The 44228-nt window shown below is 39.3% G+C and carries 36 protein-coding genes and 1 tRNA gene (1 of these 37 cut by a window edge); 19 read left to right on the plus strand and 18 right to left on the minus strand.

The genetic code is table 11. The annotated features are described in order from the left end of the window. Both AAC026_RS14120 and argE read left to right on the plus strand, forming a co-directional pair. A protein-coding gene (locus tag AAC026_RS14120) for a hypothetical protein (protein WP_339699199.1) crosses the window boundary here: on the plus strand, positions 1-580 show its 3' portion. 815 nt of this gene lie to the left of the window's left edge; only the last 580 of its 1395 coding nucleotides appear in the window; the start codon falls outside the window, past its left edge; its stop codon occupies positions 578-580. Positions 581-655: 75 nt separating this feature from the next. Next, entirely contained in the window at positions 656-1807 is a 1152-nt protein-coding gene (gene argE, locus AAC026_RS14125) for an acetylornithine deacetylase (RefSeq protein WP_339699202.1), read from the plus strand. 42 nt (positions 1808-1849) lie between these two features. Here the strand turns inward: argE and AAC026_RS14130 are convergent, their stop codons facing one another. Beyond that, a complete protein-coding gene (locus AAC026_RS14130; RefSeq protein WP_339699205.1) occupies positions 1850-2188 on the minus strand; it encodes a hypothetical protein in 339 nt (112 codons plus the stop codon). A gap of 245 nt (positions 2189-2433) precedes the next feature. Between AAC026_RS14130 and AAC026_RS14135 the strand changes: the two genes are divergently transcribed. From AAC026_RS14135 to AAC026_RS14155, 5 genes are read left to right on the plus strand one after another with little or no spacing between them, the layout of a single operon-like run. Next, positions 2434-3282, plus strand: coding sequence for an MBL fold metallo-hydrolase (locus AAC026_RS14135; protein WP_339699208.1), 849 nt, complete (start codon positions 2434-2436; stop codon positions 3280-3282). Position 3283: 1 nt separating this feature from the next. Then, complete coding sequence (locus AAC026_RS14140; protein ID WP_339608283.1) at positions 3284-4099, plus strand: patatin-like phospholipase family protein; 816 nt, start codon at positions 3284-3286, stop codon at positions 4097-4099. Continuing rightward, the gene (locus AAC026_RS14145) at positions 4096-4659 is read left to right on the plus strand and encodes a lysophospholipid acyltransferase family protein (protein ID WP_339699211.1); all 564 of its coding nucleotides are present in this window, start codon (positions 4096-4098) and stop codon (positions 4657-4659) included. The genes AAC026_RS14140 and AAC026_RS14145 overlap by 4 nt, the downstream gene beginning before the upstream one ends. A gap of 15 nt (positions 4660-4674) precedes the next feature. Continuing rightward, entirely contained in the window at positions 4675-5259 is a 585-nt protein-coding gene (locus AAC026_RS14150; RefSeq protein WP_339699214.1) for a riboflavin synthase, read from the plus strand. After that, a complete protein-coding gene (locus tag AAC026_RS14155; RefSeq protein WP_339699217.1) occupies positions 5259-6341 on the plus strand; it encodes an o-succinylbenzoate synthase in 1083 nt (360 codons plus the stop codon). The genes AAC026_RS14150 and AAC026_RS14155 overlap by 1 nt, the downstream gene beginning before the upstream one ends. Before the next feature lie 124 nt (positions 6342-6465). On the opposite strand, the gene AAC026_RS14160 is transcribed toward AAC026_RS14155, so the two are convergent. After that, on the minus strand, positions 6466-7839 hold the full coding sequence (locus AAC026_RS14160; protein WP_339699220.1) for an ATP-binding protein: 1374 nt from the start codon (positions 7837-7839) through the stop codon (positions 6466-6468). Next, complete coding sequence (locus AAC026_RS14165; RefSeq protein WP_339699222.1) at positions 7829-9199, minus strand: sigma-54 dependent transcriptional regulator; 1371 nt, start codon at positions 9197-9199, stop codon at positions 7829-7831. The genes AAC026_RS14160 and AAC026_RS14165 overlap by 11 nt, the downstream gene beginning before the upstream one ends. Positions 9200-9422: 223 nt before the next feature. On the opposite strand from AAC026_RS14165, the gene AAC026_RS14170 reads away from it, so the two are divergent. Genes AAC026_RS14170 through AAC026_RS14185 form a run of 4 tightly spaced genes read left to right on the plus strand, consistent with a single transcriptional unit; the run spans position 9423 to position 19089 of the window. Continuing rightward, positions 9423-11804 (plus strand): ABC transporter permease, encoded by a 2382-nt coding sequence (locus AAC026_RS14170; protein WP_339699225.1) that lies wholly within the window; start codon positions 9423-9425, stop codon positions 11802-11804. A gap of 20 nt (positions 11805-11824) precedes the next feature. Beyond that, complete coding sequence (locus AAC026_RS14175; RefSeq protein ID WP_339699228.1) at positions 11825-14236, plus strand: ABC transporter permease; 2412 nt, start codon at positions 11825-11827, stop codon at positions 14234-14236. Between the two features lie 18 nt (positions 14237-14254). Next, positions 14255-16660, plus strand: coding sequence for an ABC transporter permease (locus tag AAC026_RS14180; protein WP_339699232.1), 2406 nt, complete (start codon positions 14255-14257; stop codon positions 16658-16660). 23 nt (positions 16661-16683) lie between these two features. Continuing rightward, positions 16684-19089 carry an ABC transporter permease gene (locus AAC026_RS14185; RefSeq protein ID WP_339699235.1) on the plus strand — a complete coding sequence of 802 codons (2406 nt, stop codon included), beginning with the start codon at positions 16684-16686 and terminating at the stop codon, positions 19087-19089. Between the two features lie 230 nt (positions 19090-19319). On the opposite strand, the gene AAC026_RS14190 is transcribed toward AAC026_RS14185, so the two are convergent. Beyond that, positions 19320-20867 (minus strand): SDR family oxidoreductase, encoded by a 1548-nt coding sequence (locus AAC026_RS14190; RefSeq protein WP_339699238.1) that lies wholly within the window; start codon positions 20865-20867, stop codon positions 19320-19322. 167 nt (positions 20868-21034) lie between these two features. Here AAC026_RS14190 and AAC026_RS14195 point away from each other — a divergent pair, with 167 nt between their 5' ends. Beyond that, a complete protein-coding gene (locus tag AAC026_RS14195; RefSeq protein WP_339699241.1) occupies positions 21035-21529 on the plus strand; it encodes a sigma-70 family RNA polymerase sigma factor in 495 nt (164 codons plus the stop codon). A gap of 5 nt (positions 21530-21534) precedes the next feature. After that, positions 21535-22116, plus strand: a complete 582-nt coding sequence (locus AAC026_RS14200; RefSeq protein ID WP_339699244.1) for a hypothetical protein — start codon at positions 21535-21537, stop codon at positions 22114-22116. Between the two features lie 114 nt (positions 22117-22230). On the opposite strand, the gene AAC026_RS14205 is transcribed toward AAC026_RS14200, so the two are convergent. Both AAC026_RS14205 and AAC026_RS14210 read right to left on the minus strand, forming a co-directional pair. Next, a complete protein-coding gene (locus AAC026_RS14205; protein WP_339699247.1) occupies positions 22231-23991 on the minus strand; it encodes an erythromycin esterase family protein in 1761 nt (586 codons plus the stop codon). A gap of 559 nt (positions 23992-24550) precedes the next feature. Further along, positions 24551-25438, minus strand: coding sequence for a dienelactone hydrolase family protein (locus tag AAC026_RS14210; protein WP_339699250.1), 888 nt, complete (start codon positions 25436-25438; stop codon positions 24551-24553). A gap of 169 nt (positions 25439-25607) precedes the next feature. Here AAC026_RS14210 and AAC026_RS14215 point away from each other — a divergent pair, with 169 nt between their 5' ends. Further along, positions 25608-26912, plus strand: a complete 1305-nt coding sequence (locus AAC026_RS14215; RefSeq protein WP_339699253.1) for a M20/M25/M40 family metallo-hydrolase — start codon at positions 25608-25610, stop codon at positions 26910-26912. A 147-nt stretch (positions 26913-27059) separates the two neighbouring features. Here the strand turns inward: AAC026_RS14215 and AAC026_RS14220 are convergent, their stop codons facing one another. The 6 genes from AAC026_RS14220 to AAC026_RS14245 all read right to left on the minus strand — a co-directional run bounded on the left by AAC026_RS14220 (position 27060) and on the right by AAC026_RS14245 (position 32671). Then, the gene (locus tag AAC026_RS14220; RefSeq protein ID WP_339699256.1) at positions 27060-27602 is read right to left on the minus strand and encodes a hypothetical protein; all 543 of its coding nucleotides are present in this window, start codon (positions 27600-27602) and stop codon (positions 27060-27062) included. Then, on the minus strand, positions 27599-28900 hold the full coding sequence (locus AAC026_RS14225; RefSeq protein WP_339699258.1) for a hypothetical protein: 1302 nt from the start codon (positions 28898-28900) through the stop codon (positions 27599-27601). Before AAC026_RS14225 ends, AAC026_RS14220 begins: the two co-directional genes overlap by 4 nt. 122 nt (positions 28901-29022) lie before the next feature. Beyond that, a complete protein-coding gene (locus AAC026_RS14230; RefSeq protein ID WP_339699261.1) occupies positions 29023-30432 on the minus strand; it encodes an MATE family efflux transporter in 1410 nt (469 codons plus the stop codon). Between the two features lie 290 nt (positions 30433-30722). After that, positions 30723-31415 (minus strand): NAD-dependent deacylase, encoded by a 693-nt coding sequence (locus AAC026_RS14235; RefSeq protein WP_339699264.1) that lies wholly within the window; start codon positions 31413-31415, stop codon positions 30723-30725. Further along, on the minus strand, positions 31415-31954 hold the full coding sequence (locus AAC026_RS14240; protein ID WP_339699266.1) for an HD domain-containing protein: 540 nt from the start codon (positions 31952-31954) through the stop codon (positions 31415-31417). Before AAC026_RS14240 ends, AAC026_RS14235 begins: the two co-directional genes overlap by 1 nt. A 643-nt stretch (positions 31955-32597) precedes the next feature. Then, positions 32598-32671: transfer RNA gene (locus tag AAC026_RS14245), tRNA-Ile, on the minus strand. A 130-nt stretch (positions 32672-32801) separates the two neighbouring features. Here AAC026_RS14245 and AAC026_RS14250 point away from each other — a divergent pair. Continuing rightward, positions 32802-33428 (plus strand): HAD family phosphatase, encoded by a 627-nt coding sequence (locus tag AAC026_RS14250; RefSeq protein ID WP_339699268.1) that lies wholly within the window; start codon positions 32802-32804, stop codon positions 33426-33428. Between the two features lie 877 nt (positions 33429-34305). On the opposite strand, the gene AAC026_RS14255 is transcribed toward AAC026_RS14250, so the two are convergent. After that, positions 34306-35595, minus strand: a complete 1290-nt coding sequence (locus AAC026_RS14255) for a kelch repeat-containing protein (RefSeq protein WP_339699270.1) — start codon at positions 35593-35595, stop codon at positions 34306-34308. Between the two features lie 44 nt (positions 35596-35639). Further along, a complete protein-coding gene (locus tag AAC026_RS14260) occupies positions 35640-36854 on the minus strand; it encodes an acyl-CoA dehydrogenase family protein (protein ID WP_339699273.1) in 1215 nt (404 codons plus the stop codon). A gap of 63 nt (positions 36855-36917) precedes the next feature. Here AAC026_RS14260 and AAC026_RS14265 point away from each other — a divergent pair, with 63 nt between their 5' ends. Both AAC026_RS14265 and katG read left to right on the plus strand, forming a co-directional pair. Continuing rightward, positions 36918-37880 carry a tryptophan 2,3-dioxygenase family protein gene (locus AAC026_RS14265; RefSeq protein ID WP_339699276.1) on the plus strand — a complete coding sequence of 321 codons (963 nt, stop codon included), beginning with the start codon at positions 36918-36920 and terminating at the stop codon, positions 37878-37880. Positions 37881-38267: 387 nt separating this feature from the next. Further along, positions 38268-40487 carry a catalase/peroxidase HPI gene (katG, locus tag AAC026_RS14270; protein ID WP_339699279.1) on the plus strand — a complete coding sequence of 740 codons (2220 nt, stop codon included), beginning with the start codon at positions 38268-38270 and terminating at the stop codon, positions 40485-40487. Between the two features lie 169 nt (positions 40488-40656). Here the strand turns inward: katG and AAC026_RS14275 are convergent, their stop codons facing one another. The 4 genes from AAC026_RS14275 to AAC026_RS14290 form a co-directional block, all read right to left on the minus strand. Then, the gene (locus tag AAC026_RS14275) at positions 40657-41022 is read right to left on the minus strand and encodes a DUF2200 domain-containing protein (RefSeq protein ID WP_339607608.1); all 366 of its coding nucleotides are present in this window, start codon (positions 41020-41022) and stop codon (positions 40657-40659) included. Between the two features lie 29 nt (positions 41023-41051). Further along, entirely contained in the window at positions 41052-41447 is a 396-nt protein-coding gene (locus tag AAC026_RS14280) for a DUF1801 domain-containing protein (protein WP_339699282.1), read from the minus strand. Next, positions 41419-41949, minus strand: a complete 531-nt coding sequence (locus AAC026_RS14285) for a DinB family protein (protein ID WP_339699284.1) — start codon at positions 41947-41949, stop codon at positions 41419-41421. The genes AAC026_RS14280 and AAC026_RS14285 overlap by 29 nt, the downstream gene beginning before the upstream one ends. A gap of 154 nt (positions 41950-42103) precedes the next feature. Further along, complete coding sequence (locus AAC026_RS14290) at positions 42104-42316, minus strand: helix-turn-helix transcriptional regulator (protein ID WP_339699286.1); 213 nt, start codon at positions 42314-42316, stop codon at positions 42104-42106. 282 nt (positions 42317-42598) lie between these two features. Between AAC026_RS14290 and ubiE the strand changes: the two genes are divergently transcribed. Both ubiE and AAC026_RS14300 read left to right on the plus strand, forming a co-directional pair. Further along, entirely contained in the window at positions 42599-43321 is a 723-nt protein-coding gene (ubiE, locus tag AAC026_RS14295; RefSeq protein ID WP_339607604.1) for a bifunctional demethylmenaquinone methyltransferase/2-methoxy-6-polyprenyl-1,4-benzoquinol methylase UbiE, read from the plus strand. After that, positions 43270-44004: an outer membrane beta-barrel protein gene (locus AAC026_RS14300; protein ID WP_339607603.1), complete on the plus strand. Its 735-nt coding sequence runs from the start codon at positions 43270-43272 to the stop codon at positions 44002-44004. The genes ubiE and AAC026_RS14300 overlap by 52 nt, the downstream gene beginning before the upstream one ends. Positions 44005-44228: the final 224 nt, after the last annotated feature.

The following is a 44228-nucleotide window of genomic DNA, read 5'->3' on the forward strand; positions in this document are numbered from 1 at the left end:
CACCCATGGTTGGTACCTTACCGAAATCAGCGCCATGTTCATTATTATCTCCATCGTGGCGGCACTTGCTGCGCGAATGTCGGGAACAGAAATAGGAGAGACCGTTTTATCTTCAGTAGCCGTAGTTGCCCCCGGGGCTTTTATGGTGGGGCTAGCGACTTCCATTAAGGTAGCCATGGAAATGGGCAATATCTCTGATACCATCGCTTTCAATTTAGCTGAAACCCTTCGTGACTTACCCACTTATGCCTCCGCTGTCTCCATGTCTTTGGCGCAGTGTGGCATCAATTTCTTAATTCCTTCGGGAAGCGGACAAGCCTTGGCCACATTACCCATTATGATTCCGCTGGGGGATGTTTTAGGCTTAACCCGTCAAACCACGATTCTGGCTTTTCAGATAGGCGATGGCGTTACCAACCTTTTCAATCCAACGCTGGGTGGTTTAATTGCTATGCTTGCCATGTGCCGAATTTCCTTCGACCGCTGGCTCCGATTTATTATGCCTGTTGTTGGTGTAATTCTGATCGTTTCATGGCTATTTTTGCTCTTCAGTGTGAGCATTGATTGGGGGCCTTTTTAAGGTATAGGGTAAGTGAGTATTAGGTATTGAGAAGCTCATACCCATGACCAATGACTATTGACCAATGACCAAATTATGACCGTAGAAGAAATACTAACCAAACTCGTTTCATTCCCAGTATTAGGGGGCGAAAGCAATCTTTCTATTTTAAGTTGGATTGAAGAGTACCTCGATAAACATGGGGTAGAACATCACCGTGTGCCAAATGAAGACGGAACCAAAGCGAATCTTCATTGTCGTATTGGTCCAGAAGTAGAAGGTGGTGTGATTCTTTCCGGACATATGGACGTTGTGCCCGTAAAAGGCCAAGCTTGGGATACCGATCCTTGGGTATTGACAGACAAACAAGATGGCAAACTGTACAGTCGTGGTTCATGCGATATGAAGGGCTTTGTCGCTTGTTGTTTGGCTGCTTTACCTGCCATGCTCAAGGCCGATTTGAAAACGCCCATTTACTTTGCCTTTTCATACGATGAAGAAATTGGTTGCTTAGGTGCTCCCGACTTGGTGAAAGCCATTAACACCCACTACAAAGTAAAACCTAAATTCGCCATTATTGGAGAACCTACCATGATGCGTCCTGTAACAGGACAAAAAAGCATCTGTATTTTTGAAACCACAGTAAGCGGCTCAGAAGGTCATAGTAGCCGAATTAAGCAAGAGGTAAGTGCTATTCATGAAGCCATGCGTTTAATCCTTTGGCTTGAAAATAAAATGAATTCATTGATTGAGGCAGGAAGAACAGATGATCGATTTACGCCTAATCATACTTCAATTCATATAGGCATGGTCAATGGCGGAATTGCACCCAATGTAATTGCCCAAGAATGTAAATTTAGTTGGGATGTGCGTACCATTCCATCAGAAACACCACAAGAAATCAAAGCTGAATTCGATCTCTATTGTAGAGAACGCGAAGCTGAGTTAAGGAAAATTCACCCTGATTTTAAAATCTCGACCAGTAATGTGCACCCTGCTGTGCCGGGCTTAAATACTGCTAATGATCAAGAGGTTGTGGACTTGGTTAAAGATTTGGTTCGCAACCCAAAATTGGATGCTGTGTCATACGCTGCTGAGGCTGGACAATTTGCAGAAGGTGGTTTTCAAGCCGTAATCTGTGGCCCAGGCGATATAGCTCAGGCCCATCGTGCCAACGAATTCATCCATAAAGACCAACTTGTTCAAGGCATGGAGTTTATGAGTAAGCTGATTCAAAAATTGAGTTAGAATTGTAAACCAATGTAATCTTTTGAGTTTAATATAAAGTTGCTATACAGCTCTTAAATAAGAGGTTAAGGTTTTAGTAATCGCTCTTCTTGTGCCTATGTTTCTATCATTTAAGCCATCTTCAGATTTATCTTTTTCTTCTAAGGTGTGAAGTATAACATTTGTCCATGAACACCATGTTTTAATGGCATTCAGCTGACTGTATTCATAACTATCAGTTTCTTGACTAGCAGAAACAATCATGGATGCTCTTTCGGTTTTCAACCAAGTCAAAGCCTCTGTAGGTGTACTTACTAGGGTAATAAGGTATCTTTTGGAGAAATAATTTGCCAAAACCGTTTTAGCCTTTTCATTACTTTCTATAATTAATAACCTTTCCATGCCCTTCGTTTTTATGTTCTGATAATTCAAATGTAAATACTCAGAAAACCTTTACAGGGGCTTTTTAGGTGAATAGAGTATTTGTGTCGATGAACTGATTTGATCAAGAGTTAGCTCGGTTCTACTGTGCAGTTACAAGGAACATAATTCTATTGGTCGATCATTTGGGCAAATATTCTAATTGAGCGACCTTGCGGTAATTAACAAGTTCAGGAATTACCTGACTGAATTGAAATCCATTGCTTATGAAATTACATGTAATAGATACAGGCTTTTTTAAACTCGATGGTGGTGCTATGTTTGGCGTAGTACCCAAATCACTTTGGACACGTACCAATGCTGCCGATGAAAACAATATGTGCACTTGGGCCATGCGTTGTCTTTTAATTGAAGATGGAAATCAACTGATTTTGATTGACAATGGCATTGGCAACAAACAAGACGCAAAATTCTTCAGCCATTTCTATCTACATGGAGACGCCAGTTTGGATGGTTCGTTGAAGAAAGCTGGCTTTTCGCCCAATGATATAACCGATATGTTTCAAACCCATTTGCACTTCGACCACTGCGGTGGTGGAGTAGACTATGTGGGAGACAACCTAGATAAGCTGCAACTACATTTCCCAAATGCAAAATATTGGAGCAATGCTGATCATTGGAAATGGGCTACCGAACCTAATGCACGTGAGAAGGCTTCGTTTCTAAAAGAAAACATCCTACCCATTCAAGAAAGCGGACATTTAAATCAAGTGCCTCTCAATGGAAAATCTCCTTTTTCTCAATTCGATATTTTCTTGGCCGATGGTCATACTGACAAACAGATGATTCCTAAAATCAAGTATAAAGACAAAACCATTGTTTTTATGGCAGATCTATTACCATCTACTGGCCATATTCCATTACCTTATGTGATGGGCTACGATACACGTCCGTTACTTACACTTTCTGAAAAAGAAAAGTTTTTAAAAGAAGCAGCCGACAACGAATACATTCTTTTTCTTGAACACGACTCAGTAAATGAATGTTGTACAGTCAAAAATACAGAAAAAGGAGTAAGGCTAGACCGTACCTTCCCATTGTCAGAAGTACTATAACATGAAAACAGGAATTGCTTTATCGGGTGGAGGCGCTCGCGGATTTGCCCACTTTGGCGTATTGCAAGCGCTAGATGAACTTGGTATCGAAATCAATGCGGTTTCGGGCACAAGCGCAGGTTCGATTGCCGGTGCTTTTTACACACATGGCTATACACCAACTGAAGCCCTAGAGCTGATAGCAAAAACCAATCTATTCAAAATTATATGGCCTGCTTTTAGTCTTACAGGGCTTATTAACATGAATAAAAGCGAGGAGGTTTTTAAGAAATTCTTTAAGGAAGACACCTTCGATAATGCCCAAATTCCACTACAAATTGTTGCTACAAACTTGAATGAAGGCCGAAAACATGTGTTTTCTTCTGGGCCTTTGGTAAAAGCTATGATGGCTTCAAGCTGTATTCCCTTTATCTTCGACCCAGTGAGAATAGGAGAGGAAGCATATGTAGATGGTGGAATTGTGAACAATCTACCATCGGAGGTTTTACGAGGTACATGCGATGTCGTGATTGGAGTGAGTGTAGCACCAGTAATTCGTGAAAATGAATTGGGAGGACCAAAGCGAATGATAGAGCGTATTTCTATGGTAAGTATCAATGCGAATGTTTCCGCAAGTAAAGAGCATTGCGATATTCTTATTGAGCCTACTTCGCTAAGAAAATACACGACTTTTGACATGAAAAAGGCACATGAAATTTATAAGATTGGTTACGAATCGACCCATCATTTTTTTGATACACATCAAGACGACCCTTCAGTGATTAAACTCTTATCTAAAGCAAAACAAAAAATTCAACCTTCAACCTTAGCCAAATGATGAAGCTATTTTCAAGATTTTTATTTTGGATTACGGGATGGAAACTCGAAGGGAAGTTTCCTGAGGGAGTAAAGAAAGTAGTAATTACCGCAGCGCCACATACCAGTAATTGGGATTTTGTGTATGCGAGAGCAGCTTTTTATTTACTGGAAGTACCGTTGAATTATACCATTAAAAAGGAATTTATGGTAGGGCCGTTGGGCTGGATGCTGAAGAGCATGGGGGCAATTCCAATTGATCGATCACCCAAAAAGCCAGGAGAAAAACGTCAGAGCACGGTAGACGCTATGGCTGGTTTGTTTCAAAGCCGAGAAGAACTGGCGGTTATGGTAACACCAGAAGGAACCAGAAAATATGTTCCTGAATGGAGAACCGGTTTTTACTATACTGCGATTAAAGGAGGAGTGCCCATTGTGTTGGGATTTTTAGACTATAAGCATAAAATAGCAGGCATTGGCCCAACCATTTATCCTTCAGGAAATGTAGAAGAAGACATTGAAAAGATGCAGGCCTTTTATAGAACGAAAACAGGTAAATACCCAGAGTTAGGTGTAAAATAGAATACTATAGAAATAATGTTTACAGGAATTATAGAAACCACAGGCAGTATTACTAAGGTTGAAAAAGAGGGCACAAACGTGCACTTTTCTGTAGAAAGTAGCCTGAGTGGAGAATTAAAAATTGACCAAAGTGTAGCACACAATGGTGTTTGCCTTACTGTGGTAGAAGTGAAGGACGGTATTCATGTGGTAACCGCCATTGACGAAACCCTTCAAAAGACAAACTTGGTCAACTGGCAAACAGGAACTGTAGTTAATTTAGAGCGTTGTATGGTGGCTAATGGTCGTTTTGATGGTCATGTGGTGCAAGGGCATGTGGATCAAATTGGCACAGTTGCTCAAGTGCAAGAACAAGACGGAAGCTGGCTTTTCGACTTTGAGTACGACCCTAGTTTAGGAAATGTAACTGTAGAAAAAGGTTCTATCTGTGTCAATGGTACAAGTTTGACCTGTTTCAATTCAGAAGAAGGAAGTTTTAGAGCGGCTATTATTCCATATACCTATGAGCATACTTGTTTCCACCAATTGAAGGCGGGTGATAAGGTAAACCTTGAGTTCGATATTATAGGAAAGTATGTAAAGCGCTTATTAGGAAAGTAATGCACTTACAGTTCGAAGTCATTCCACACCTTTTAAAATTTCGTTTCGAAGCAGGCACGAGTAGAGGATCATTTACCAAAAAGGAAACTTGGTTCATTAAGGTTTGGGAAAAGGGAAACCCTGATTGTATTGGTTGGGGAGAAGCCAGTCCGCTAAAAGGTCTGAGCATTGACTATAGCCCTAACTACGAAATCGAACTTCGAACTTTACTAAATACTCTTTCAACATTAGAATTCCCTGAAGAAACAGAGGGGCTGCTTCACTTCATAGCGGCAAATACTCCAACTGAAAAACCATCTGTCCGCTTTGGCTTAGAAACTGCCTTGCTCGATCTTCTTAATGGAGGCAAGCGAATAATTTTTGATACTCCATTTGTACAAGGGAAGACCCGAATTTCAATCAATGGTTTGATTTGGATGGGAGAGAAGGCCTTTATGCAAAAACAGATTGATGAAAAGCTGAAAGCTGGCTTTAATACCATCAAACTGAAGATTGGTGCCATCGACTTTGATACGGAATTGGGTTTATTAGAAAGTATCAGAGAACAATATTCCGCCAATGATATCACATTGAGGGTAGATGCCAACGGAGCCTTTACGGAAACCGATGTAATGGGAAAAATGGAGCAATTGGCTGCTTTGGAGATTCATTCTATCGAGCAACCTATAAAACCTGGGCAATACGAGTTAATGAAAACGCTCTGTGCCGAAAGCCCTTTGGATATTGCTTTGGATGAAGAGCTCATTGGCTTAAATACGAAAGAAGAGAAAAAGGCACTTTTGGAACGCATTCATCCGCAGTATATCATTCTGAAGCCCGCCTTATTGGGGGGAATTCTTTCCTGCCAAGAATGGATTGAAATAGCCGAAAGCCTAAACATTGGTTGGTGGATGACCTCTATGCTCGAAGCAAATATTGGCTTAAATGCCATTGCTCAATTCACAGCTCAATACAATCTCACTTTACCGCAAGGTTTAGGCACAGGTCAACTCTATCACAACAACATTGATTCTCCGCTTGAAATCAGAAAGGGCGAGTTGATTTATAATAAGACGAAGGGTTGGGGAGTAATAGGAGGATAAACTTTATGACCATTAAGAGCTGCAACGCATGCGATAGGAATGGTTTTGAAGGTAGTATATATTGTACATAACAAAATAACAATGACGCTCAGAATAGCTTTTACTCACCCTTGTTTTACCGCAATCAAACGCTGCCAGCAAGCTTAATCGTGAATTCCGTGGTACCTTTGCTTTGGTCGGTAGTAAAGCCGATTTCCCCTTTATGGGCTTGCACAATTTGTTTGACTAAACTAAGACCAACCCCAGAGCCACTGGATTTTGTGGTATAGAAAGGAATGAAAATATTTTCCTGAATTTCCTCAGGAATGCCTCCACCATTATCCGTAATGGAAATCTGAAAACTACCCGACTTTTCCTCCAACGGACTTGACCGTTTTACAACTAGACGGATGATCCCCGTATTGGCTTCCACGGCTTCTTTGGCATTCTTCAGTAGATTGATCAGCGCTTGCTCCATCAAATCCGGGTCGATGTGTAAGGTGAACGTTTCTTTGGGTAGCTCCATATGGAACTGAATATTGCTGTGGACCAGCGTGGGTTTAAAAAGCGAGGCAATGCGCTGGAAATATAGCAGACCTTCAACTGGCTTAACGTGGGGCAAGGGAACACGCGTTAGACTTCTGTAGGCTTCTGTAAAGGTCATGAGTCCACCGCTGCGGTGCTGTATGGCATCGAGGCCTTCTTGTAGAGATTGGAGTTGGGCTTCGGTCAAATCTTGACCCGATGCCCGTGATTGACTTACAAAATGGTTGAGCGTTGAAGACAGTGAGGTGATAGGTGCCACCGAATTCATGATTTCATGGGTCAGCACACGTATCAACTTTTGCCAAGCCAGCATTTCATTATTGTCTAGTTCGGTATGGATATCGTGAATAGAAACCAAGGTGAATTTTATTCCTCTCAATTTGAAGATAGAAACCTTGATAGAAAGCTGAAATTCCCTTCCATGAATAGTCACTTTCAGTAATTCACTTTGCCCACTTTCAAGTTGAAGTATTGAGTCGTAAAGTGTTGAACTAATTGTTTTTATACTGTTTAATGTAATTAGTTCTTCTTTGCCCAATAGTTGCTTGAGTGCTTTATTTGCCAAATGAATTCTTTTCTTTTCATCAAAGGAAAGTACACCAATTTCGAGCTGTTGAACCAATACCGACAAATACTGATATTCGTTGGCTTCGCGCTGTGAGGCCACGATGAATTTTTGGTTTACTAGATTGAAACTATCGTAAAGTAAACCGAAGCTTTTGCCTTTATGATGGGCTGAATACTTTAAAGTGAAGTCGTTGTGGAGAATGGCTTCAAGGAAGTTTTTAGTGTCCCTGTTGGAGCGATTGATGTAATAAAAAAGCTCTATTAGTGCTGATAGGATAAAAATGACAATAAAGAATAATCGAATGTAATTGAGGTCCTCAAAAATGTAGAACAGCAAAAAGCCCAAACCTACCGTGATGAGGAGAAGCCTTACTATGATTTGGAACTGGAAATGTTTAGAGTTCATATTTCTCCATTCTACGGTATAAGGCGCCACGGCTCAGTCCCAATTCTACAGCCGCATTGCTAATGTTTCCTTGGTGTTTTTTGATGCAGGTTTCTATTGCCCATTTTTCTAACTCCTCCAGATTAAAGCTTTCTATTTGCGCATTATCGCTGGTGTTTTGGCTACTTAGGTTGAAGTCCTGAACATGGAGTTGCTTGCCATCACTCATAATTACCGCGCGTTCAATGCTGTGCTGAAGCTCCCTGATATTGCCTGGCCAATCGTATTTTTCAAGTTTGGTAATGACGTAATCAGGTACGAAAAGTCCTTTCTTTCCATATTTGGTTTTATACAAATTGATGAAATGCTCGGCTAAAACGGCAATGTCTTCTTTGCGTTCGCGCAGGGGAGGAAGGTGTATTTCGATGGTATTAATTCGAAACAGTAAATCTTGTCTGAACTCATCTTCATTGACCATTTGTGGTAAGTTGGCATTGGTCGCGCAAATCAAACGGACATCAATTGTCTTGGCATCATTTGACCCAACTGGCACAATTTGCCGGTCTTGAATGACGCGCAACATTTTGGCTTGAAGCGGTTTGATTAGATTGCCGATTTCATCTAAAAACAAAGTGCCTTCATTGGCGGCTTCAAACTTTCCAATGCGGTCTGTTTTAGCATCGGTAAAAGCGCCTTTTTTATGCCCGAAGAGTTCGCTTTCAAAAAGCGTTTCTGTAATAGCACCCATATCAACATTCACAAAAATGGATTTAGAGCGGTTGGAAGCCCTATGAATCGCTCTGGCGACCAATTCCTTTCCAGTTCCGTTTTCACCCGTAATCAGAATATTTGCATCCGTATGGGCTACCTTTTCTATTTGTTGAAAAACCTGTTTGATTTTTTCTGATTCACCAATGATTTCAGTGAAAGGAGCATCGAGCATAGCTTTCAATACGCTTTGCTTAGAGCTTAATTCCTTGACTTTATGGTTTGATTTGTTGAGTTGAAAAGCAGCTGAAACGGTACTGAGTAATTTTTCATTTTGCCAAGGCTTGGTAATGAAATCGAAGGCTCCCAGTTTTATGGCTTCTACAGCCAAATTGATTTCGCCATAAGCCGTAATGAGCACAATAGAAGTTTCTGGTGAAATGGTTTTAATTTGATTGAGGTAATATAAACCGTCATTTCCAGAGCTTTCGCCTGCTTTGAAATTCATGTCCAAAATAACAAGGTCATAATTGTTTTCGACCAATGCCGTTTCAATTTGAAGCGGATTGTTAATACCCCGAACATCGTCATAATGCTGTTCCAATAAAATGCGGATGGAAAGCATCACATAATTGTCATCGTCTACAATTAGAATTCGACCTTTATTTTTCATAACCGCTAAAGCACCAAATTTATACCAAGCTTACAATATGCTGATTCATTTACTTTTAGTAATATGAATGTATTGAAAAGTGCCCAAATTTGGGCACTCCTGTTTTATTGATGGACAATTAGAGTTGATGCAATTAGAGTTAATTAGTTTAATCACTTGATAATCAATTGATTGTGATATTGGTTCGAAATTGGTCACAAGGACATTGTCAAAAACTCATTATATGATTAAGAATTACTTCAAACTCGCTATTCGGAACCTTTGGAAAAATAAACTGATAACAGGCACCAACCTGATTGGCCTTACTTTAGGTATTTCATGCAGTTTGCTTCTATTGCTTTATGTACAGTATGAATACAATATGGATGATTTCATTCCAGAGAAAGAGAACACCTATTTTCTATATGGTATTCAAACGGGAGTGAATTCAAGAAAGGTAGGACTTTCAGCCGAGGGTGACTATAAGGACTTGTCGAATAATTATGCGGGAGTAAAAGAAACCGCTATAATTCGAAATAACCGAAGTGATTTTTATCCTGAAAACAATTCAACAAAGAAGCTCAGTATCGATTATTGGTATGCCAGTAGCAACTTCTTCGAGTTTTTTGGCCTTCCTCTAATTGAAGGAAATGCAGCACAAGTACTGAGCGACCCTTCTTCCATTGTTATTACTGAAAGCACGGCCATTGCGCTGTTTGGTACTTCTAACGCCATTGGGAAAACAGTGAACATGACTGGGACATCTACCGACAAATCATTGGTAGTGAGGGGTATTGCAGCTGATATTAAAAATTCACACATCAAATTTAAAGCGATTGTTCCTTGGGAAATGACTTTCCCTGATGGTTCGCAACCCACAAAAGGCTTAGCCTATTCGCTTTACACTTATATAAAAACTACATCAGGCGCTAGTATTGATGAAATTAGAACTCTGAAGAATGAGAGATTGGCCAAGGCACCTGGCTTTAATGGCGATTTTAGTTATGAATTTCTTCCTGTAACAGATATGTATTTAAAATCTGGAGACATTCAGTTTATGTCTTTCTCTTCAGGAAGTGCTTCGGCCATCCAAACACTCTTATTTATTGCCATTATTATTTTGTTGGTGGCCTGTATCAACTACATCAATTTACAGACTGCAAAAGGAGCGAGACGCTCTTTAGAGGTTGGGGTAAGGAAAGTAATGGGCGCACACCGAGGGCAACTGATCCGTCAGTTCTTAGGCGAAGCCATTCTGATTACGATCATCTCCGCTGTGTTCTCCATTTTGTTGATTGATTTAGGCTTATCGTCTTTTAATCAGCTTACTGGCAAAGAATTTACTACAGCCGCTTTAATGAATGAAGGTCTACTACCTGTTTTATTTGGGATTGTACTTTTTACGGCCTTGTTCTCAGGACTTTACCCAGCTTTGGTGTTGTCCTCTTTCCAGCCTTCTCAGGCACTTAAAGCTTCGGCACGTGAATCTTTGAAAGGAGGAAGGGCGCGTAAAACATTGATGTTCGTACAATTTTTGATTTCGCTGTTTTTAATCGCTGTTACAGTAATCGCCTTTAGACAAAACCAATTTTTACATCAGAAGGACTTAGGTTTTAACAAAGACCAAGTCATTACTTTCAGTGTTTCAACCAAAAACTTAAATAGAAATTATAGGTCGTTCAAAAGTGAAATTGATGCCTACCTGGGCGTTGTGGCTTCATCGGTAAGCACAGATGTACTTGGGAATGGCTATACAAATAACTCTGGACCTATGATGTCCAAAACCAATCCAGATTTGAGTGCAGTAACCACCATTTTTGGAGTTGACTTCGACTTTATAAAAACCTATGATTTGGAGTTGGTGAGCGGCAGAGATTTCGATATACAATCTTCATCAGATTCAAGTGCACTTATTGTAAATCAAGCCTTTGTAAATCAACTTGGGCTAGATAACCCTATGGAAGATGAAGTGACGCTTTATAACCCCAATAACAGGGGAATGAAGATTATTGGCGTGGTAAAAGACTTTCACTTTCAAAAGCTTCATCAGAAAATCAGTCCAGTAGCTTTTAGAATTGCCAACCGAAATTTATGGAACCTATCGGTAAACATGAAGGCCGAAAATATTACAGAAACCCTTTCATTCTTAGAAAGTAAATGGGCCGAATTTGAGCCAGATCAGCCATTTACCTACAGCTTTGTGAACGATGACTTTGCGCGGTTCTATGCCAATGAAAACAGGTTATTAAAGGCGATTAGTTTCTTTTCTATTATCAGCATTGTGCTTACCGCTTTAGGCTTATTCGGAATGGTCACTTTCGTAATTGAGCGCAAATTGAAAGAAATCGGTATTCGTAAAGTGTTGGGGGCTTCGGGCACTAATATCAACTTCATTATTCTCAAGGAGTTTTTGGTTGTGTTGGCTATTGCAGCTTGTATTTCAATTCCTTTGGCACTTGGGGCAGGCAAAGAATGGCTCTCAAATTTTGCTTACACTACCAGTATTGGAGTAATGCCCTTTGTGGTCGCATTGGTTATTTCTCTAGTGATTGTACTGATTACCGTTGGTTTACAGGCCATTAAAGCCGCTAAAGCCAACCCGATAAACGCCTTGAAAAGCGAATAAAAACTTCAAAACAGCAAAAAATGTTCAAGAACTATTTCAAAATAGCCATACGCACCCTTTGGAGAAGTAAAGGCTATGCTTTTATTAATATCCTTGGCTTGGCCATTGGTATCACGGGTGCTACATTGTTGCTGACTTATGTCAATAGCGAACGAAGTTTCGATAAGTTTCATACCAACTATGAACGAATTGTTCGCCCCGTTTTTATTCAAGGAGGTGGAGCTGAAGGTGATCGATATTTTAGCCGGGTACCAGCCATATATGCAAGAACGTTGGTTGATCAACTGCCAGAAGTAGAAGAAGAAGTTACCTTGACAAGGCTTAGTAGCCAATTTAATGCTAACGTGAACAACGTTAATTTTACAGAAACTAATTACTTCATTACCACTTCTGATATATTTTATGTTTTTGATTTTGAATTGCTTCAAGGTAATGAGAAAACGGCTTTGGATGAACCATTCTCCATGGTGGTGACGCAGTCGCAAGCATTGAAGTTCTTTGGTACTGAAGATGTGATGGGTAAAACTATATATGCCTCAAGCTATTTGGGCAACTTCAAAATCACAGGAGTAATGAAAGACCTCCCTCAGAACTCTCATCTTGAAATAGACATTTTATTAGGTCAAGAAACCTTAAATGGTACAAACACCGCTAGCCTCTATGATTCATGGTCTAGATTTTCTTCCAATTCCTATTTACTGCTTAAAAAGAATACAGAGCTAACTACTTTTTCAAGTAAGGCGAACAAAATCGCTAAAGACAACATGCCGAGCGAAGTAGTGGCATCTAGCAGTTTCATGTTTCAACCTTTAGAAGATATCCATTTTCATTCTGCCAATATTGAAGGAGATATAGCAGCCTTTAAAGGAGAAGAAAGTTACAGTGTCATTTTTACAGTCATCGCTATTTTCTTGATTGTTATAGCAGCGGTAAATTATATGAATTTAGCTACCTCAAAGGCCGTATTTAGGGCGAAGGAAATTGGAATTAGAAAAGCAGTAGGGGCAATCAGACAACAACTCATTGCTCAGTTTCTGATTGAATCGTTCATGATTGCCTTTTTTGCACTGGTTATATCGGTGGGTATTACAGACATCTCAATGCCGTTTTTCAATGAACTAACAGGACGTACATTTGAATTTAACTGGAGTACACTTTTGGAGTATTTGCCATTATTGATGGGCATTACTTTAGCCATTGGTTTGCTATCGGGCATATATCCGGCACTTTTTATGACCAAGTTTAAACCTGTTCTAGTGCTGAAAGGTGAAAATGTAACAGGTAGCGCCTTCAATTTGAGAAAAGCATTAGTAGTGTTTCAGTTTGTGCTTTCTACCGTATTCGTAATTTCTACTTTGGTGGTATCAGACCAAATGAATTTTATTCGCGAAAAGGATTTGGGTTTTGATAAAGAGAATCTTTTGGTCATTGATATTAATAATGGTTCAATTCGCCCTGTTTTTAAAACTATGCGTTATGAGTTGGAGCAAATTTCTGGCGTACATGAGGTGGCTGTAGCTTCTAGAATTCCAGGGGAATGGAAGAATATTAACGAAGTAACAGTGAATTCCAATGATCAGTTGGGAGAGGTGAGAGATTCTGTAAAGAGCTATTACATGAGTTTTGACCCCAACATGCTCTCCACCTTTAATATAAAGTTGAAATCAGGTGAATTTTTTAGTGGGAATGACCAAAGCGACAGCACAAAGGTTGTGATCAATGAAACGGCAGCCAAAAAATTTGGTCTTGAAAACCCAGTAGGCACTGTAGTACAGATTAGTGGAAATAACACGGCAAACTATACAATTATTGGAGTCCTTGAAGATTTCAATTTTCAGTCGCTACATACGAGCCTATCTCCCTTAGTAATTGGTGCATGGAACAATCCTAATGCGATCATTGATTACTTTATATTGAAAATATCGGGAGACCCCAAGTCGATTGTCGATGCCGCTGGTTTAGTCCATTCAAAATTTGACACTCGAACTGTAATGGATTACCATTTCCTTGATAATCAACTAGAAACCTTTTACGAAACAGAAAGAGAAGCCAATGTGATTTTTAAGGTAGGTGCTAGTTTGAGTATTTTCATTGCCTGTTTAGGCCTTTTTGGCTTGGCCTCTTTTACAGTTCAAAAACGAATAAAGGAATTGGGAATCAGGAAAATACTTGGCTCAAGTCAGTGGGGGATTTTCCTTTTGTTGTCAAGTTCATTCGCAAAGCAAATACTGCTTTCTTTTATAATAGCTGTGCCAATTGCCTATTATATTATGAACAATTGGCTCCAAAATTTTGAGTATAGAGTAGGTATTGGAGTAGGCTCTTTTCTGCTTGCCGGATTTTTTACTTTTCTAGTTTCTATGCTCACGGTAAGCTATAGAACTGTAAAAGCCGTCAACTCAAACCCAATACATTCTCTTAGAACTGAATAAACTCAAAAGCAATACGCCATGCTCAAGAACTATTTTAAAATAGCCTTTCGTACTCTAGTTAGAAACAAGGGCTATGCCTTTATCAATATTCTGGGTTTAGCAATCGGTATTACTGGAGCTACATTACTACTGACCTATGTTCAAGACGAAAACTCGTTTGATAGATTTCATTCAAAATCAGATCGTATTGTTAGAACAGTATTGACTTATCATCACTTAGATGGAGAACGATTTTATGGTGAAAACCAGCCTGTACTGGCCAAAACGCTTGTAGATGAACTACCAGAAGTAGAAGATGCGACTACGCTTCAAAAGATTGGAAACTTTATTGATTTTGAGGTTGATGGGGTAAGGTTTGCAGAGGACAGCTACTTTATGGTGGGTTCAGATTTCTTGAGGGTATTCGATTTTAATTTACTTCAAGGCAACAAAACACAGGTACTAAGCAAACCTAACTCTGTTGTGTTAACAGAAAGAATGGCGAACAGGCTTTTTGGTAAATCGGATGTGGTTGGCCAAACAGTGACAATTGCCTATGTAGGGGAATGTACAATTACCGGTATTGCGGAAAACACGCCCATGAATTCCCACTTGCAATTTGATATGCTGATTTCTCCATTGATTGGAGATGAAGAATGGTGGGAGCCAGACCAAAAGGACTGGAGTAGTTTCAGTGGAGCGAGTTACTTTGTGTTGGCTCCAAATACTGATTTGAACAGCTTCACAGAAAAAGTAAATAAGCTTGCTGGTGAGCGCATGGGTAAAAAATTGGACGATGTTTATGACTATAGTTTTCAACCGTTACATAATATTCATTTCGGTTCTAAGAGTATAGAAAAAGGATTAGAAGCGAGTAAAGGAGATAAAAGCTACATTATCATTTTTAGGTTTATTGCTATTTTCCTTTTGCTCATAGCATCGGTCAATTATATGAATTTGGCTACTTCTAAAGCAGTTTTTAGGGCGAAAGAAATTGGTATACGTAAGGTGGTTGGAGCAGCGAAAAAGCAATTGATTGCTCAATTTTTAGTTGAGTCAATTTTGATTGCTCTACTGGCTTTGTTGATTTCCATTGAGATGATGGATATTACCATGCCGTTTTTCAACCAGCTTACGGGTAAAGAGTTTGAGTTTAGCTGGGCCACTTTAGGTGACTACTTGCCAATGCTCATGACTATTTCTGTTTTAATAGGGTTGGTGTCAGGCATTTATCCTTCATTCTTTATTCTTCGATACATGCCCGTAGAAGCACTAAAAGGTGAGAATAAAGGAGATTCTTTCTCACTCAGAAAAGCTCTAGTCATTTTTCAATTCATCATTTCCATTGTCTTAATCATAACAACATTAGTTGTTCAAAATCAGATGAGTTTCATTCAAGAGAAGGATTTAGGCTTTAATGATGAAAACCTGCTTGTTATCGATATCAGTGGTGGAGAAGTAAGAGAAAAATTCAAAACAATGAGGTCTGAATTTTCAAGAATACCTGGGGTGCAAAGCGTAGGAGTTTCTACAAGAGTACCCGGTGAATGGAAAACTATATTTGAAGTACAGGCTAGTTTTTTAGATAATAAAGGCTCAACAGGAGATTCTTCTACAGTGTATTACATGGGTTTTGATTATGGAATGAAAGAAACCTTTGGCTTTAGAGTTAAAGAAGGGGCATATTTTTCAGGAAACGATCAGGCAGATTCTTTGAAGGTATTGATTAATGAAGAGGCTGTAAAGGCGTTTGCTCTTACAAACCCAGTAGGAACTATGATCAATCTAAAAGATAGAGGAATGCGTGTTCCTGTTCAGGTTATTGGAGTTCTCGAAAATTTCAACTTCAAATCAATTCATAATAAAGTAGAGCCCATCATCATAGGGGCTTGGAATAACCCTTCAGGCTTGGTCGACTATTTCACACTTAAGGTTACAGGTAATTTGGCCAATGTGATTGAAAAGGCTACCCTAATTCATGAAAAATTTGACAAAGAAACTGCCATTGAATATCATTTATTAGAGAATCAGAGAGCGGCTTTTTACAAAAAGGAGTCACAGGCGAATGCGATTTTCAAACTAGGAGCAGGCTTGAGTGTTTTCGTTGCTTGCTTAGGTCTGTTCGGTCTGACTTCGTTTTCGGTTCAAAAAAGAATTAAGGAAATAGGAATAAGAAAAGTGTTAGGAGCCAGCCATTGGAGTCTGTTTTATATGCTCTCTACATCCTTTATTAGGCAAGTTATGCTAGCCTTTTTAATTGCTAGCCCCATAGCCTATATACTAATGAACAATTGGTTGCAGAAATTTGCCTATAGAATAGATGTTGGTTTAGGAGTATTTCTAACGGCAGGTTTGGCAGCAATTATTGTCGCCTTAATTACTGTGAGTTATAGGTCGGTCATAGCCGCTAACTCTAATCCAGTTAAAGCATTAAAAAGCGAATAAAGTAAACTCAAAAACAACACACCATGCTCAAAAACTATTTTAAAATTGCCTTTCGTACCCTTGCCAGAAGTAAGGGCTACGCCTTTATCAATATCCTTGGCTTGGCCATTGGTATTACAGGAGCCACACTTTTGCTAACCTATGTAAAAGATGAAACTTCCTTTGATCAGTTCCACAGTAAAGCAGATGATATTGCACGCATTATTGTTGTGGATAAAACAGGAGAAGCACCAAGAAAATTTGCATCAAATGCAGCGATTTTTGCATCAACTTTGGTGGAAGAATTGCCAGAGGTAACCAACGCCACCACCTTGTTTATGCGAGGTGGTCATATGAATTTTACGATTGATGGAGTTCGATTTGCCCAACGGAACTACTTCATCACCGACCCTTCGTTTTTCGAAGTTTTCGATTTTGAATTTTTAGATGGGAATAGAGCTACGGCATTGGCTGAGCCCAATTCAGTTGTTCTAAGTGAAAATGAAGCCATTCGCTATTTCGGAAAAACGGATGTACTTGGTGAAATCATTACTTCGCCATTTGCAGGAGACTTTAAAGTAACAGGCATTTCAAAAAACACTCCTGCCAACTCACACATTAAGTTTGACGTGCTGATTTCACAAAATTATTCTGACCCTCAATGGCAGCAGATGCTCACCAGTTGGGAGCAAATCGGGCCTACATCGTATTTGGTTTTGGCCAAAGGAGCAAACATTGCCGATGTACAAAGCAAAGCAGAAGCGCTAGCGAATGAGAAAATGGGAGTGCCTTTTGCTGATATGGTTGATTTTGAATTGCAATCGCTGTCTGATATCCATTTCGAATCGGCTAATATTGAGCAAAGCATAGCGCAGACGAGTGGCGACAAAAGTTATATCTTTATTTTCATTTCTATTGCTGTATTCTTGGTGGTCATCGCTTCGGTTAATTATATGAACTTGGCTACTTCTAGGGCTGTTTTTAGAGCCAAAGAAATTGGAATTAGAAAAGTAGTAGGAGCCGTTAAAAAGCAGTTGGTCACTCAGTTTTTAATGGAATCGTTATTGATTACTACACTCTCGCTCATCATTTCAATCGGCCTTACCGATTTGAGCATGCCTTTCTTCAATCAGCTTACACAAAAGAATTTTGATTTTAGCTGGGCTACTTTAGGGGAATACTTGCCGATGTTACTTGGACTTACCGCTGTTATTGCTTTGCTCTCTGGGGTTTATCCTTCCTTTTTTATGACCCGCTTTAAAACAGTGGATGTATTGAAGGGAGAACGTAAAGCGAACAGCCCTTTTGCTCTGCGTAAAGTTTTAGTAATTGCTCAGTTTGCCCTCTCCATTATTATGATCATCTCTACCATTGTGGTGACGCAACAAATGAACTATATCAATGACAAGAATCTCGGTTTTCAGGATAATAACTTGGTCGTGATTGATATTAACAACGGGAATGTTAGGGCAAACTTTAAAGCCATGCGTACTGAATTGGCCAATGTGACAGGAGTGGAATCGGTTTCAGTTTCAACTCGCGTACCTGGCGAATGGAAAACCATTAATGAAGTTACCGCTGTTACAAACAATGTAAATCAACAAACACGCGATTCGGTGGATGTTTTTTACATGGGCTTTGATGAAAACCTAATTGAAACTTTTGGCTTTAGGTTAAAAGATGGGGTGAGTTTTACGGGTGTTGATGCTACAGACAGTACTAAAATATTGCTCAATGAGACAGCTGTAGCCACTTTTGGTTTAGAGAATCCAATAGGGGAAACCATAGAATTGACTTCGCGAGGTAGGAGCCTTCGTGTTCAGGTAATTGGTGTGGTAGAAGATTTTAACTTTCAATCGCTTCACACTAAAGTGGCACCAATTGTTTTGGGTTACTGGAATAACCCAGCAGCTACTATAGATTACTTTACGGTAAAAGCTTCGGGCAATATGGCGAATGTGGTGGCTGGCCTCACAGAGGTGCATAATAAGTTCGATCAAGCTACGGCTATGGAGTCACACTTTTTAGACAGTCAGTTGGCCAACTTTTACCAAGCAGAGCAGCAGGCCAGTGTAATTTACAAGGTAGGGGCTGGACTCAGTATTTTCGTGGCTTGTTTGGGGCTATTTGGTTTGGCTTCGTTCACCGTTGAAAAACGAATCAAGGAATTGGGGATCAGAAAAGTGTTAGGTGCAAGTCAGTTGAGCTTGTTCTATTTACTTTCATCCACCTTCGCGAAGCAAGTATTCTTGGCTTTTATCATTGCCAGCCCCTTTGCTTTTTGGATCATGAAAAATTGGTTGAATGGATTCGTCTATCATGTAAACATCAGTCCAATCGCGTTTATCGTTGCGGGATTAATGACCATGGTGATTGCCTTACTGACAGTGAGTTATAGATCAATTTTGGCCACCAGATCCAATCCAGTAGATGCACTAAGAAGCGAGTAATAGCGACCCTATATATCAAATCAGGCCTTTAATGGAATTCATTAAAGGCCTGATTTTTTAAGGTCACTTAGGTCGCTGGAAGTTTCTTTCCCTGAGTTTACGAAGGGTCTAGAGCTTAATTATAGTTCCTTCGCTGTGCTCAGGATAGAAAACCATAAAACAGTTACCATCAGATAATCGAGCAGTTGAATACTAAATGAGTAAATCGATTCTTTTTAATGAAGTTTAGTCTACCAATCTATTGGTCTATAGTCTTTTAAGAACTTACCGCACCAATGTTTTCCAGTGTTGATTCCATCAAATAAAGGATCCATTACTCGGGCGGCTCCGTCTACAATATCCAGAGGTGGTTGGAAGTCATGTACTTCTTGTTTCATCTTAGAAAGCTCTGCAGGATCTTCATCAGTTACCCAACCCGTATCTACAGCATTCATATAAATTCCATCCTTGGCAAAGTCAGAAGCAGAAGTGTGCGTCATCATGTTCAAGGCAGCTTTGGCCATGTTCGTATGTGGATGTCGGTCTTCTTTGTGGAAACGGTGGAACTTGCCTTCCATGGCCGAAACGTTAATGATGTGCTTCATGCCCGTGTTTTCCTTTCGCATTAAATTTGAAAGTCGATTACACAGAACAAAGGGCGCTACAGCATTTACGAGCTGTACTTCTACCATTTCAGGCGTTTCAATTTGACCCAACTTTAAACGCCAACTGTTGGTCTTTCTTAAGTCAACTTGTTGTAAATCGGCATCTAATTGCCCTTCAGGGAATACTTCTTTAGTAGGAAGCGAATTATCGAAACTGTATGGGATCTGCGATAATTGCGCAGAAGCCCTGATTCCAATCCCCGGTTCTGGCGCATGCCAAGTGACCGAAAGGGCATTGTTCTTCTTGTCTGAAGCACCTGAAGAAAGCGTTCTCAATTCTTGTAAACAGTAATGGTGATCGGCCAAAAGGTCTTTCACATAAGGTGTTAATTTCTCAATTGGTTTTTCCTCGTTCTCCATCAAGTGATGGTAAAAACCAGAAGGTCTTCTCACAGTTTGTGCCGCGTTGTTAATGAGAATATCGAGTCGATCGTATTTCTGCTCTATGTAATTGCAGAAGATCTCCACACTCGGAATGTGCCTTAAATCTAAACCGTGAATCTTCAAACGATGTCCCCAGTCGGAATAATCTGCCTCTTTGGAAAAGCGAATGGCAGAATCCACAGGGAATCGGGTAGTGGCCACCACGGTAGCACCAGCCCTTAAGAGCATTAAGGTAATATGATAACCAATCTTAAGTCTGGAACCAGTAACCAAGGCTACTTGGCCGGTAAGGTCTGCGGTTTGAAATCTTTTGGCATAATTGAAGTCACCACAATCTTTGCACATGGCATCGTAGAAATGGTGCACTTTAGTGTAAACCGCCTTACACACGTAGCAGTTTCTTGGCGATTCTAGTTCTGGGGTATCCAGCATTTCTGGTTCAACCAAAGAAATGAGTTTTGGCGCTTCGAAAACAATTTGCTCTCTCGCACTTCTAATCCCAGTGGTTTTTCGAGCGTGTTTATCGCGCTCAATCATTTTACGTTTGGCGGCTTTTTTAGCGTCCTTTCTGCGTCTTGCAAATTCTTCTCGGTCGGGACGGGTCAATTTTCCAGCCGCCATAAATAAGGCGACTCGTTGTTCCTCAGGCATTTCAAAGAGTTGATTGGTATCGCCAATAAGGCGTTCCATTACTTCAATACAGCGTTGTATTTCTTCCTGACTTAGCTGTTTATCGGCCTCTTCTTTCATAAAACAAAGGATTGAAAATTATGGCTGCAAAGGTATACATTAAACCTGATTTCAACTTTATAAATGAAGTAACTCACCGAAGTGCTACGGATGAAATTCTAAAAAATTACGTCCTTGTGTAAGAAATCCATTGCCTGTTGGTACTAGTAATTTGAGAATAAGGCAAAATGACGGAAAACGAAATCAATCACATTTTTCAAACCTGGTTAAAGCAGCACAAAGCTTTACTATTTAAAATAGTGAGGTCCTATGCCTTTAACGAAGAAGACAGAGATGATCTTTTTCAAGAAATCGCGATTCAGGTTTGGAGGTCTGTGGCGAGTTTTAGGCAACAATCAGCGATAACCACTTGGCTCTATCGTGTTGCGCTAAATACGGCCATCAAATGGACTACTAAGGAGCGAAAGCACCAAGATAGACATGAGTCGATTGATGTTAGCCAGCACATCATTGAAAGTCATCAACCGCCAGACGATCGGCTGGCTTGGTTGTATGAGGAGATTGCCAAACTCAATGAGGTAGATCGTTCACTCACCCTCTTACTATTGGACGGGTTCAGCTATAAAGAGATGTCCAAGATTTTGGGAATTTCTGAAAGCAACGTAGGGGTGAAGATCAACCGAATCAAAAAACATTTAACAACGAAATCAGAAAAATCATGATCGCCATGGAATTTAAGGAAATGAAAAAAATATGGGATACGCAGAACGATGAGGCACTTTATGTCATTAATGAAGATGCACTGCACAGAAGAATTAAAGCGAAGAAAATGGGCACAAAAAGGAAGACCAGTTTCTCAGAAGTTTTACTTATTGCCTCTAACCTTTGTGCGGGAGGCGTGGTAATTATATCGCACTTACTGAAAAATAGTGGCAATGTAGCTGCGCTTACTATGGGAGCTATGATGATGATTGTTGGGGTATATATTTTGTTTTTACGTTCGCAAAGAATCAAAAGAGATCAACAAACGGATGTTTCTATTTTAGGAGATTTAGAGAATGCAATAGAGAACATCAATTATCGAATTAAGCTTTCTCAATCCATGATTTGGTTCTGCTTGATTGTGATTACACTCACTATGTATACTGTACTCAATAGCGATCAATCTGTGTTTAACATTGTCTTGATCTCCGCTTTCTTTATTGTAGGCTTTATTATGAGCCGTTGGGAACACAAGCGATTTAACCTTGGAAAAAAGAAGCAGCTGCTAGACCTAAAGGAAAAGTTGATCAATGAATTCGAAATGTAATTTCAATCTTCTATAAATAAAATGGCTTCTCTATGGAATAGGGAAGCCATTTTTTTGAGCATTGAGATAGATGAAGCTTGTAAAACCCTATGCTCAATTTACAAACTCATTTTTTCAATCTTTAAGTGGTTTTGTAGCGTTGGTTTTTTTGATAAAAATCACTGAATCAAAACCTTTCGTAAGTTGAATTTCATAGACATCCTGTTTCGTCTCTTCTCTGTATCCGATAAGTCTTGTTGAACCGATTATGCCATCGGTATTCAATTTCTTTTTGAATGTTGAAATATCAAGATAAAAAGCATTTCCATATGAGGCCAGTAAATTTTCCCAGAGTGAAACTTCGAGTGATTGGAGGTCAGACTGTTTAAGAATTTCTCGATAATTATGATCGCCATTGATGAGTCTTTCAGCAATAAATGAATATTGCCCTTCTAAAGTCGTAAGTGCAATTGAATGATAATCATCTCCAAATTCTTGCTTTAAATCTCTACCCATAATTCCGATCTCGTTGTCCACAATAATCTCATTTGAAATATGTGCATTATGAGCCCAGACAATTATTTTTTTATTCTTGTTTTTGGCTAAATAGGAGATTCTATCAGCCATTATTTCATCTCTGGTTTGAATTGGCTTTTTGTTTTTCATATTTACATAGTTGATGAAAGTACTCTTTCCATTGAAAAGAACCTCCTTTAAGGGATTGGTTAGAGTTTCGGTGGTTTCTAAATACTTTTCTATCGACATAATGTTATGGTAAATAGCAACGCTTGTTTTTAATTTAGCCGTAGTGCCTTTGGCAATATTTGACTTTAAGTCTGCAAGGAGCTTCTCCAATTTTTTATCATTAACTAGCCCTATATGATCAGTCAAAAGTTCATAGAAAACCCAAAACGAATCGTCAGAACCTTTAAACTCGATGTCATAATTGAATCGATTATCCTTATACCATTCAAGAAAGGATTTCATCTCTTGCGTCTGGTAAATTGAAAATAAATGCTCTTTCATTAAGCTGTCCAATGGGCTTTTTGATAATCCTTTATTCAAAATTTCGATATCATCGTATGGGCTTTCTAAAACCACGAGGTTAAACCCTTTCTCTTCAATCAGTCTTTTTGTGATAATCTCTCTGAGGCGATAAAATTCAGAAGTGCCGTGAGTACTTTCACCAATGGCAACTATTCTTTTGTCGGCCAAAGACTCTATTAATCCATTCAGGCTTAAGCTGAAAGTATCTTCCGTTGTTAAATCGATTGGCATTGATGCTTGATTTAATGCAGCATCGAGTATGTCTTTATTAAAATCTTTCAAAAACAGTTTTGGTGTTTCTTCCAGTGTTTCAACATTTTCCCCATCTATTGTAACTCTAAAATCATCGAACCAAGCAGTTCCAGTTCCACTTAATATACCTGCAACGTATATTGATTGAGCGGTAGAGTGTAATGGCAATTTTATAGCGTATTCCTTCCAATCTTTGGTTCCTTTAATCTTTAAGTTTTGCATGCTTTTATAATCTGATGAACCATTATTACTATTTATTCGCATGAAAAGACCGACATATCCCTTTACGTTTTCATGCTTTATGCGACCCGTAAGGGTAATTGTGTCACCAACATAATTTACAGGAACTCGATAAGTAACAGTTCCGAATTTTCCTTTTTGGTCTGAAACTACTTTGATAGCATATTTTTCATTCCCCAAGTTTTCTCTTGATACACTTTTGAAATCACCCCATTTGAACCAACCATTAGGTAGGGTTTGGTTTATAGAATCATATTCATCAAAATCTAAATTGTACTTGTCTTGATTTTGAGCATAAACGATGGAATGGAAAGAGAGAATTGTTACGCAGATTAGATGCAATTTCAGATGTTTCATAGGCTTTACGCTTGCTTGTTATGCTGGTTACTTTGCACTTCTTGTGCACTAAGTTTTACATAGGTACTTAAAAAGTATTATTCAATCTTTTATCTGTATTATAAAACATGTTAAATCGAATTATAACTGATAAACAAGTGTGTGATATGACGTGAGGGTGGACAGTAGGACTAAAGGAAAACCTGATCAATGAAAGATAATTTCAACTTTGTTAAATTTAAAATGGCTTCTCTGTTGAATAGGGAAGCCATTTTTATAACTAAGGAATATTCAGAAACTTCTCTTAAAAGGGGGTAGGTGATATCCGACCCCTTCAGGGTTTTTGAAGAAATTAGATTGTACTTGTCGAAGGGTTACACCCTTCGTTTAGTTATTACGTCCTTTCAGGGCTAATAGGTAGAGTGATTTTTATTTTAGCCTAAATATCGTTTCACCACAAAAAAGCCCCAACGGGGCGGAATATCATAGGAATGGGTGCAACCCATTCCATATGTTTAATATATAGTTAATAAGCCCCGAAGGGGCGTAATAACTTCTTGTATTAAGAAAGGATGATGAGTTAAACCAAATTATCCTTAAAGAACTTGATGGTTCTTGACCAGGCTAAAGTAGCAGCAGCTTCATCATAACGAGGAGTGGTGTTATTGTGGAAACCATGATTGACATCAGGGTAAATAAAAGCCTCATACTTCACATTGTTGGCTTTTAGTACTTCCTCGTAAGCAGGCCATCCCGCATTCACTCGGGTATCTAAACCGGCATATTGTAACATCAAAGGAGCTTTTACTTTGGCGGCATCTTCTGCCGAAGGCTGACCACCATAGAAAGGAACGGAAGCCGATAAGGTAGGTACTTTAACCGCCATCATATTGGCAATCCAACCACCAAAACAGAAACCAACCACGCCTATTTTACCATTACAATCGGGGTGATTGCGTAAATACTCATAAGCTGCAATGAAATCCTCTAACATCTCATTTCTATCGCGCTTGCTTTGCATGGCCCTGCCTTCATCATCATTGCCGGGGTAGCCACCCAGCGGAGTGAGGGCATCGGGTGCTAAAGTGATAAAACCATCCACTGCTGCTCTACGTCCTACATCTTCGATATAAGGGTTTAACCCACGGTTTTCATGCACCACAACTATCCCCGGTAGTTTACCGCTCGAATTGTTGGGTTTAGATAACAAACCTTTGATGGTGCCTCCACCTTTTGGCGATTCATAATTGATATAATCTGAACTAATTCTTTCATCGTCTGGGGCTACCACCATGGTGTCTTTATAATTGGGCATCATAAAGCTCATGAGGGAACCAACGGTTATTCCACCAACCGCATAAATAGAGAGTCTTTCCATAAAAGCCCTTCGGTCAATTTTACTATGGGCATAGTCATCGTACAAATCAAAAATTTCCGGATTGACTTCTTCTTTGGTTAGCTTTTTCATGTGAGTATAGATTTGGTGGGTTTAACTTATTGATTGACTGTTCAATATAGCTGAAAGTTTAAGGCGAGACAAGGGGTATTGTGTGGTGAAGAACATAAAACGTTCATCAAAAAGGCTTTAATCAACTCGAATTTAAACCCTATCTTCATTCCGAATAAAGACCTAAACGATGAAGAAACTAACAGCCATACTTTTCCTGACTTTCTTAAGCATTAACCTTTTTGCCCAAAAGGCTGAGGTTGAAAAGTCCTATACTAAAGAAATTAAGAACCTTACTTTAGAAAAGCAGCTTGAAAAGGCTTTCCAAGTGATAGATGAGCTTGAACCTCAATCTCAAAGTGATTTGGTACTGCTGACGGAAATTGAAGCACCTCCGTTTAAGGAAACCAAACGTGCCTTAAAGTATAAAGAAATGCTCGAAGAAGCGGGTGCTGATCGAGTATGGATTGACGAAGTGGGGAATGTATTGGCTTTAAAGAAGGGTACGAAAGGCGGTAGAACTGTTGCTTTAGATGCACATTTGGATACCGTTTTTCCTGAAGGCACCGATGTAAAAGTAAAGTACAAAGGCGATACCATGTACGCCCCTGGAATCGGAGACGATACCCGAGGTTTGGTGGTAGTACTAACGACCTTAAGGGCTTTGAATAAGGCCGAAATCCAAACTGAAGCCGACTTACTTTTTGTGGGCACTGTGGGCGAAGAAGGCTTGGGCGATTTAAGAGGTGTTCGTCATTTGTTTGAAAAAGGTGAAGTTAAAATTGACGCTTGGATTTCGATTGATGGAGGCTCTATCGGTCGTGTCAACAATCAAGCTTTAGGGTCTAAAAGGTACAAGGCCATTTTTAAAGGGCCGGGTGGACATTCTTGGGGTGCTTTTGGTTTGGGGAATCCTCATCATGCCATCGGAAAAGCGATTGATTATTTCACGCAAGATGCTTCTAAATTCACAGCAGAAGGGCCAAGAACTAGCTTTAATGTGGGCCGAATGGGCGGAGGAACTTCGGTGAATTCTATTCCTTTTGAATCATGGATGGAAGTAGATATGCGTTCAGTAAGTCCTGATCGTTTAAATCAAATTGACAAAATCTTTAAAGACGCCATGAACCGTGCGTTGGTAGATTACAATAATAGCGGTATCAAAGGTGAGAAGCTTACTTTAGAGCTTGAACAAATAGGAGATAGACCAAGTGGTGAACTGCCGACAAGCCTAGCTTTGGTGCAGCGTTCCATGGCAGCTACTGAGTATTTTGGTGAAGAACCTTCATTAACCAGAGGTTCTACTAACTCTAATATTCCTATATCTTTGGGCATTCCAGCAGTTACTTTGGGTCGTGGCGGTGTAGGATCAGATGGGCATTCATTGACAGAATGGTGGCTAAACAAAAATGGAGCTGATGCTATTAAATTAGCTTTATTGGTCACTGTAGCCGAAGCTGGTTTGGATAAAAATAGAAAGATTAGTAATAAGTGATTAGAAGTAGGGGTCAATTTCTGAATTTACTTAGATGATTGTTCCAATAATCTTGGATAAAACCCCATTTATTGTCCTTGTAGGTGTCAATGATTGAATAGGGGAGAGTCTCTATTTCCGTGGAACTATTGTCAGGTAGATATTTAACTATTCTGATTTGCCAATCTTTATCGTTCTCCGAGCAACCTTCTCCAATAATGGTGCTATTTTAACCGTTTTAAAATTCTCAATTTTGAAAAGATGGCTTAGCCAGTTCATATCGGCACAACCATTCTTAATATAGGAGTAAAAATAATCATGATCATTTTTAATTATTTGTGCGTCTGGAAAATCCCAAAAACCCGATACTCTAATGAACTCCATACGGGCGCTATCAAACAGGTATAACCAACTACGCCAAGTGTTATATGTCCAAGTTATTTTTAAGTCTATATATCCATCTTGATTAAAATCAACGAATTCTCTACCAACATTAGGCCCAGTGTAATCCATGGAGTCAAGGAAAATAAGACTTCCATTCTTAGAGAATTTCAGAAATGAGTGCGTAGGGCTATAGTGTTCTTCATTAAACTCAAGTCTGTTCCCTGAAACCATAAAAGTAGTGTCCCAAACAAAATCTTGCGCTAGCAAGGATATGGGAGAACATCCTAAAATTAATAGAATCGATATTTTATACTTGAGAAGTTTCATTTCAACCCACTAGCAGTGTGCGGATTGCTCAATAAAAGCTTAAAAACTTCCCAGCGCTTTTCTGGTTGGTCAGCCGTTCCGCCTTGTTTTTTAATATAACTCGCAATCAAGTCTCTTCCGAGGTTATAATTAATTACATAGCTTCTGTATTGGTCGAAAAAGCGGGTGCGTTGCAAAGCACGGTCAGCTTCGTAGAGTAAGTATTTCTCAAGCCATTTTGCGGCTTCTTCTCTACTGATTTCTTTGTTCAAGTACTTTCTGGCCGCTTCGTTTCCTGCATAGTCCAGTTTAGAACGTAACTCTTGAATTTCGTAATACTGTTCTGCCATGTTGGGGTCAATTCCCGCCAAAGGAAAAAGCACTTCCTTTTCGAACTTGATTCTTTCTGCACCCGGAAAAGCCACGTTAATACCGTAGTTGGCACTTCCTTCCGCAATAAGCGACTGAGGAGAAAAAAGCGGGTACACCGAAAATTCTTTCCAGCCTTTTCCATTCACTAAGTTTTGCTCTAGCAAAGCGTTAAAAACATGATGCCCAGGGTAACCTTCATGGCAAGCCAAATCGATCGCCCTTTCAATATAAATAGGGAAATCGGTGTTCAACTGAATTAAACTTTGGCTGTTGCCCTGATAGTAATTGTAACCCGACCAAGATTTATCGTTCACATATTCTAAAGCAAAGTTTTCGTTTTCGGGTAGGTTGAAATGCAAATCGGTGCGCTTTCGGGCTTCGGTAATGGCGGCCCTGAACACAGCGTCTAATTTATCTTTAGGGATCACAAACTGACTCGCATAAGCTGCGTATCGTTCTGAAATAGAGCCTTCTCCGCTAAGCGCATGATCAAGATCGCTTAATAAACTATCGAAGTATGCTAAATCATAATGAGGCGGTTCGGCATCGTATAATAGTTTTGCTTCTTCATCGAAAGTGAACGATTTTCCAGCCATCATTTCGACTTTGGTTTTCACAGCCGTCAACTGCTTTTTCATCATATTCAACCGCGACTGCTCAAGCTCGGTAAAACCCTCACTGTTTACCAATGCTAGCTGATTAAGTAGGGTAGAAGCCCTTTCTATAAAGTCTTGCGAAGGAAGTGTCTCAAGTTTTTCACCCGTTGGTTTCCATTCTTCAGGGCCATAATATGCATCCACAAAGTCTGAATCGTATTGGCCAATTTCCAATACTAACTTGACATAGGCTTCAGAAATTGAATTCATTTCTACGGTAGATTCAGTGGATTTTCCGCAAGAAAGGCAGAAGAAAATGAATAGGGTAAATAATAAGGCTGGCTTTTTCATGGCTTCAAATATTATGACGAAACTCAAATGTAAGTGATTTGTAAATTGGTTTAAAATGGGTATTAAAAAAACGCCTTATGCTGAAAATTCAACATAAGGTGTTTCTTAAAATTTGAAGTGTGCTAAACTTTGAAGGTTTTCCACTTCCCTTTTTTGAACCAATACCACGACACCGCAGCAATCAAGGTTTCGGAAAGCGTAATGGCCAAATAAACGCCCAAAGGCCCCCAGCCTAGAATGAGTGCAGCGACATAAGCTACTGGAATTTGGAACAACCAGAAGCAGAAGAAGTTAATTACCGTTGGCACTTTGGTATTTCCTGCCCCATTAAAAGATTGCGTGAGCACCATGCCATAAGCATAGAAAACATAGCCAGCCGCAATCACCTGTAAACTCAAGGCTCCAGCTTCTATTACGGCAATATCACCTTTAAACCAACCCACAATGGTTTTGGCGAACAGTAGGTAGATCACAGAAATACTCACCATAAAAATGGCATTGTATTTAGCCGTTGTCCATACCGATTTTTCGGCCCTGTCGGGTTGGCCTGCGCCTAAGTTTTGCCCAACCAGCGTAGCAGCAGCATTACTCATTCCCCAAGCGGGCATCATGGTAAACATCATTACACGGATGGAAATGCCGTAACCTGCCAATACATCGCTACCAAATTCAGAAATAATTCTGGTGAGAATTACCCAAGAGGAAGTTCCTATAATGAACTGACCAATGCCGCCCAAAGAAACCTTGATCAAGCCCCACATGATTTTGCCTCGGAATACTAAATCTTTAAGACCGACTTTAATGCGACTGCCGCCCATAAAGAGCACTACAAGTTGGCCGATTACCGCCACTCCACGACCAATATTGGTAGCAATGGCAGCACCTTCCACGCCATAAGCTGGAATAGGGCCAAAACCAAAAATGAACATTGGGTCAAGGATAATGTTGATCCCGTTGGAAAGTACCAAGGTCCACATGGCGATAGAGGCATTGCCCGCGCCACGGAAAACTGCATTGATTAAGAATAGGAGTACTACCGTAATATTTCCCCCAATCATAATTTGGGTATAACGATAGCCTTCTTCGATTAAATCGGGTTCTCCGCCCATTAAACCAAGAATCTCTTTGGGATAAATAATACCGAAAACGCCAATTACTGTAGCGATAATTGTACCTAGAAATATGGCTTGAACTGCTGTTTTAGAAGCGCCTTCCATGTCCTTCTCGCCAGTTCTACGCGCTACAACAGCGGTGGCGGCCATACTCAAGCCAATCGCTAAGGCATATACCAAGGTGATTACGGATTCTGTGAGTACCACTGTGGCAATGGCGTTGGTGCTTACCTGCGACACAAAAATCATGTCGACCAAAGCGAAAGTAGATTCCATCAGCATTTCCAAAATCATAGGAATGGAAAGCATAAAGATGGCTTTGCGAATGCTACCAGTAGTGAAGTCTTCTTCCTTACCAGTAATTGCTATTTTAAAATAGTGTATAAACTTCTTAATAGAAGATTTTGAAAAACCTGTCATTGTTGTCTTGAAAAAAGTAATGTAAAAATATGAGTAATAGGGGGACGAGCGATTTTACTTGCTCGCTTCTGCGACCAGTGCACTGACGGCTACTATGGTAAACACAATTCTCATAACTTCATGATGGCGTAAAAGTGTGAGTTTTTTTTCTTTTTACAAAATCCCGATGTAGTCTTTAATTAATTTTTTTAGACCCATCAATTCTGAAGTGTTGGAACTTCCCCAAAGGGGAGGGCTTTGCTTCATTATTTTAAAGATTCTTGATTCTGTAATAATTAGCTGATTATGAATTAAGCGTATTTTTCAAGTAAGATTTCTTTGAGCGATACCATTCCAATAGTTGCTTTTTCTTGAATAAAATGGTGGTTTGATCTACGGCTAATTTCTGGTTGATGTGGGTCTACAATAAAGATAGGCACGTGATTACCTACATAATGCACTAAACTGGCAGCAGGATAGACCACAAGTGAAGTTCCCACAATCACAAGAATATCGGCTTGTTGGGTAAGATCCGCTGCGATATCCATCATGGGAACAGCTTCACCGAACCATACAATATTGGGACGCAATTGATGTCCTTTTTCGCAAAGGTCTCCGAGTTTAAGTTCCCAATGGTCCATCTCATAAACCAATGATTCATCTACCACGCTACGACTCTGAAAAAGCTGACCGTGCAAGTGAATCACTTGACTTGAGCCTGCCTGTTCATGAAAATTATCCACGTTTTGGGTGATGATGCTCACCTCGAAATAAGCTTCTAATTCTTTTAGAATTTCATGTGCTTTGTTTGGTTTGGCTTCTAAAGCTTGCTTTCTACGCTGATTGTAAAACTCCAACACTAATTCCGTGTTCCTGCGCCAACCTTCGGGAGTGGCTACCTCGGTTACGGAGTGACCTTCCCAAAGTCCGTCTGCATCGCGAAAGGTTTTCAAACCACTTTCGGCACTTATGCCTGCCCCGGAGAGTATAACTAGCTTTTTCATCAAATATTCAGATCTTTTCTGTTTTCTTCCAATACCTTAATAATGAACTCTATGTGTTCGGTCAGATCAACACCCAAGAGTTCCACGCCTTTTTCGATTTCATCACGCTCTACTTTGGCCGCAAAGCTTTTCTGCTTGAGCTTTTTCTTTACCGATTTGGCCGTTAAACCCTCAATACTTTCTGGTCGAACTTGGCAACAGGCAATGGTAAAACCTGTTAACTCATCGCAGGCTAGTAAGGCTTTGTCCAGTTTGGTTTCATATTCTACACCCCATTTGGTGTAGTGGGCAGAAATGGCATGAGCGATTTTCTCTTCACCTATTTCTCTAAGCATATTTACAATTCGATTGGGGTGTTCTTCGGGATAAGCCTCATAATCGGCATCATGGAGCATGCCTGTTATAGCCCATTCCTCAGAATCTTCTCCAAAATGCTTTCCGTAAGCTTCCATTACCAATTCTACACTTCGGGCATGACGCAAAAGGCTGTCGCCTTTGGTCATTGATTCTAGAATGTTTCGTGCTTCGTCTCTCGTCATAGGGTCAAAATACGAGCAAAAGCCTGATTTTAAAAATAGTAGGGAAATAGTTTAGCTTCTTAGATATGCTGGATTATTGAACTGTAATACAGTTTTATTTTAAGTTGTGTAATGTGCGGAATGACTTTACAACTAGACCTCCTCTTCATTAATAACCAGAAATGTATTTATATGAAGTAAAGAAATTACCCAAGTTAAACGAGCTTAAAAATAGATAACCATATGAGTACTAAAACCCATAAGAAATAGACAATACTTATTCCTTTTGCAATTTTATACGATGGTCTTTCTTCTCTGTTTTTACCTCGCTTAATAATAGTCAAGGCAGATTTCTTACTACCAAAAAAGTAAAAGCTAAAAATTGAAAAGACTAAGTAAAAGCAACTATATATCCATTTGTTTTTATCTGGAGCATAAAACAAGAATACAAGGAAGTTAATAAGCGCAAACAAAATACATGTTTCAAAAGATCGAAAATATATATCATAGGCAAAAGACCAAATAGAGAAGCGATCAATAGTTTTCTGGAAATTTCTCAGCAATATGTGAGAAGTAGTAAATAGGTCTTTAACAAAAATCCAGAGTAATTTCATTTGGTTCAAGCAAAAACAAAAATAGCACAATCAGTTGATTGTGCTATTAGTGGGCCCACCTGGGCTCGAACCAGGGACTTTCTGATTATGAGTCAGATACTCTAACCAGCTGAGTTATAGGCCCAAGATCTTATTTAAAGCGGCTGGTTTTATATTGAAGCTATTCTGAAAAACGAACAAGCTACATTGTGCTTTAAACCCTTTGATTTTGGGAGTGCAATGTTACATATTTGCGATTAATTAAACAACAAAACATGACGCCAGATTTAAGCAATATTAACGCAATTATTTTCGATCTAGGTGGGGTAATCATTAATTTAGATGAAGCAGCTACTATTAAAGCCTTTGCCAAAATTTCTGGCATGCCTGAAAATGAAGTACTTGAGCTATCAAAATCAGCTGAGTTTTTTAAACTTTATGAAACTGGTCATATTGATGACCCCACTTTTAGGGCGCATCTAAGAGAATCATTAAATGTGTTTTCTGAAGATAATGTTTTGGATGGTGCTTGGAATGCTATGCTTGGACAGATTCCTTTACACAGGCTTCAGAAACTGGAAGAACTTTCAAAAACTTATAAGCTTTTTGTAATGAGCAATACAAATGAAATTCATGCAAGATTCTTCCTTAAGCTTGTAGATTTAATTTCACCTCATAAACCTTTCCATAGGTACTTCACACAAGTTTACTTTTCTCAAGAAGTGGGAGAAAGAAAGCCTAATTTAGGTGCTTGGCAACCCATATTAAATGACCATCAGTTGGATGCTTCACGTACTTTATTCATTGATGATAAACTCGAAAATATTCAGGCTGCCATGGGTATGGGCATGAATGGTTTTCATAACATTACTCCAGATGATTGGGTGAATGTGATTAAGTAGGTGTGTCTTTAGTTGACATTTGCATAAAATTAACCAACCCATTTTATAGAGTTACTAACTCTTTAAAACTGAAAACCCATAATTATATAGTATTGATAATCATATCAAAGCCCGATTTGTAATACCTGCTAAGTTTCAAGTAAACAAAATTTCTAATCAACAAATGAGCAGACCTGAATAATCAACTGCAAAGGAATATTTGATCAACTACCGCTCAGAACAGTCGCCTTGCTCCAAAGCTTCGGAGGTCTTTTTCAGAAACACAAGAAACTAAGCTACATGCTTACTTTTGGTGTCATACGGAGTAAAGAAAGCGGACTGAGTCCTTTATTAATGGTTGGTCACAAGTTCGGAGAACCCGCGACATAGGAATCGATACCTGACTAACCGCGAAGTGACCGTTATTCCATCCCTTCAGGGCTCAAATAGTGTTTGTGGTAGCGTTTTTCCGAAGGGTTTCAACCTTCGTTTTGATATTTGGCCCTTTCAGGGCAGTGAAACCCATGTTGCAAAGGATGATGGGTTGATTGAGCAGCTAAAGTAAAGCCCCAACTGGGGAAAATAACATAGGAATGGGTGCAATCCATTACTAATTTCAGTAAAAAGTTATTTTAGCCCTGTAAGGGCGTAATACCTTTTTTCGGACAGATCATAAGCGGCCTTGCTTGCTCTGAGGCTCAGGAGATTTTATCGATGAAAATAAATCGAACAGCGTACTTGATTAATAGTTAGTCACAGGTTCTCCGAACCTGTGACAGTGGGGGTGAATGTGTTTGATGGTTGGTTTTAGCCACTCCAGTTAAGAAAAGTATGTTATAGGCTCAAAGTAATATACTATTGCTCATCAGTGAAGGGCACTAATAACAAGAGAAGAAATTTAATTTTGTTCTGGAATATACTCCCATATATCATCAAATCTATTTCCTGGGCCTCCGAGAGTACTATTACCTCCAAGTCCTATAAATATTCTATTATCTAAGACTTCGGAAATCATATTGATACGTCCTTTCCCTGGGTATTCGGTGTTCAATTTAGTCCATTGATCATCTGACTGACTATATTCCCATAAATCTGTAAGATAATCACTGTTGCTCCTCTGTTGATTAACCCCACTTCCTAAGTATCCTTTATTCATATAAGAAAAAGCATATGCACTATATCTTGGCTCTCCAGGGAAATTATCTTTCTGAGTCCATGTATCTGTTATTGGATCATACTCCCAAAAATCATTACAAGTCCCACTAGACCAACCAAACCCAACATACCCTTTACCGTTTAATGAGAAAGAAATTCCCCTACTGAAACAACTTCCAGGATAATCTGTCTTTTTTGCCCAACTATCTGTTAATGTATTATATTCCCATAAATCATTATCTCCACTGGAAGATCCACCAGTAATATAGGCTTTGTCTCCAATAACAAAACTTGTAGCGAATGCTCTTGGAGTTCCAGGGAAACTTGACATTTCCTGCCAACTATTACTTGCTGGGTCGTATCTCCATAAATCATTATAATATTGAAATGAGCACAAGCCTGACCCAACGCATTGATATCCTAAACCGACATAGCCATAATCCCCAACACTGAATCCTATTCCTTCTGCTCTTGGGTTTGAAGGCAAACTTGAAATTAACCCCCAAGAACCTATTTTGCTATTATACTTATAAAAGGAATTTACAAAGCTATCATGCAAACCCGTTCCAATGAATAATTCATCGTCAACAACAAAGCTAACTGCTCTGGAAAGATGTCCGCCTGGATAATTTGTTTGATCTATCCATACATTTGATTCTGAAGTACTAAACATCAATTCGTTTCCGTACTTGGTTTTATCAACGTCAAATTGTGTAAAAGAACGAACAAAATAAGATGTGTTTGACTCTAAGTTATTAACCTCACTTTGGAAAACACCTATATTATTAATTGAACCAAGTTGAATTTTGATATCATTTAAAGTTGGCTCAGATTTTTTTGATAAAACGAAACCATGATCAATTATATCAAAGTCGCCCAATTTTAATATCTCACCTTTAACTATAGCAGAACTTGAAGAGATTCCCTCTACCTCCTTCGTTAAAACTTCAGGAGATTCTAAAATCGTTTCACTTTTATCACAAGAAAAGATGAAGAAGAATAAAAATACTAAACAATAGTGTTTTACTTTCATAGTATAGTTTTAGCTGCGTGTAAATTATGAAATATAGATAAATTTTATTTAAAAGCAGGAATCCCCGTAATCTCAGCACCGAGAATTAGCAAGTGAATATCATGTGTTCCTTCGTAGGTTACTACAGATTCTAAGTTGGCCATATGGCGCATCATTGGGTATTCGCCTGTAATGCCCATGCCACCATGCATTTGTCTTGCTTCGCGAGCAATGTTCAAGGCGGTTTCTACTGCATTACGCTTCGCCATAGAAATTTGCGGGGTAGTCGCTTTTCCTTCGTTAAAAAGTTGGCCTAAACGGAAGTTTAGCAATTGTGCCTTAGTGATTTCGGTCAGCATTTCAGCTAATTTCTTTTGTTGCAATTGAAAAGAACCAATAGGCTTGTCGAACTGAATACGCTCTGCGCAATACCTTCTGGCAGACTCATAACAGTCCATTGCGGCACCAATAGCGCCCCAAGCAATGCCATAACGGGCTGAATCCAGACACATCATTGGCGCACCCAAACCACTTTTGTTAGGCAATAGATTTTCCTTCGGCACTTTCACATTGTCGAATACCAATTCACCTGTAGCACTGGCACGTAAAGACCATTTTCCGTGTGTTTCTGGTGTAGAAAACCCTTCCATTCCGCGCTCGACAATAAGTCCATGGATTCTTCCTGTTTCATCTTTTGCCCAAACCACGGCCACATCGGCATGCGGAGCATTTGATATCCACATTTTAGCACCATTCAAAAGGTAATGATCGCCCATGTCTTTAAAATTGGTGGTCATACCCGAAGGGTTAGAACCATGATCTGGTTCTGTTAAACCAAAGCAACCCAACCATTCGCCCGAAGCAAGTTTCGGTAAGTACTTTTTGCGTTGCTCTTCGTTTCCAAATTTGTAGATAGGGTACATAACCAAAGAACCTTGCACTGAAGCCGTAGAGCGCATTCCTGAGTCACCACGCTCAATTTCTTGCATAATCAAACCGTAGGAAATATAGTCCATACCACCGCAACCATATTCGGTTGGTAATTGAGGCCCAAAAGCTCCGATATCTCCAAATTTCTTCACCATTTCAAGCGGAAAATGAGCGTTTTGCGCCCAGCTTTCGATGTAAGGAGAAATCTCTTGCTTTACGAAATCACGTACCGCACCGCGTACCATGATATGCTCTTCTGTAAGCATCGAATCCATTCCGTAGAAATCAGGGTGATCAAAAGTATCTTGCTTAGATGATTTCTGGATTTTTGCGTGGCTATCGGTATTCATATGTTCTTTGGTTTCTAAATATTATCTTTCAAATTTGCACGTATTTCAGCACAATGCAAACGTATGAACAACAAGGAAATCGACCAAGGGATATTAGATAGAATTAAAAAACTTGAAGCCAAGTTCGAAGCAATGGGACAAGATATGGCTTCTTACCTTGATGGTTTACTGCATGCAGATTACCTCAAATATTGGGAATACATTAATTTAGAGTCACTTTTGGCGCTTCAGCATCCAAAAACACATTTTCCTGACGAAATGATTTTTATCGTCTATCATCAATCTACAGAGCTGTATTTTAAGTTGATTCTATGGGAAATGAAACAACTGCAATCTGCTGAACATCCAAATACTGAGTTTTTCACTACCAGAGTAAAGCGAATCAATAACTACTTCGAACACCTTTGTCATTCCTTTTCTATCATGATTCAAGGCATGGAGAAGGAGCAGTTTTTACAATTCAGAATGTCGCTTTTACCAGCTTCTGGCTTTCAATCAGCACAATATCGAATGATTGAAATAGCCTCTACCGACATGATTAATCTGGTGAACTATAAAAAGAGAGATGGTTTCGATCCTTATGCTTCAATAGAAGAATTGTATGACTCAATTTATTGGAAAACAGGGGCTACAGAACTAAAAACAGGAAAGAAAACATTGACTCTGGATCAATTCGAAACCAAGTATTCCAAAGAGTTTATGAATCAGGCTGAAGAGGTAAAGTCTACCAACTTGAATCAGATTTATACAAGGTACTATAAAGGGCAGGAAGGAACAGAAGAACTTATAAATGAATTAAAGCGCTATGATATGCTGGCCAATGTGGATTGGCCGTTGGTACATTATAAATCAGCCGTTCGTTATTTGCAGCGCGCACCAGAAGATATTAAGGCAACAGGAGGGACGAACTGGCAAAAATACCTTCCTCCAAGATTTCAAAAGGTTATTTTCTTTCCCGAGTTATGGACCGAAGAAGAACAACACGAATGGGGAAGGCATTGGGTAGATCAGAATGTTCTTAACTAATTCAGCTTTTCTAAATAAAGACTTTAGATCTCCAGAGGAATCTGGAGGTTTTTTTTGTTTTGATAGCAAAAATCAATTGAAGTAAAACTGCCAGTTTCTTTTCCTGAGTGAAGCGAAGGATCTATACCCATTCACTTAAGCTATTTTTTAGTTCCTTCGTTGTACTCAGGATGAAAAGCGGTGTGCTTACAATTAGTTTAGGATGATAAAGCCAATTGTCCAACTCAAACTATAAAGAACTTTGTAAGTATACTTTATATATGGAGAGCCCTTCAATGCAAACTTGTATTGATATAGCTTCTATCTATACCTTCATAAAAACTATAAATAAAAATTATCGAAAGGGTTTTCTTAAATTGTATTCGTTAACAATAAAACCTATCGAAAATGGAAAACAACGAACATTCAAAAGCAAAAGTTTACGATATGAATAGTGAAGGAAAATGCCCCTTTCATGGGGGTGCAATAAAACAAAGCGCTGGTGGTGGAACCTCAAACCGCGATTGGTGGCCAAACCAGTTAAACCTCAACATTCTTCGTCAACATTCTTCCCTTTCAAATCCCTTGGGTGAAGACTTTAATTATGCTGAAGAATTTAAAAAACTCGATTTAGCTGCCATTAAAAAGGATTTATATGACTTGATGACGGATTCCCAAGATTGGTGGCCTGCTGATTATGGTCATTATGGTCCGTTATTTATTAGAATGGCTTGGCATAGTGCAGGAACTTATCGTATTCAAGATGGCCGTGGGGGAGCGAGTTCAGGTTCTCAACGTTTTGCTCCACTCAACAGCTGGCCAGATAACGGAAACTTAGATAAAGCTCGTTTGCTGCTTTGGCCAATCAAACAAAAATATGGAAACAAAATCTCTTGGGCCGATTTAATGGTGCTGGCAGGTAATTGTTCGCTAGAGTCAATGGGTTTTGAAACTTTTGGTTTTGCCGGAGGGCGTGAAGATGTTTGGGAGCCAGAACAAGATGTTTATTGGGGCGCTGAAACCGAATGGTTAGGCGATAAACGATATACAGGAGATCGGGAGTTAGAAAACCCACTTGGTGCGGTTCAAATGGGGCTTATTTATGTAAACCCTGAAGGCCCTAACGGTAACCCTGATCCGTTGAAATCGGCCATTGACATTCGCGAAACTTTTGGTCGTATGGCGATGAACGATGAAGAAACTGTAGCCTTAATTGCTGGTGGGCATACCTTTGGTAAAGCGCATGGTGCTGCTGATCCAGGTGAATATGTGGGAAGAGAACCAGCTGCTGCGGGCATTGAAGAAATGAGTTTAGGCTGGAAGAATAGCTTTGGAACGGGACACGGAGATCATACCATTACAAGTGGAATTGAAGGTGCATGGACACCAAACCCAACCCGATGGGACAATGAGTATTTTGACGTGCTGTTGGGTTATGATTGGGAATTGACCAAAAGCCCAGCTGGAGCACATCAATGGACACCAACGGCTGCTTCGAATGCACTTAGGGCACCTGCTGCAGGAAATCCTTCAAACACGCAAGCATTAATGATGACTACTGCGGATATGGCTTTAAAAATGGATCCAGTTTATGCTCCAATTTCTAAGCGCTATCATGAAAACCAAGCTGAATTTGCCGATGCTTTTGCTCGTGCATGGTATAAACTAACACACAGAGATATGGGGCCAATTTCGCGCTATTTAGGTTCGGAAGTACCCAAAGAAGAGCTGATTTGGCAAGATCCAATTCCAGCAGTTACCCATGAGCTAATTAACGATAATGATGTTTCGGATTTGAAGAAGGAAATTCTGAATTCAGGTTTATCAGTATCAGAGTTGGTTTCCACTGCTTGGGCTTCAGCCTCAACTTTCCGTGGTTCAGATATGCGTGGTGGTGCAAATGGTGCGCGAATTCGTCTTGCTCCACAAAAGGATTGGGAGGTGAATAATCCTACACAATTGGCTAAGGTGCTGAAGACCCTTGGAGGAATTCAAAAAGCCTATGCTAAACCAGTTTCTATGGCCGATTTAATCGTTTTGGCTGGATGTACTGGTGTAGAAAAGGCTGCTAATAATGCAGGTCATAATGTTACAGTACCATTTATAGCCGGTAGGGCAGATGCTTCACTCGAACAAACCGATGTAGAATCGTTTGGTGCGCTTGAGCCAGGAGCCGATGGTTTCCGAAATTACTTCAAACCAAGACATAAAGTTACGGCAGAAGAAATGCTTGTAGATAAAGCTCAATTATTAACGCTAACAACTACCGAAATGACAGCTTTGGTAGGGGGGATGCGTGTATTGAATACCAACTACGACCAGTCTAAGCATGGTGTGTTTACCAACCGTCCTGAGACATTGACAAACGATTTCTTTGTGAACCTACTTGACTTAAGTACCACATGGAGCGCAACTTCCGATGCGCAAAATGTATTTGAGGGGAGAAACCGTAAAACAGGTGAAGTAAAATGGACAGGCACCCGTGCCGATCTTATTTTTGGTTCTAACTCAGAATTAAGGGCTTTGGCGGAAGTTTATGGTGCTTCAGATTCAGAAGAAAAGTTTGTGAAGGACTTTATAGCGGCTTGGAACAAAGTAATGAACCTCGATCGTTTCGATTTAGCTTGATTTTAGAAATAGAATATCTAATGTAAATACTGAAAGGTGGTTCGTAAGAGCCACCTTTTTTGATTAAAATTAGTCGCTATTCTGAAATTTCGGGCCAAGGAAAATTAGATTGAAATGAAAGGTTCAGAGTGTCTTATTAAAGCAGAGATGATTTTTTTAGATGAAACGCCTAAGCCACTCTTAATATCTTTTCCATTTTACGGCCTTTCGCCAATTCATCTACTAGCTTATCTAAATACCTTACTTGTTGTGTTAGTCGGTTTTCAATTTCTTCAATCCTATACCCACAGATTACACCAGTAATAAGAGGGGCATTGGGGTTTAATGAGGCATTTTGAAAGAATTCTTGGAAAGTTACTTTGTCGTCAATAAGCTGATGTAGCTTCTTTTCATCATAACCAGTTAACCACTGAATTACTTCATGCAGTTCTTCTATGGTTCTGCCTTTCTTTTCAACTTTTACAACATAGTGTGGGTATACCGAAGAAAAAGTCATTTTTGCGATACGCTCATCGTGATGGCTAGTGTCGTTCATGTTATGAGGTTTTATGTTGATTTCTCAAATTACAACAACCGTTCTAATTTGCCTTTCCTTTTCACTATGTTTTTATAGTCCCATTGAATTTCTTTCGACTTTTTTAGCCAGCGCTTGAGGTCATTTATATTGACTTCTTCAATTTTAGTGTAGAAAACAGAAGCATCTTTAAACTTTGCGCCAATTACATTTAGCTTTTCGTCTTCAAAACTAGCTCCACTCCAAAACATTAACCGTAAACCCGTTTTTTGTTTGCTATAGCCAACAATGGGGTTGCCATTTAAAAACCAGACAGGATGGGCATGCCAGATTTTACTTTCAGCCTCAACTAATTCACTGCTAATGGTTGTTGCAAGAATCTCACAAATCTTCTGATCAACTGTTGTTTGTTTATTATTATAAGCTTGAATTTCTAGGGCTATCATTGTTTAAATATCTTTCTTTAATAATGTTTAAATGATGAACTTCATGACCAATGATTGATTTTAAGAAATCTTCAAGTGTGATTTCATCTTGGCCAGCGAAGCCTTTAATATTTAATTGACTTTCAGAAAGTGTGTTAAGAAAACTGACAGATGCCTGTCTTACATAATTATAATCTGCAACCAGTTGTTCTTTTGTTAATTCATCAAAACGACTATTGTCTACAAAGAAATTCTCATCATAGCCCCATAATTGAATTTGTGCGTTTCTACTTAACGAGAAAGCTCGAAACATTTTTATTCTTTCATGATCAGTTATATGACCAATGATTTGCTTAATACTCCATTTGATTGGTGCATATCGATAAGAAGCTTTTTCTTCATCTATTGAGTTTAAAAATGTAAAGGTGGCTGATGACGAAAAAAGTGAAATACAGTCTATACTCTTAACTAGACTATAATAATAAGGGAAGCCATCTTGGGGTGTGTATGCAGAATTAGTCATTTCGACACTTTTTATTAACATCTAAACATATTACTTAAAGGTTTATAGAAAGTTGCTTGAAAGTTCTGAAATAACCTAAAAGGAAACTGTTTTAGTAATGGTTGAAATCTTTGATAAAAAAATCAGCAGGGTTGGGGCTTTATAGCCAACACCCTTATTTTTCCTCCCTTGCATATTCTAAAATATCTGCTGGCTGGCAATTCAATACATCACAGATTACCTCTAATGTACTGAAACGAATGGCTTTAGCTTTTCCTGTTTTAAGAATAGAAAGGTTAGATAAGGTCAAGCCTACTTTTTCGGAAAGCTCATTGAGCGACATTTTTCGCTTTGCCATCATAACATCTAAGTTTACTATTATAGGCATGGGCTATACAACAGACTAATATTAAAGAGTGTTGATTCGTTTAAAGATGAAGCTATTCAAGTAGAACTGTTTATTTCCTTAATGAAGGAAAGGTCTAAAAACCTCTATGTTTAACATGTGAGGAGTTATTTTATTTCAAATTACACAGACCAAGGAAGACAATCTGTGCTATCCTTCAACCAATATAAATCTGCGATCGCACACTAATTTCACTGTAATTAATCGTAACAAAACTCTTATCCCCCCTGTTTCCTTCGTATTATTGCACCCAAATTCGAAAAAATGGCGGTTGTACCTTACAAAGAGAACCAAGCAGGTAAAAAAGAACAGGTGGCTGAAATGTTCAATAACATTAGCCACAAGTACGATTTCTTGAATCATTTTTTAAGCCTAGGCATAGATATTCTTTGGCGTAAAAAGGCTATTCGAATGCTGAAATCTCATCAGCCAAAGCAGATTTTGGATATTGCCACAGGAACAGGAGATTTTGCCATTGAAGCTTTAGCCCTTAATCCAGACAGGGTAGTAGGGGTCGATATTTCTGCGGGAATGCTGGAAATCGGTAAGCAGAAAATGAAGAAAAAGGGGCTCGATCATATCATTGATATGCAGATGGGCGATTCTGAGAAGTTACTCTTCGAAGACAATACCTTTGATGCCGTGATCGTTTCATTTGGCGTAAGGAATTTCGAGAACTTAAAGAAAGGTTTGAGCGATATGCACCGCGTATTGAAGCCAGGAGGGAAGGTAGTCATTGTAGAGTTTTCGCAGCCACGAACTTTCCCCATGAAGCAGCTCTATAATTTTTATTTTAAGTCGATTTTGCCTGTCATTGGAAAAATGGTGTCTAAAGATCAATCGGCTTATACGTATTTGCCAGAATCGGTAGCTGCTTTTCCCGATGGTGAAAGATTTTTGAATATTTTAGGGGAAGTAGGATTTAACAAAACTGAATGCAAGCCACTAACTTTTGGTATAAGCTCAATATACATCGGTCAAAAATAGTTTTCTGTTTAGCATTATTTATTTGCAATGTGGCCTTGGGGCAAAAAGCACCCGTAAAGCTTAATCGCATTGGTAGTGACGCTAAAAAAGTAAACTATGGCTTCTTTTTGGGCTATCATCAAAACTACTACGGAATAAAATACTCTGATGCCTTCGAAGGCCCCGATTACGATAATGTAACTTCAATTGTGGCCAAGAACAACTCAGGATTCAATCTTGGCTTTATGCTGAACCTCAGGTTAGACGATCAATTGACCCTGAGGCTTGTACCAGTAAAAATTGGTCTGTATCAACAAATGGTGCAATACAATATGACGGATGGTACGGTAGATGAGCAGTTGATTGAAAGCACTCGAATAGAACCTGGTATCTTCGTTAAATACCGTTCTATCAGACGGGATAACCTTAGAATGTATGTGATTGCAGGTGTAAGTGCCTCTATGCGTTCAGGCAAAGCGGAAGATTTAGGCGGTGTGGATAAACTTGAAATAAGGAAAGGAAACCTGAAAGCTGAAATCGGTTTTGGCTTCGAAAACTACTTTGAGTTCTTCAAACTTGAACCCGAAATCAGATACTCAAGAGGCCTTACGAATGTGCTGAATCCTTCGAACAACTTCTACTCCAACGGTATAGGGCAAATTACCACGCACAACTTCTCTATTTATTTCCATTTTACGGATTAGAGTATCGTCCTGAAATAGTTTGACCACACTCCCTTAACCCCTCTTAATAGAGGGGAATAGATCGCCATTAATATTCAACTTCACAGACCTAACTCAAGTAAAGAACGGATAACCGTTATTAATGCACCATCCCCCTTTTTTTGAAAAGGGGGTCAGGGGGATTAGAATTTGACTCGTCCTAAAAAAAGTTTACAGGTTTAACATTTAGTACTGTAATAGATTTA

This window comes from uncultured Roseivirga sp. (genome assembly GCF_963973945.1).
GTDB lineage: Bacteria > Bacteroidota > Bacteroidia > Cytophagales > Cyclobacteriaceae > Roseivirga.

Bases quoted from the DNA above. Each gene is read 5' to 3' on its own strand.
- argE (WP_339699202.1), top strand. From the start codon at position 656: ATGACCGTAGAAGAAATACTAACCAAACTCGTTTCATTCCCAGTATTA.
- AAC026_RS14130 (WP_339699205.1), bottom strand. From the start codon at position 2,188: ATGGAAAGGTTATTAATTATAGAAAGTAATGAAAAGGCTAAAACGGTT.
- AAC026_RS14135 (WP_339699208.1), top strand. From the start codon at position 2,434: ATGAAATTACATGTAATAGATACAGGCTTTTTTAAACTCGATGGTGGT.
- AAC026_RS14140 (WP_339608283.1), top strand. From the start codon at position 3,284: ATGAAAACAGGAATTGCTTTATCGGGTGGAGGCGCTCGCGGATTTGCC.
- AAC026_RS14145 (WP_339699211.1), top strand. From the start codon at position 4,096: ATGATGAAGCTATTTTCAAGATTTTTATTTTGGATTACGGGATGGAAA.
- AAC026_RS14150 (WP_339699214.1), top strand. From the start codon at position 4,675: ATGTTTACAGGAATTATAGAAACCACAGGCAGTATTACTAAGGTTGAA.
- AAC026_RS14155 (WP_339699217.1), top strand. From the start codon at position 5,259: ATGCACTTACAGTTCGAAGTCATTCCACACCTTTTAAAATTTCGTTTC.
- AAC026_RS14160 (WP_339699220.1), bottom strand. From the start codon at position 7,839: ATGAACTCTAAACATTTCCAGTTCCAAATCATAGTAAGGCTTCTCCTC.
- AAC026_RS14165 (WP_339699222.1), bottom strand. From the start codon at position 9,199: ATGAAAAATAAAGGTCGAATTCTAATTGTAGACGATGACAATTATGTG.
- AAC026_RS14170 (WP_339699225.1), top strand. From the start codon at position 9,423: ATGATTAAGAATTACTTCAAACTCGCTATTCGGAACCTTTGGAAAAAT.
- AAC026_RS14175 (WP_339699228.1), top strand. From the start codon at position 11,825: ATGTTCAAGAACTATTTCAAAATAGCCATACGCACCCTTTGGAGAAGT.
- AAC026_RS14180 (WP_339699232.1), top strand. From the start codon at position 14,255: ATGCTCAAGAACTATTTTAAAATAGCCTTTCGTACTCTAGTTAGAAAC.
- AAC026_RS14185 (WP_339699235.1), top strand. From the start codon at position 16,684: ATGCTCAAAAACTATTTTAAAATTGCCTTTCGTACCCTTGCCAGAAGT.
- AAC026_RS14190 (WP_339699238.1), bottom strand. From the start codon at position 20,867: ATGAAAGAAGAGGCCGATAAACAGCTAAGTCAGGAAGAAATACAACGC.
- AAC026_RS14195 (WP_339699241.1), top strand. From the start codon at position 21,035: ATGACGGAAAACGAAATCAATCACATTTTTCAAACCTGGTTAAAGCAG.
- AAC026_RS14200 (WP_339699244.1), top strand. From the start codon at position 21,535: ATGGAATTTAAGGAAATGAAAAAAATATGGGATACGCAGAACGATGAG.
- AAC026_RS14205 (WP_339699247.1), bottom strand. From the start codon at position 23,991: ATGAAACATCTGAAATTGCATCTAATCTGCGTAACAATTCTCTCTTTC.
- AAC026_RS14210 (WP_339699250.1), bottom strand. From the start codon at position 25,438: ATGAAAAAGCTAACCAAAGAAGAAGTCAATCCGGAAATTTTTGATTTG.
- AAC026_RS14215 (WP_339699253.1), top strand. From the start codon at position 25,608: ATGAAGAAACTAACAGCCATACTTTTCCTGACTTTCTTAAGCATTAAC.
- AAC026_RS14220 (WP_339699256.1), bottom strand. From the start codon at position 27,602: ATGAAACTTCTCAAGTATAAAATATCGATTCTATTAATTTTAGGATGT.
- AAC026_RS14225 (WP_339699258.1), bottom strand. From the start codon at position 28,900: ATGAAAAAGCCAGCCTTATTATTTACCCTATTCATTTTCTTCTGCCTT.
- AAC026_RS14230 (WP_339699261.1), bottom strand. From the start codon at position 30,432: ATGACAGGTTTTTCAAAATCTTCTATTAAGAAGTTTATACACTATTTT.
- AAC026_RS14235 (WP_339699264.1), bottom strand. From the start codon at position 31,415: ATGAAAAAGCTAGTTATACTCTCCGGGGCAGGCATAAGTGCCGAAAGT.
- AAC026_RS14240 (WP_339699266.1), bottom strand. From the start codon at position 31,954: ATGACGAGAGACGAAGCACGAAACATTCTAGAATCAATGACCAAAGGC.
- AAC026_RS14250 (WP_339699268.1), top strand. From the start codon at position 32,802: ATGACGCCAGATTTAAGCAATATTAACGCAATTATTTTCGATCTAGGT.
- AAC026_RS14255 (WP_339699270.1), bottom strand. From the start codon at position 35,595: ATGAAAGTAAAACACTATTGTTTAGTATTTTTATTCTTCTTCATCTTT.
- AAC026_RS14260 (WP_339699273.1), bottom strand. From the start codon at position 36,854: ATGAATACCGATAGCCACGCAAAAATCCAGAAATCATCTAAGCAAGAT.
- AAC026_RS14265 (WP_339699276.1), top strand. From the start codon at position 36,918: ATGAACAACAAGGAAATCGACCAAGGGATATTAGATAGAATTAAAAAA.
- katG (WP_339699279.1), top strand. From the start codon at position 38,268: ATGGAAAACAACGAACATTCAAAAGCAAAAGTTTACGATATGAATAGT.
- AAC026_RS14275 (WP_339607608.1), bottom strand. From the start codon at position 41,022: ATGAACGACACTAGCCATCACGATGAGCGTATCGCAAAAATGACTTTT.
- AAC026_RS14280 (WP_339699282.1), bottom strand. From the start codon at position 41,447: ATGATAGCCCTAGAAATTCAAGCTTATAATAATAAACAAACAACAGTT.
- AAC026_RS14285 (WP_339699284.1), bottom strand. From the start codon at position 41,949: ATGACTAATTCTGCATACACACCCCAAGATGGCTTCCCTTATTATTAT.
- AAC026_RS14290 (WP_339699286.1), bottom strand. From the start codon at position 42,316: ATGCCTATAATAGTAAACTTAGATGTTATGATGGCAAAGCGAAAAATG.
- ubiE (WP_339607604.1), top strand. From the start codon at position 42,599: ATGGCGGTTGTACCTTACAAAGAGAACCAAGCAGGTAAAAAAGAACAG.
- AAC026_RS14300 (WP_339607603.1), top strand. From the start codon at position 43,270: ATGCAAGCCACTAACTTTTGGTATAAGCTCAATATACATCGGTCAAAA.